Raw genomic sequence first — 57147 nt, forward strand, 5'->3', positions numbered from 1 at the left:
GGCAGTCGCCCTCGAAGCGATCAGGGCCGTCTGTATCCAATGGGCCGACGTTACCATTTGATTGGCTACGCTGATCGAGTAGGGCGCGGGGAACGGCCTACACAAGGGACGCCCGTGACCACGCTCGCTAACATCCCCGAACAGCTCCTGCCGCTCGCCGTTCCCATCGGTGACCTGGTGCCGTACTACCGCAACCCCCGCAGCGGCAGCATCCTGGCCATCGCCGAGTCGCTGACGGTCAACGGCCAGTACCGGCCAGTTGTGATCAATAAGGGCACCCATACCGGGCGGCCCCACGAGATCCTGGCAGGCAACCACACCGTCGCCGCCGCCCAGCAGCTCGGCTGGGAACACATCGCAGCCACTTGGGTCGACGTCGATGACGACGCGGCGGCCCGCATCGTCGTCGTGGACAACCGGACCAACGACCTCGCCGGGTACGACACCGCCCTGCTCGCAGAAGTCCTCTCCGAGATTCCCGACCTCGCCGGCACCGGATACGACCGCGAGAGCGTCGACCAACTCCTGGACGACACCTCGCTTCCCGAGACGCTGGAGCTGACCTCCGACGGAGCGGGCACCGGTGCCGCCGCCACCGTCGACTACCTCCAGTGGGGCTACCTCCAGTGGGAGTCCAAGCGCGTCCGGATCACCTCCGAAGAAGTCGAAGTCCTCAACGCCATCTACACAAGGTTCGTCGACGACACCAATAGCGACATGGGCTTCGGATGGCACGTTCTCCAGGAAGCGCACAAGGAGGGCGGCTCCGCATGAGCAAGGCACCCACCACGACCTTCCACGAGGCGTACCCGCTCGATCAGCTACGCCCCGCCGACTACAACCCGCGGCGCCTCAGCGAGACGGCCTTCGTCCGGCTCCAGGCATCGCTGCGCCGCCACGGGGTCGTCAAGCCGGTGATTCTCAACGCGGACGGGACGCTGGTAGCAGGCCACCAGAGGACGAAGGGTCTCAAGGCCATCGGCCTGACCCACACCCCCGCGGTCATGCTCGGCACGAAGGTCCGCCTCCAGGACGAGATCCAGTTCAACCTGCTCCACAACCGGGTGGAGACCGAGGCCAGCGTCGTCTACGCCGAACCCGGCACCATCGGCGCCTGGTCCTACATCCCGTGGCAGTCCATCCGCGTTGCCGAGCGCAAGAACATGTCATTCGTCAACGCCATCGGCCACATGACCGCCGGCCACGGCCCCTGGGGCAGCGTCGTCATCGACGACCAGGGGCGCATCGTCCTCAACGCCGAGTACGCCGTCGTCGCCTCTTTCTCCCGGTTCGACCTCCTCGCCTGGACCGTCACCTCAGCCGACGCCGCACAGCTCCACGCCGACCTCACCGGCGAGTACGGCGTGTACGACTGGAGCGCCATCGAGGGCAAGGCCCCCGTCTGGAACCAGCACATCGTCCAGCCCAAACGCCTGCGGCAGTTCTCCTCCAAGGCCAAGGCGGGAAAGCTCGCCTACGGCTCCGAGACCTGGGACCAGCTCGTCACGCCCTGGCTCAAGCCCACGCAGCGCGTGGTCGACTTCGGCGCCGGATACGGCGACTACGCCAAGCACCTGCGCGCCAAGGGCTTCAACATCCACGACTACGAGCCCTACCGCTGCCGGGACGGCTCATACGCCGTCGACATCCGGGCCGTCGTCGGCATGATCCGCGACATCGCCAAGGACATTCGGGCCAATGGCCTGTACGACGTCGTTGTCCTGGACTCCGTCATCAACGCCACCACCACCCTCGACTACCAGCACTGGGTGATGACCACCGTCAACGCCTTGTGCGCTGCCGACGGAGTGGTGTGCCTGGGCACGCGGAGTCTCGCCCGCGAACTGCGCGACGAGCAGGCCAAGCGCGTCACCTCCAAGACCGCGACCACGAAGATGAGCTTCCTCGACGATGACAACGTGGAGATGAACTTCGTCAAGGGGAAGTGGCAGAAGCTCCGCTTTCACACGCCAGAGACGCTAGAGCCCATGCTTCGCCGGTACTTCGCGGACGTGAAGGTCACCGACCTCAGCGGGTCCAACCTCAAAGCGACGTGCCGCCGCCCCCTCCCACTCCCCAAAGAGGAGTACGAGATGGCATTCGAGCAGGAATTCAACATGCCTTACCCGAATACCTTCCGCCATGACAGACATTTGGAATTGGTGGGAAATTTGATAAAATTGGTAGTAGAGAGAAATGAATCTCTCGCCAATTGAAGGGCTCACCGAGAAAGCATGTCACGGCGAATACAGATCCAAATTGAGTCGAAATCCCGTTACCACATCATGTGGCTAGCGGGCGTCCGGCATGTAGCTCTCGATCAGCACTGCCTACGCAGCTTCGGGCAACCCGACCGCCCCCGAGTGGACGCCCGCCGCCAGCACCAGACCGTCAACCTATCGGAGCACAACCAGCCTCTCGCCTGGTACCTCTGCGCCCTGCCCAACCCGTGGCGGTGGAGCGACAACGCTCATCTCGCCTTCGAAGGGGCACCAGGAGAACAGTGGGAGGGTCCGGCGCTGGCTCCCGGCCTCATTGTGCGCCTGGACAATGCTCGCCCCATCACCGGATGGAGCGAGCACGACATCCCCCTGACCGAACCACGCCGGCACTCGGCCCGCTTCCGGACCTGTCGCAACTACCAGTTCGCTTGGTGGCTACGCACCCAGCGGGACGCGCCCGACGCGCCCCCTGAGTACGCACCGCCCAATAAGCCCGGGAAGGGCGAGCAGTTGTCGTTGATCTGAGTATCGTGACGCTGACGTACCAATCTCAGTATGTCAGCGTCACATTCCCTTAAGTTCATCAGGCCCCTCCGGATCTCGTAGGGCCCGCTTTGCCCGATGCCACGACTGCACAACGTCGGTTAGCTGGTCGAGTAGCCCCTTGATCGCGAACATGGCAATAGCCAGTACTCCCGAGACGCCAAGAATCCACAGAATGGCGGAATCCACCGGTTCAATCCTCTGGTGATGTTTGCCCAAACACGCGTCGGCACCACTTCGAAGCCTCTCCCTGAGGCGTGCCGTAGTGCGGTTAAGGCACCAAAAGGAGATAGGAGAACTCCGTTTGCGGCGCTCGCGGCACACGGGTTCCCTGCATTCGAGCCACCGCGCACGGGGCCGAGTCAAGGGGAGGCGCGGGAGGCGGGAGTAGCCGAAAAGGCAAAACGCGCAGTAGGGCGCGCAGCAGTTCGACCAAGCGGTGCAGGAACTGCACTATTGCTGTCATGGCCCGCTGCAATTCATCCCAGTCCTTCAGCAAAAAGACTGGAGCTGGGCTCGCATCCCCCGCGAATGACAGAGGGTTAAAGGGAATGGTGGCTTCGATCTTCCTGACCCAGGCATCCTGCAAAAACCAGAGCTTTTGGGTATAGGTCTCAATACGCCGCAGCATCGTGGCATTGGTCACCAGCTTTACCAGGGTGGGTGCCACCGGATCGTAGCTGCAACCCCCAAGCCGACTCGCGATAAGCGACTCTCGCAAGGCACCTCTGACGTACCGCAACTGGCGTGCTGTCAGTTGGCGTGACGTCAGCTGGCGTGGCGAATGCTGGCGTTGCCACGCGCGAGAGATCAGCCGGGAAACCCCCACGCCTGCTTGGATCTCGTCATTGACCACGAGGCCGCGAAGGCCCTGCGGGCCGACAGGCAGTGTGAACGGGATCAGTGTGACGCGCATGGCGTGAGAGTAGCCCAACTAGCGCGCTTGAGATGCGATCATGTACCTGGGCGCGGGGGCGCACCCGAGCTGTGAAGGACCTCCGCCGTGGGACGCCCCGACAAAGCCGCGCGTGCGGCCATCGCGCGCCGCCGCTCGGACGCCATCGACCTACGCCTCGCCGGCGTGGACTGGCTCACGATCGCCCGCAAGCTGGCCGCCGATCCCGCGGCCAACTCCGACGGCATCGCGTACTCCCAGGGGTACGGCGTCGAGCGGTACCGAAAGAAGCAGGACCCGCCGAGCGACGAGGCCCTGATTCATGCTGCCTGCCGTGACGTCCGTACCGCCCTGGCCGACCGGCGCGCCGAGCTGAACGACGACGTTGACGAGCTGCGTGCCCTTGAAGCGGACCGGCTCGACCGGCTGTTCTTCGTCGCCTACAAGAAGGCTGTCCGCGACCAGGACCTCTCCGCCATCGACCGCACCCTCCGGATCATGGAGCGTCGTGCCCGGCTGCTCGGCCTTGACATGCCCGTCAGGACGGAGCTGTCCGGGCTCGACGGCGGGCCGGTCCAGATCGAGAACGTCACCGCGGATGAACTTGATGCGCTGATCGCCCTCACCGACCCGGGCGCCGAATGAGGTCTCGGGACAACGAGGGCGTCGTCGCCCACTACAAGACGCTCCCGTCAGCCCAGCGCCGTGCCATCGCTCGGTCCGCCTCCCCGACACTGCGGGCAGAGCTGGTGCGCGCAGAGCGTCAGTTGGCCATGGATCGCTCTCCCGGCGCCCTCGCGGCAGTCCTCACCGGCGGCCGGGAAATGCAGGCACCGCACCTGGACCTGATCGACAGCGCCTTCATAGACATGGCCGAAGGCCGCTGCGACCGCGTCATGCTCACGATGCCCCCACGGCACGGCAAGAGCCGGCGAGCCTCCCGCTGGGCGCCGCTCTGGTACCTCCGGCGCAATCCCGGCCACCGCATGATGATCGCCAGCTACTCCGCCGACCTGGCGGATGACCATGGCCGGTGGATCAGAGATGCCATCCACACCTGGGGTGACGACCTCGGCATCCACCTGAAACCCGGCAGCCAGGCCGCCAACCGATTCGACATCGTCGGCGGCGAAGGCGGCCTGCTCGCCGCAGGTCTCGTCGGCGGCCTCACCGGACGTGGCGCACACATCGCCATCGTGGATGACCCGGTCAAGGACATGGCCGACGCTGACTCGCCGACCATGCGCAAACGCGCCTGGGACTGGTGGACCTCCGTCATTCAGACCCGCCTCGAACCCACCGGCGCGATCTGCTTGATCCAAACCCGCTGGCACGAAGACGATCTTGCCGGTCGTATCCTCGCCACCGAGCGTGACGACTGGCGCGTCATCGACCTTCCAGCCCTCGCCGACAGCCCCGACGACCCGCTCGGCCGGGCAGCCGGTGAGCCGCTGTGGCCGCAGCGATTCAACGCAGCCCACCACGCACGAACTCGCAAGCGCGTCGGGGAACGGGTCTGGGGCGCCCTCTACATGCAGAAGCCGCGACCTCCCGAGGGCGGCGTCTGGAAGCGCGAATGGATCGACACCGCCCGCGTCAACGCGGTCCAGTTCTCCGGCGTCGACATGGCGCGCATTGTCGTAGCCGTCGACCCCGCCGGCGGAGAGTCCGCCGTCGGCGACGAGACCGGCATCATCGGCGTCGGCCGGGACTTCGACCGGCAGCTGTACGTCCTCGCCGACCGGTCAGGCTCCATGGGCGCCAACGACTGGGGCCTCGCGGCCTGCCGACTCGCCCTCGAACTCAAAGCAGACGCGATCGTGGTCGAGAAAAACTACGGCGGGGACATGGCGAGGCAGATTGTCACGCAGGCGTGGGAGCAACTACGCCGCGAAGGCGTCACCAAGGGTCTGCTCATGCCGATGATCCTGGAGGTCACCGCCAAGGTCGGCAAACGGCTGCGCGCAGCGCCCGTAGCCCAGCTCTACGAACAGCAGCTCGTCCATCACGTCGGCGATTACACCGACTTGGAGGACCAGATGGTCACCTGGGTCGAAGGAATGGACAGCCCGGATCGTATGGACGCAGCGGTGCACGGACTGACAGAACTGGCAGACCCGGACCAACTCGATACCCTGCCAACGGACATCGATGATGACCGCTTCGACGGCCGCCGCTGATCACCGCCTCAACAGACGCGATACTGCCCCAAGAGGAAACGGCCCCTTCATCTCGGGCAGCGCACCATGTGGTGCAGAGGTCCAGCCACCTGCTCAATTGAGTAGGTCAGCCCGGACCTGGCGTCCGCCCAGGCAGTGACTCACGTGAGTCGGTGGGGAAGACCTTGCGCGGATTGACCCTTAAAACTTGACCCGCTTCACGCGAACCGGTCAAGTTTTAAGTGTCACCGCACTATCCTCAAACGAGGATGGGCGACACTTCAGGGTTTCGCTCGTGCCCGATGAGCACCGGCCGCCAAACTTTCCAGGGTCGACGACCGGCGCCCAACGCTACGACTATCGGTCGCCAAGCTGGTTACACGTCCAGATCAAGATCTGTATGAGTAACCAGACTTGGCGGCCCCTAGGCCGCCAGCTAGCGGGCTTCCCTCGCTTTCCCATATCACCCTCCCCTCGCAGCTGAAGCAGAAGGCACTCGAACATGCGATCGAGCAGGGCGGAATGGGGATTGCGGAAGCCACGCCACGACAACCCTATTCACAAGCGAAGTTCAGAGTTGCCCACTTCATCAATTCCGTTGTGATTCATCGGCGACCCTCGCACGGCCCAACTCAACGGACACTGTCACAGCCCGCTGTTAGCCTCACGATCATGGGGAAGAGGACCAGCAGTACCGCGGTCGTGTGTGGGGTTGTCCTGGCGATTGCCTGCATGAGCAGCTGCTCCAACGGGTCCAGCAAGCCGACTGCGAGCGAGCAGCAGACCGCGCACCTCGATCGGGTCCGTGAGGCGTACCGACTCGGGCGTAGCGCAGGCCTCTCGGTGCAGCAGCGCAAGATCGCGTCCGGCACAGCCCCCGCCTACGCCACAGCAGACGAGCAGGAATGTGCCACCAGATGGGATCAGCTCGGCGAGGAGGAGCGGACACCGGGCGACCGTGACGGATTCTTGGCTGCTTGCTCATCCTTCCCGCCTCCCGGCGTGCCCGGATACGACGAGGCCGTGGCCGAAGCCAGGGGCAGCGTGCCAACGCCGTAACCTGATCTTGCGGCGCGGGGCCGACTGCCTGGAGGGGCTCTGTGGGCCTGCGCGAGCTGATCACCGACGTCTGGAGCTGGCTGGACTACAAGCCAGTCATGGCAGACCCGCGCCGACCGGGCCGCAACGCTTGGGCGGAGCTGACCTCGTCCTGGGTCCCCGACGAAGACCTACGGCGCTTGGCGGCCTATCGCCTGCTTGCCGCGTACGACTCCAACCAAGCCGGCCAGGTGGCCGCGATCACCGGGGACGACGAAACCGGAACCGAGCGGCGTGAACTCGGCGACGCCTCGAAGCTCATCGACACCGCGCTCGGCTACCTCCTCGGCTCCGAGCAGACGATCACGGTCGCGGGCGCGGAGCACGCCGACGATGATCCGACCAACGAAGCCGCCATGGCGCTGGCAGTTCAGGACAAGCTGAGGGCCTGGGCCGAGAAGGAGCTTCTGCCGCTGCGGATACAGCAGGCGGAGCGTACCGCGATCCTGCTGGGCGACGCGGTCTACAGCCTCGCCTGGGAACCGGCGAAGGGCCGCGTGCTGCTGCGCACGTGGGACCCGGGCCTGTACTTCCCGGAGTGGCCGGAGGACGGGGAGCAGGACGGCGCCGAATTCCCCCTGCGCGTGCACCTGGCCTGGGATCTGCCGGAGGACAAGCGACGCGGCCTGAAAGCCAGGCTCCGCCGCATCACCTACGAACTCGGGCCGATCGCTCCAGCCAGCCGACGCGCCACCACGAAGGACGGCAACGCTGTACGCGAGTACGTCTACGCCGACGACGGCGCACCGATCCTGAGTATGGGCGACTCCCTCAACGGCGACAGCGGTGCGATCACGCGCACCTACCCGTGGGCTCCGGGCCGGTCGACGCCGTGGACCTGCTACCTCACCGACGCCGAATGGGAGCTTGACGACCTCAAATACGCCGACGTCCTCTACGACCTGCCCATGAACAAGGCCACCTACCGGGTTCGGTCGGACGGGGAAGTCCTCGACCGGCTCGACCTGATGGTGGACTTCATCCCCCTCGTCCAGGTCACCAACTCCATCCCCGCCAGCGGCGAACACTGGGGCAAGCCCACCGTGGCCACCGTGCTCCAGGCCCTGGACGAGCTGTCCGCCACCGACACCGACAGCTCCGGAGCCTCGGCTACCACCGGCTCGCCGATCATCGGCCTGGCCGGGGCGCGGCTTCCCATCGACCGTGCCACCGGCCAGCCGCTCCCGGTCAAGGTCCGGGCCGGGACGGTGTGGCAGCTCAACGACAACGGGCGCATGGACGTCCTCGACACGTCCGCGCAGCTCGCCGAGCTGCGCTCCCGCGTCGACCACATCATCGACCGGATCGCGGCGAACAGCCGTCTCACCGCCGCCGGCCTGGGCACCCTCGACCCGACCGCCCTGCCGTCCGGGTACGCACTGCAACTCGCCCTCGGACCGCTGGACTCGCTCGTCGCCGCCATGCGCCTGGCCCGAACCCACAAGTACGCCGTCCTGCTGCGCATGGTGCAGCGCCTCCACCAGGCGGGGCAGGCAGAGGCATGGCCCGCGGGCGAGTCGTTTCCTGCGCGCCTGATGTGGGGACCGCACACCCCGACCGACCGCGCTGCCGTCCTGGACGAAGTAGTTAAGGGCGTCGGCGCCAGCGTCCTGTCGGTGGAGACCGGCATCCGCATGTTGATCGACGCCGGGTACCCAATTGACGACGCCCAAGGCGAGATCGAGCGCATCCAGTCCAGAGCCTTCGAGGCTGCTGCCCGTCTCGCTGACGCCACCGGGGACAACGCGGCGGTTCGTTCGTATCTGGGGCTGCCTGAAGCGCCTTCCACAGAGCTTTCGGTACCGCTTGTCACCTCCGGCAGCGGGATTTGAACGAGTCCGTGCGCCCCTTGCCGAGTCCTTGCCGTCTGTCTGCCGAGTAGTTGCCGTCAGGCTGCCGAGACTGTAACCTTCTGCGGAAGAGGGCACGGGAATCGCAAGGGGCAAGGGAGGTGTCGGGTGAAGGGCGTATCGGATCCGCCGCCAGATTGGCGTGATGAGAAGCTGAAGCTGGGCACCAAGGTTCGCGTAGCGGCCTGGCTCGCCTCGGAAGTGGGTGAAGGGAACACGTTCACTCGCGACCAGTTGCACCTTGCGTTTCCAGGGGTGGCGCAGGTAGAGCGGCGTATGCGGGACCTGCGTGATCACGGCTGGGAGATCGACATCGCGCGCACGGCCAATGACGTGCACATGCGGTTGGTCAAGATCGGAGAGCCGGTCTGGAGTCCCGAAGGGCGCCTACTGGCGAAGCGCCAACTCAGGAACTCCACAGCGCGGCGTAGCGAAATTTTTCGCCGCGACGGTTACGTCTGCACATCCTGTGGGGTATCGGCTGGCGAACCCCATCTTGATGCCCAAGATTTCCTTGCCAAACTGTCCGTCCGATTCCTCGTTCCGATTGCACAGGGGGGCACCGATGGGCCAGAAAACCTAGTCACTATCTGTGATCGCTGCTCCATCCGAGACGTGTCCGCCCCGACCGTGGACCGCGACGAGGTGGCGCAGCAGATTCAGAACCTGTCTCCGCAACACAAGACGGTTCTATTGGCATGGATGGCCCGAGGAGAGCGGACACCTTCGCCGCTTGACCGCGCTTGGGCAATGTTCCAACACCTTGACCCAGACGGACGGAAGGAAGTCGTGCGCGCACTTGCTGAAGCCGTGGAGCGCATGGCTGGCGAGGGTGACACGGCCTAACTCAAATGCACCGTCGACCCCGAGCACCTACCACAGCAACACGGGGCCGACGGCCGTCACGACCACCGCTACTACACGAGAGGAGGTGACAACCTCCATGATGACGTATCCGCAGGAGAGGGACCTACTGCCCCGCCCTACTGGATGGCAGACGCTCTTGCTCTGGCTGCTGTTCCTGCTGAGCCTGCTGCTTCTGGGTAGCTACAGTCCGGAGCAGCTCGGGGACATGTTGGGTGCGCTGATCAGCGCCCTGATCGTGCGAATGGCCGAGGCCAAGGTTCGCACCGTGTGACCCCTGGCGGCGGAGCGTGCGACGACGCTCCGCCGCCAAGCGCACGGCTACTTGGACTGCACGAACTACACTGGGCTCAGCGCGGGGGCGCTGGAGACCTGTGGATGGTTCACGCATGACGCGCCCTTCGCTCCCCAACCCGCTCGTACCGGTCGGGTACCGCCGTGACGGGCGGCCGATCTACCCGATCCTCGGTGCTTCTCCCGAGGACGATGCCAGCAAGCCCGAAGGCGATGGCGGTACTTCCAGTGGTGCGGTCACCCAGGAGGACCTGTCGCGGCTGCTTGCCCGAGAGAAGACGCAAGGCGGTCGTGCCGCCGTGAAGAAGCTGCTCGGCGACCTCGGCTTCGATGACTCCGAGGCGCTGAGCGCGTTCATCACCACCAAGCGTGACGCCGAGCAGGCGGCACTGACGGAGATCGAACGCAGGGAGCAGCTGGCCGAGGAGAAGCTGAAAGCGGCCGAGGTTCGCGAGGCGCAGGCCGCAGCCAGGGAACGCGCCGCAATTCGACGCGCTGCCCTCGCTGGACTGGGCGCAGCGGGTGACGACCTGGGGGACGCGATTCTCCTCATCAACCGGGCGCTTGATGACCAGCCGGATGCCGACGAGGATGCGGTGGGCGCGGCGGCCGAGCAGTTGAAGGAGCGGCGGCCGGAGCTGTTCGGCCAGGCCGGCGAGAGCACACCGCCCGCCCCCGGTGGCTCTCCCGCGGGCGGCCCGCCGTCCCGTGGCGGCGTACCGCCCAAGCCCGGAGCGGCCGGACTGGAGATGGCCCGGCGTCGAGGATTCGTCTCCGGCTGACCAGGCTCAGCAACGTCATGGCGCACCCCATGACCCCACCGGCGGGACAGCCGGATATGGGGACCACGCCCCTCACACCTCCCGTGGACGGCGCCACCGCCAGGTGAGTGCGCGAATCCGATTCGCTTCACGTCCACGGGAGGACGGCTGTGACACTCCAGCCCATCACCACGTCGACGTCGTACACCGCTGACCGGGCTTGGCTCGCGGCACTGCACGGCACCGACTCCACCGAGACCATCACGCTCGACATGTCGAAGCTGACCGCGGGCACACACACCGCCGCGTCGACGGACAGCACCCAGCCCTACAGCCGGGTCCTGTCCGGCGTGCCCGTCGGCAAGATCACCGCGAGCGGCCTCTACGGGGCCTTCGACCCGACGGCGGCCGACGGCCGCCAGAACCTCGCCGGTCACGTCTTCGCCGAGGCGCTGTTCGCGCCTGGTTCCCCGAAGGTGCCCGCCGCCCTGTTGTGGCACGGCGTCGTCGTCGCCGCGAAGGTCCCCGGCGGCATCGATCCCACCAAGGTCACCCCGTCGGTGACCGGCCCCCAGATCCGGTACGTGTGAGAGGCGGACAACGATGACCATTCAGGACCTGATCAAGAACGTCGCAGCCCGCGACCTCACGACCTTCGCCCGTGCGATCCCCTCGCCGGCGGACCACCTGTTCACCAAGGACGGCGGGATCATCCCGACGCTGGAGCAGGACGAGGTGAAGTGGCGGGTCAAGGACAACGGCCGGTACGTCAACGTCGCGAAGTACCGCGCCTTCGACGCCAGCGTGCCGTTTGCGTCCCGCGAGGCGTGGCAGACCACCCGCGAGGGCATGCTGCCGCCGCTGGGTCAGAAGCTGCTCGTCGGCGAGCAGGAGCAGATTCTGCTGGAGGCGTCCCGGGGCGCGGACGAAGACCGGCTGATCGAGCTGCTGTACGACGACACCGAGCGGCACGTCGAGGCGATCCGCTCCCGTGTCGAGCTGGCCTGGGGTGACGTCCTGGTCGACGGCAAGTTCTCGCTCGTCGCGGAGAACGGCCTGACCACGGAGGTCGACTGGGGCGTGCCGGCGGGCAACCTGCCGACCGTCTCGAAGCTGTGGTCCGACCCCACCTCTGATCCGATCAGGGACGAGCTGGGCTGGACGCAGTACCTCGATGACCGGGGTGCTCCCTTCCCGGAGCTCGTGGTCACCAGCCGCAAGGCGTTCTCCTACCTGTCCGCCAATAACGCCTACCGCGCGGCCTACTACGGCTCGGTGAACCCGTCGAACACCCCGACCGCCACGCTCACCCCGCAGCAGGTCAACGTCGTGCGCGACAACTATGGTCTGCCGCCGGTCACCTTCTACAAGGGGCAGGTGCGCGTCGACGGCGTTCAGACCAAGGTGCTCCCCGAAGACCGGTGGATCATGCTGCCGCCGGACCGGACGAAGTGGGGACAGACGATCTTCGGTGTGACCGCCGAGGGCCTGGCCCTGTCGCGCGGCACGAACCCGGAGATCACCAAGGAGGACCGGCCGGGCATCATCATCACCCGAGGTGCGCAGGACGACCCGGTCCAGATCTGGACCAAGGGCGCGGCGGTCGGTATGCCGGTGCTGCACACGCCGGACGCGCACATCGTGGCGAAGGTGATCTGATGGGTCGTCGCCTCGCAGCCGCCGTGCACGTCAAGCATCCGACGACCCGCGAGCGCATCGTCCTGGAGCCCGGTGACGAACCGGACGACGTCTTGGCCGCCGAGATCACCAACCCGGACGCGTGGGAGACCGACGAGTCGATGCCCGACGCGGAGGAGCCTGAGCCCGAGGAGCCGAAGCAGGACGAGCCGTCGCCCTTCGGCTTCACCGCGCAGCCCGAGCCCGAACCCGCGGCCGAACCGGAGGCCGAACCTGCGCAGCCGACGGCGCGGCGGCGCAGGAAGACCGCTGACACCGGCGCGTAAGTACACGAGACACCTCAGCCCGCCCCCGCCCTGCCCGGGTAGGGGCGGGCGAGGGCTATCCAGGAGCACCGATGGACCCGATCCTCCTCGCCTGGCTGCGGGCGCAGCTCGGCACCGCCACCGACGAACAGGACCTCGCCACCCGCTTCGCCCGCCTCGGCCGAGCGCGAGCTGTCGCCGCCGAAGTTCTGGCTGAGCGACGCGCCAAGCTGCTCGCCGAGCCGCTGCGTATGACGGTCGACGGCGTGGTGACCATCGACCAGAGCAACAACCTCACGGGCTTGGAGCGACAGATTGTTGGGCTTGCCGAGCTGGTCGCTCCGGACGATCCGGCTGCTGGCGAGTCGGGCGTAGATCTGGTGACTGCACCGCTGGTCCCTGGTCGACGCAGGCGATAGGCATGCCATACGAATGGCCGCCGCTGGTTCCGGGCGACACAGAAGAGGTCGCGCGCCGAGTCGCGGCTGTGCTCGACGAAGCGTGGCAGCGTCTCGCGGCCAAGCAACACCAGGTCCTCGCCGCGTTCGCCACAAGCCCGCGGACGCCGCACGTCCTGGCAACGCTGGAGGAGTTCAAGCGAGCCATCCAGGTTTTCCACAGCCATGTGGATGACGAAGCTCTCGCTTTCATCCAGCGCCAGGTCCCCTGGCTGTACGAACAAGGGGCCCGTGCGGCAGCGGCCAGTGTCGGGGCGGTCTTCACCTGGACGGTGATCCACAAGGAAGCCCTGCAATCGTTGGCGGCCGACACCTACGCCGATTTCCTGCGCCGCTCCCAAGAGGCGGGGCGCATGGCAGATCAGTTCTACCGAGCGGCCCGCGCCGCCGCCCGCCAGGAGCTGCCCCTTCTCGCGGCGGGCAACACCACAGCGCGTCAGGCAGCCAAGAAACTTGCCGACCGGCTTGCCCGTGAGCACCAACTGCTGCACGTGATCTACCGCAACGGAGCCCGTGTCCCAGTCCGCGCCTGGGCCGAGGCCGCAACGCTGGCCAAGTCGGCCGTCGCCTACAACGCGGGAACCCTGAACCGTGCCGCTGAGGCCGGCGTGCGCTACGTCGAGGTCTTCGACGGCTTCGATTGCGGATGGATCGCGCACACAGACCCGGACAAGGCGACAGGCACCATCCGGACACTTGAGGAGGCGGCTGAGGCACCGATCTCTCATCCGCGATGCCGACGATCGTTCGGTCCTCGACCGGACATCGTGGGTCAGAACTGACCTCAACATGCCTTCAGAACCGCGAGTGCGAAGCCGAGCGGCGGCCGGATAAGGCTCTGCGCGCCGAAATCAGGCTTGGGGTACAGCAGTGGCATTACCCCGACCGGTTGGTCTGGAAAGTTCTGCGCGCAGAGCGTTCTCCATTTGCTGTAGTTGCTGTTTGACATCGACGCACGGGTCACCAGCATTCGGTGGGATCAGACCTAGCACTACTTCGGCCTGCACCGCGAAGAGCCCACGACGGGCTTCACCGATTGCCGCACGTGTCTGCGGCAACGCAATTAGGTCCGCTTCGACCCCAAGCCGATACGCGGTCGTTCGGGTTGCGATGAGATCGCTGGCAGGCTCGCCCTGCCACATGGCGGCAATCCCGTCATGCCAGCCGTGCATAGCGATCAACAGGTCACGATAGAGAGCGCGCTTGTCGTCCAGCCATCGCACCGTTTCCTGATGAGCAAACTGCTCATGCTGTAGACGCACCTGCCCACGCTGCGCCAGCCACGTGCCAGCGACGCCTGCCAGGGCTCCCACTGCTGAACCGCCAGGCCAGCTAACGCCGCGTCCACATCTGACCCTCCTATGAACTTTCCGGCCGATAACAGCCCGAACTAGTAACTGCCCATGCTCGCTCCTACCCGTCCGCAATGATCTATCGGTCGGCACGGACCGGCATGTCTTCATCAGACAATGTCGCGGACCACCGCTGCCAAAACCGGGGAGTCCGCAGAGAGCTGCTGCCCGCTGATTGTCACGTAACCCCACGACCGGTACAGCGACTCCACCTTGCCCTCTCCCGTGGCGGGTTGACGAGGAGGGTGACGCGGTTCTCGGTACGACCGGACAGGAGCTCGTCGTGGAAGCAGCGGCACGGCCCATCTCACACTCGCGCTGCGGGAGGGCGTTCGGCCCGCGCCCAGATGTGGTGTAGGCGGGGTGGGCGTCAAATCATCGGGCCGTGCGCAGATCGTCGAACGCTGCCCCCACGCCGGAAGGTCCGTACGCGGCAAGTGCCCACAGAGCAGAGATCTTCGCCGCTCCGGTCCACAGGCCATCGGCGACTGGCGGACGGAATACGTGGACGTTGAGCTCCCGCTCCACGAAGGGACGTCGGTCTAGGTATCGCAGGCCGCCTGTGCCGCAGAGGTAGGTGTCGGCGCCGACCGCCGTGGTGAGGTCGGCCAGACGTACCGAGCGGTCCGAGGAAGCGGCGAGGTCACTGCTGCGCACGATGGAGCCGCGCCAGCCCAGAAGGTTCAGCAGGCAACGGGTGGTGGCCTCGGCAACGGCTGCTGTACCAGCGGATTCAGCGACGGTGAGGACGGCTGGTTCGAGCGCAGCATGCAGCACCTGCCAGTGGGGGCTGGCGCGGTAGTGCTGCGCGGGTAGCTGGTGGAGGCGGCGGGCCGCGCGCTGCGGGTCCGCGAGTCGAGCACTGCGGATCAACGTTGCGCGGCCGTGCGGGAGGTGGGTCTCGACGGAAAGCCACTGGTGCTGCTGCGGGTCATCGAGTGCGGCGAGGCGGGCCCGGTGCTGGTAGTCGCGGCGGACGAACTGGACATCATCGAGGACCACCCAGACGTCAGCCACGTAGAGCTTCGCCAGTGTGGAAAGGCGGGGCAGGAGGTTGGGCTGATGAATCGCGCACGAGCGCAGCGGCGGTGCACTCAAGAGGGCGGCATGGTCAAGCCGGCAGGAGCCAGCTGTCGTAGCCGCGGGTGCGGAGGCGGTCGAAGGCATCGCGGACCCTTTCCGGGACTTGCTGCTCGATGGCGAACCCGCGTTTGGGATACTCCATCACCCGTTCCATGTCGCCCATCAGCATGTCGATGAACTGCTTCTCGTCATCGTGCGTCTTGACGTACTCGTCGTACGTCAAGGGCTGAGAGACGCAGACTGGCTCCACCTCGGGCCACAGCTTGCGGCACGTCGCGTAGGCGCGGCGCTGCATGTAGGGCATGGAGATCAAGAGCAGGGTGGTTACTGCGATGCCTGCGTTCTCCAACACCTCGCGGGAGAAGCCGATGTTCTGACCGGTGTTGGTGGCCTTGGGCTCCAGCAAGATCGCCGCATCCGGCACCCCCAGGAAGAGCGCGTGCTCTCGGTAGTGGTTGGCCTCGCCGCGGGGGAACCTAGCCTTGGGTGGCCATGCTGGTGTCGCCGGTGAAAGCCACGCTGGGGAACATGCCGGCGTGATAGAGGTCGGCGGTGTAGGTGGCCACACCGAGATCGAGGCTGCCGAGGGTGATCGCGGCGGAGCAGGTCCTCAGCTCGTGGCCCATCTGGTGGAAGTCCCAGATGGCGAGGGCGTCAGCCCGATCCGCGTCGCTGATCGGTGCCTGGTCAGTCACGTGTACTCCTTACTATTGCGAACGGTCTTGATGCTTCGCAGTTGGTGTTTCAGGCCGTATTGGGTGGCGATGTCCGATGCCCGGTCGAGCACGGTGTTCCCGGCGCTGCGGGTGGCCGGATCAGTGAGCAGGATGTGGCCGTGCGCAGTTTCGATCTGGACGCGCTGGAGTGGGGTCTCGAAGCGCCCGTTGCTGCGAGCCGTATCGATGTAAGCCAAGGCCCGGGTGAGGTCGCCAACGCCGCGGTGCGCCAGTGCGAGCTTCTGCTGGGCGGTAGCCCAGTCCTCCGGTTCGTCCAGCTCCTCGAACCACTGGGCCGCCTGCCCCATGACCTGGATGGCGAACTCGTTTCGGCCGTCCTTGGCCAGAGCTGTGCCGATCCACAGTAGGGCACGGGCGCGGTCGGCCGAGCCGAGCCTTTCGTCGCCGGTGAGCTGTTTATAGAGGGCGGCCGCTGGGGTGAGGTGTCCGGCCATCTCGGTGACCACCGCGAGGGAGAGTTCGATCTGCGCGGCTCGGCGGGGGATGTCGAGTTCGGTGAATACGTCGTGGGCGTCAGAGTAGAGCCGTTTGGCGGTCATCAAGTCCTGAAGGGTGCCCTGGAGGCGGCGCAGGTCGCCGGACAGGACCAACGAGCGCCCGTACAGGTACAGGCCACGATCGTCGAGGTCGCGCGCTTGGGCGCGGCCGAGCCAACGTTCCAGAAGGGTGGCGGCGAAGGCGAAGTCCTGGCGGTCGAGACACACCACGATCCGCTCCAGATCCTCCGTCCAAGTCTCGTGGTCGGCGATCGTGGGAGACGAAGTTCCCCTCGGTCGCCGCCCCGAGGACAACCCGAGGAACTGCTCGAATCGGGCTTGTGCGGCAGCATCGGAGCGAGCGAGGGCTGTGTCGAGGATGGCTTGCGTATCGGGCCATGGACTGGTGGCCGCGCCCAACTTCTCCCACTTGGAGACAGTTCGGATGCCGACGCCGAGGTGCGCTGCGTAGGCACGCACGCTCATGCGCAGCGCCTGTCGCAACAAGCCTGCCTCGTGGCCGGTCCATCGCCTCACGCTCACCACGGGGCGCCTCCCTCCTGCCGCCATGGAATCACGGGCGGTATGCGAGCAGCCACGGAAGTGCCACAAAGGTGCAACAGCCGTTCATTCCCTGTGGGGTGGAACCGCGTCAGGCTCGAAGGGTTCAGTCCACCCGTCCCGTTGTGGAGGTCAGCCGCGTGGTCCCCCTCACTGAGCACCGCCCCGTCCCCCACCCGGACGTGTACGGCTTCGTGCGGCTGACGCGCACGACGCGGGGCCGCCGTCTCGCCCTATCGGCGGTCTTGGATGATTACTGCCGAACTCACGAGCTGAGGATGGCGGCCCTGTTCGTCGAGCACGCCCCCGACGACTTCTACTCGCCGGCTTTCGTCGGACTCCTCAATACCCTCGCCTTGGCGGACGCCTACGGTGTCGTTGTCCCTTCTCTCGTCCACCTCGGCCCCAGCCGAACGGCCTCTGATCGCGCGCGGATCATCCTCGGTGCCGGCGCCCGGTTGATACAGGTCCGCTTAACCGCCACCGGCATGCGCCAGGTCGGCACGGGTGTCATCGCCGCGCATCGGACCTCGGCCTTGAAAGTGCCGCGCCTCCTCCGCACCAGACGAGAGGGGCCGCTCTCATGACCCGGGTAACGCACTCAGCGTCGAGCATCACCACCCCCACCGCGGCCATTCCTGGCGTGGCCGAGCCCATCTGCGACGAGTTCGCGGTGCGGATCTCTAGCGGCGCGGCGGCTGGCGGCGCACTCGAACGGGACCCTGACGGCCAGTGGGTGGGACGGCTCCGCCGCATCAGTACGTCCAAGTTGCGCTCCTGGGGGCTGGTTGCGCTCCTGGACGACACCAAGCTCCTGGTCAGCGAGCTCGTCACCAATGCCCTGCGGTACGGCGAGGGCGGGGAGATCGAATTCCGCCTCGTCATCACCCTCCAGGGCTTGCTGCTCGCGGTCAACGACGGCTCAGCCCACCGTCCGCAGCTGCGTGTGGCGGGCGACTCCAGCGAGACCGGCCGGGGTCTCTTCCTCGTCGCTGCCCTCGCCGACGACTGGGGGGTTAGCGCCGACGGTACAACGACCTGGTGCACGCTGAGCATTGCGGGGGCGGACCGATGACCCTTCAGACTCACCACCGCAGGTTGGCGTGCCCTGCGACGACCGGGCCACAGGCCGCCGAACTCGAAACCCCCACCGTCACCCCATGGAATCCCCCGCTGGACGCGGCGGGTCTGACCGACGTGCATGGCCTGTTGCTCCGCTGGGCCTGGACTGCGCATGAGAGCGAAGACCTCCTTGACGACGTCGCCACGGCCTTGGACGACATCGCACCTTCCGAGGAAGTCATCGAGGACTTCGTCCAGCGATCTCGCGGCCACCTCATGAGGCTCGTGAACGTCGCTGTTTCCACCCGGGCTTGGCAGGAGTCGGCCTACGCGGACACGCTCATTCAGCGGGCGCGCACCTTGCGGACAAGCGAGATGCCTGGCGACTACCGTCACGCCGTGCTGCATCTGCGGCAGATGGGATGGGTTGTCGGCGAGTTACTGGACCAGCTCGTCGCGTTCGACTCCATCAAGGGGGTGGCGTGACCGTCATCCGCCCGCTTACCCCGCGCCTTCTTCCGGCACGGCTCGCCTACGACTTCGAGTACATCGCCAATCGTCTCGCTGATCCGTCGCTGCTTGATCACGCCGTAGCCGTCTGCGTCCACCGGGCACCGTTGCTGGCCGTCCCCGTGAGCGGAGCGCGCCGTGGCGGATACATGTCCTTCGACCTGCGGATCCTGGCGGAGAAGACGCGCAGCCTCTTGGAGGGGCTACCGGGCTTCCCCGACCTGCGTGTTCGGCCTTCCCCCTACCGCGACACCTGCCACGTGGTCGAGTGGGGCGGCCAACCGCCGGCCTGCGACTACGACGACGCGGCGCGCTGCTGGTTCTACGGCTACAGCGAGGCCGCCGTCCGCGCGGCAGGGCAGCCCGCACGGTCGCCCGCTGCCGCTGACCGTAGCCACCGCCCGCCGGTCCTGACGTGACCGATCGGACTGGCGGGGGGTTACCCACCCGGCGCGGGCTGCTTACCCTCGCGTCCCGCGCCACCCTGCAACATCCGCTCGAAGCATGGCGCAACGCCACGAAGGAGATCACTGGTGGTTAACGTTCCCGGCACTACGACCGACACGGGTCAAGATGCGCCCAACGAAAAGCAATTGCGTGACGACATGGTGCAGAGCCTCATCGAGTTTGGAGCTGCTCGGGACCCCCGCGTAGTTGCCGCCTTCCGTGCCGTCCCGCGACACCTGGCCACGCCAGAGGTGGCGCCAGGCAAGTCGTACGATGCGGAGTTCGCGGCCGTGACGAAGACGGATGCCACCGGCGTGGATATCAGCTCAGTGTCGGCCCCGAGAGTCCAGGCCATGCAGATCGAGCAGGCCCGGATCGAGCCCGGAATGGCCGTGCTGGAGGTCGGCTCCGGCGGTCCCAACGCGGCGTACCTCTCCGAGATGGTGGGGAAGGCGGGCCGGGTGGTCACTATGGACATCGACTCCGAGGTGACGGACCGGGCAACGACCTTCCTTACGGCGGCCGGCTACCAGAACGTCACCGTTCTCACCGCCGACGCGGAACAGGGCGCTCCCGATCACGGGCCCTTCGATCGCATTGTTGTCACAGTGCAAGCCGCCGACATCCCCCCTGCCTGGATGCAGCAGCTCAAGGAGGGCGGACGGCTCGTCGTCCCCCTGCGGATGCGCGGCCTGACGCGCACCGTCGCCTTCGTCCGCGAGGGCGATCACCTGGTCAGCGACGGCTTCGAGCTGTGCGGCTTCGTCCCGATGCAGGGCGCTGGCGAGAACCGCGTACGGCTTGCCGTCCTGCACGACACGGAGGGCGAGGAGATCGGCCTGCGTATCGACGGTCACCCCGAGCCGGACGCCAAGGCGCTGTCCGAGGCGCTGTTCACGCCACGGACAACGGCGTGGTCGGGGGTGACGCTGGGCGGCATGGAGTCCAACGAGCACCTGGACCTGTGGCTGAGCACGGCGCTGGACAATCTGCCGCTGTTGGCGGCGAAGCCCGGTGCCCGCAAGCGCGGGCTGGTCGCCTCTGCCTCGCCCCTCGGTGTCCCGACCCTCGTCGACGGCGGCAGCTTCGCCTACCGCACGGTGCGAGCCACGGATGACGAGGACCGCTTCGAGCTGGGCGCCATCGGGCACGGCCCGCAGGGGGAGCAGCTTGCCCAGCGCATGGTCTCCGAGATCCAGACCTGGGACCGCGAGCATCGCAACGACCGCGCCCGCATCGAGGTCTACCCGGTGGGCACGCCGGAGGACCGACTTCCCGCTGGGCGCCGCATCGAGCGGAGGCACACGCGGGTCACGATCACCTGGCCCTAGCCCTCCTCGGGCGCAGGGTCAGGCGGCACAGCACGCAAGGCACGTCCCTACCCACCTCTTCTGGAGGCATGAGATGACACAGCAGAAGATCGGTTCCGTCCTCAAGGCGGCGACGGATTACCGCTCCGACGGGGACTTCGACCTCGACGTGTCGACCGTCGGCGCGGCCCCCGTCCTGGGCTCGCTGCTGAACGACACGAGCGACAACTGCACGTCCACCTGCGCGTCCGCCTGCTCGAACAGCACCTGCATCGGCGGCTGACGTGACGCCCGGGACCGGGCGGGGCGCCCCGCCCGGTCCCGGGCACCGCAGAGGGAAGGAGGCACGATGTACCACGCACTCGACGCCGGCGTGATCAGAGCGTCCGTCGTACCTATGGCGGTTGCGCTGCCCGCCTGGCCCGGGGAATCCGCCGACCCCGCTCAATTGGGCGACTGGATGGGAGAGGTCTGGGCGGATGCATCTCGGGCTGAGGCCATCAGCCACGCGGCACCCGTACTCACTCAGGCCGTCTGCAAGGCACTTGACGGCTCCGCGCCGCAGGCGCGTATCGAGAGCACCGCGCGGTCCTTGGCCCGATATCTGCTGCGGATGCAGCACCGTGCCACTCCGTTCGGCCTGTTCGCCGGAGCGGCCCCGGTGCGCCTCGGGCAGAGGGCACATGTCCGTTGGGGTGGTGAGCACCGGGCGTTCGCCGGGGCTGACGCCGGGTGGCTGCGCGAGATCATCACGGCGTTGGAGCGGGACCCTGAGGTACTGCGGAACTTAGCCGTCATCGCGGATTCGACGTGGACCGCACAGGGCCCCCGCATCGTGGTCCCCTACCAGCCAGGCACGAACGGTCCGACGAGCACCAGTCTGCGGCGCACCCGGGCCGCCGAACAGATGCTCGCGCTGGCCCGCACTCCGATCCGAGTCCGCGACCTTGTGGACAAGATTCGAGCGGACTACCCCGACACCCCGGTGTCCACCATCGAGACGATGATCACCAACCTGGTGGACCACCGCGTCCTGCTCACGGAACTGTCGTCGCCGATGACGACCGTGGACGCGCTCGGCCACCTGGTTCACCAGCTCGAAGGGGCCGGAGCCGACAGGCCGGCGACCGCGCAGCTCCGCCAGGTCCACCGTCGCCTCCAGCGCCATGACCTCGCCCACATTGATGAACAGGCGGGCTTGCGCGCCGAGGCCCTCGAGCTGATGTCGGCGCTCACCAGCGTCACGGTGCGGCCCCTGGTGGTGAACATCCGCCCGGACGCTGAGATCGTCCTGCCCGAGGAGGTGGCGCGCGAGGCAGAGCATGCTTTGAGGGCCATGGCGGGCATCACGCCGTATCCCAAAGGCTCGCCTGCCTGGAACGACTACCGGACGCGATTCCTGGAGCGGTACAGCATGGGTACCGTCGTATCGCTGCGCGACCTCACTGACCCGGACACCGGGCTCGGCGTCCCCGTCGGCTACCGGGGAACCGTGCTGCCACGGCCCCTCCTCGGCACGACACCACGTGACGAACGCCTCCTCGCGCTCGCCCAGGACGCCGCGCTCACCAACCGGCGGGAGGTCACGCTTACCGAGGACGACGTCAAGGCTCTGTCCCTCGGCGAGGCGACCCAGTTCCCCGCGCACGTCGAGTTGTGCTTCACCGTGCTTGCCACTTCTCAAAGCGACCTGGACGAAGGCCGGTTCAAACTGTCCACGGTGGGTCTGTCGCTGGCCGCCGGCACGACCACCGGCAGGTTCCTGTCGATGCTGCCGACCGCGGAGTTGAACCGACAGTCGGCGGCGTACATGGCACTGCCGACGCTAACCGCTGGAGCGGTGCGCGCACAGGTCACCGCACCCCCGATGAAACAGCAGACGTTCAACGTCGGCCGGGCCCCGGTGGTCGCGCCCGAAGTGCTGGCCGTCGGCGAGTACAACCCGGCCGCCACCCTCGACCTGGACGATCTCGGAGTGATGGCGGACGCTGATCGCCTCTACCTGGTGACCCTCTCCTCCGGCCGTGTCATCGAGCCGTCGGTGATGAACGCCGTCGAGCTGAGCCACGCCACCCACCCTTTGGTGCGCTTCCTATGCGAGGTACACCGCTCCCACTCCGCAATCCTCATTCCCTTCGCCTGGGGCACCGCCGCCCGCCTCCCCTTCCTGCCCGAGGTCCGCTACGGCCGCACCATCCTGTCCGCCGCCTGCTGGCGGCTCCGCACGGAGAACCTGGGCGACGGGGAGGAGTGGATAATCAGGTTCACCAACTGGCGTATTCAGTACGGGGTGCCGCGCACCGTCTACGTCGGCTCAAACGACCAGCTCCTTCGGCTAGACCTCGGCCTGTCCGCCCACCGGGATCTCCTGCGGCACGAGCTGAACCGCCACCGGTCCGTCGTCCTGCACGAAGCACCAGACGAGAGCGCCTTCGGTTGGATCGGCCACGCTCACGAAGTGGTGCTTCCCTTCGTGTCCGACCAGCGGCCCGCCCCAGCCCCGGCAATTCGTCTCGACCGCGCGGTGAAGCACCGGGCTGGGCGCCTGCCGGGCAGCTCGGATCACGCCTTCCTCAAGCTCTACGGCAACCCGTCACGGGTGCCGGAGCTGCTGACGACACACCTGCCGCGTCTGCTCACGGGCTGGGACACCGACCCGGCCGCGTGGTTCGTCCGATACGCCGATCCCGAACCGCACGTTCGTCTGCGGCTCCGCTTGACGAGCCCAGAGGGATTCGGACCCGCAGCGCAGAAGGTCGCAGCCTGGGCATCCGAACTTCGGGAAGAGGGCGTGATCCAGCGCATCACCTGGGACACAGACCAGCCCGAGACCGGCCGGTACGGCACCGGCGCGGTACTGGACGCTGCGGAGGCGTACTTCGCCGCCGACTCGGCCGCGGCGCTCGCGCAGATGCTGCTCGATCCCGCCGACCTTCAGTCCGCCACAGCCGCAGCCTCGTTCGTAGACATCTGTGCTGGCCTGCTCGGCTCCCACCCAACTGGACTTGACTGGCTGACGCGCAATCTGCAGCGCGCCGATGGCGAGGCCGCGCCCCGGCACGTCCAAGCCCTTGCCGTTCGACTATCCGGCACCGACGCCGTGCAGACCGTACTAGGCGAACCCGCGGTGGCGAGGACGTGGGAAGCGCGGCGCCTCGCGCTCCTCCACTACCGCGCGGCGCTGGAGGACTCCGGGAGCGATCCAGCCGACGTGCTGCCGTCGCTGCTTCACATGCACCACAACCGCGTAGCAGGTATCGACCCCGCCGCCGAAGCCACCTGCCGCCGTACCGCCCGCGCGGCAGCCCTCTCCTGGATCGCCCGCTCAGAAGGAGCCCTGCGGTGACCGCAGCCCCACCGGCCGTCGACACATCGCTGTCGTCCCAGCAATCCCTCGCTCACGGACCACTCGGCACCGCTCTCCTGCGCATCGAACGAGCCCGGCGCGGTACCGAAACGTGGGAGGAAGTACACCGCGGCCTGTCCGGGACCGGCCCCCTGATCGACGGCCCGACCGCCAGCCTCTTCCTCGGAGCCCCCGCCTTGGCCTTCGTTCTCCACCTGGCCGCCGACGGCAGCGGCCGGTACGCCGGCGCCCTCCAGAGCCTCGACGACATCGTGGCCGCCCACGTCCGGCAGCGCCTTGCCATCGCCCACGCCCGTATCAACGCCGGGCGCCAGGCAGAGTTCGCTGAATATGACCTGTTCCGGGGCCTTACTGGAATTGGGGTATTGCTCCTGCTCCGACAGCCGCGCGGTCCGGAGACAAAGGCCGTCCTGGAGTACCTCGTTCGCCTCACTGAGTCGGTTGCGGTGGACGGCAAGCTGCTGCCCGGATGGTGGGTCGGCCACGCACCGGCCAACAACAAGGCGGCCACGCCCGGCGGCCATGCCAACGCCGGCCTGGCCCACGGCATCACCGGCCCGCTCGCACTCCTGGCCCTGGCCATGCGCTCCGGGATCACCGTAGAGGGCCACGAGACCGCCATACGCCGCATCTGCCGGTGGCTGGACGAGATACGACTGCATGACCACCTGGGGATGCGCTGGCCCCGCTGGATCAGCGAACGCGGCCCGGCTCCGGCCCTCCCCGCCGCCCCTTCCTGGTGCTACGGCACGCCGGGCCTGGCCCGCGCCCAGCAGCTCGCCGCGATCGTTACCGGTGACGACGACCGCAAGCGGATGGCCGAGCGCGCCTTGCTGCACTGCATGACCGACCCGAATCAGCTCGACCGGATCGCTGACCGCGGCCTGTGCCACGGCTTCGGCGGCGTCATCCGCACCGTGCAGCGCGTCGCCGAGGACGCCGAGACGCCCTCCGCGTTCACCGCCCGAATGGGCCTGCTGACCGGCAGATTCCTGACCGTCGGCGCGTCGGCGGAGAAGGGCTTCCTGGAAGGCAAGACCGGAGCTGCCCTCGCCTTCCAGGACGCCGAACCTGATGGTGTCGCAGAACCTCAAGGCCGTTGGGACGCCTGCTTGCTCCTTGCCTGACCCGTCAATCGAGGACGCTGCCCATGGACTTGGACCGCTGGTACCAGCACAACGTCACCTTCACCAACCGCGAGAGCGGCAAGAGCGCCATCTCGGAACACCTCGGCCCAACGCTGCTGGCGGCCGAGGAAGCTGGGCAGCTCGACGGCTGGTGGTTCATGAACAAGCAGCCCTGGCCGCTGCGGTACCGGGCCGCGCAACCGTCGCCGCTGGTTCATTCCGCCCTGGAGAACCTTGTTGATGAGGGCATAGCGGAGTCTTGGGCTTCTGGGATCTACGAGCCGGAGAGCGTCGCATTCGGTGGAGCCCTCTCGATGGACGCCGCCCACGACATGTTTCATGAAGACAGCCGACACCTGCTCTCCTACCCGTTCGGCCCAGGGCGGCTGGGCCGCCGGGAGACTGCTGTACTGCTGCTGAGCTGCTTGATGAGGGCCGCGGACCTGGACTGGTTCGAGCAAGGCGACGTTTGGGCGAAGGCCGCATCACTTCGCCCGGCCGCTACCTCCCTCACGCCGGAACGGACCGTCACCCTGATACCGGCGATGCGCACCCTGATGGCAGCCGACATCCACAGCTTGTGCAGCGCGGATGGGCCGTTCGATGGGCACGCGGAGTGGGTGTATGGCTTCGAGCGGGTCGGTACGACGCTGGCCTACCTCAACGCCGGGGGCGGGCTGTCTCGCGGTCTGCGCGCCGTCATCGCCCACCACGTGATCTTCCACACCAACCGCGCAGGTCTCCCTCTGGAAGACCAAAGCGCCCTGTTCACAACAGCGCGAGAGGCAGTCATGGGATCGAGTGACAACACCGCGTCGTCCGCCGATGGGACGCCCGGCACCATTAGCGTCAGAGCGGTGAATACCGACACGCTACCCACCTCCGAGGCCGACGCAGCGCAGCTCCGCAACGTCCTGGTCGACAAGATCCGCGAATCCGGTTTCGCCTGTACCCCCGCGGTCGAGACCGCGCTGCGTACCGTGCCCCGCCACCTGTTCGTGCCCGAAACAACGCTCGAAGACGCGTACGCCAACGCGGTGGTCGACGTCAAATTCGACACCCGCGGCACGTCGATCTCCTGCGCCTCCCAGCCCCAAATCGTCGCGACCATGCTGGACCAGTTGGACGCCCAGCCCGGAGAGCGCATCCTCGAACTCGGCGCCGGCACCGGCTACAACGCCGCCCTGCTCGCACACCTCGTCGGCGAGACCGGCCACGTCACCACCATCGACGTGGACCACGACCTCGTGGAAGGGGCCCGCGCGCACCTGGCCGCCGCCGGGTTCACCAACGTCGAGGCGCTGACCCACGACGGGGCCGTCGGTCACGCCGACCGTGCTCCGTACGACCGGATCATCGCCACTGTCGGTGCGCACGGCGTCCCGCACGCCTGGATGCAGCAACTTGCTCCCGGTGGAAGGCTCGTGGTCCCCCAGCGCCTGCGGGGCAGTGTGTCCCGCTCCATCGCCTATGAGGAGCGCGATGGCCGCTGGACGAGTATCAGCAGCAAGATGAACACCTTCATGCCGCTGCGAAGGGGTATCGCCGACGACGATCGCTCCGTCATCCCGCTCAGCGCCGATGGCACCGTACGGCTCCAGACCTCCGCCGGGTGGCCCATCGACGCCGTGGCCCTGGCCGGAGTGCTGGAGCAGCCGCACACCGAGGAGTGGACCGGGATGATGGTCCGCGTCATGGAGTCTCCGGAGTGGATGGAGCTGTTCGTCTCCTGCTCGCTGCCCAGCGGCCTGATGCGGATGCTGTTCCCGAAGGAGGCCAAGGGCACCCTGCTCACCGAGGACCCCTACCCGTCCTCGACCGCGGTCGTCGACAAGGGCGCCGTCACCTACCTCGCCCGCCGACTGTCGGAGAAGAAGACCCCCGAGGGCGGCAAGCTGTGGGAGTTCGGCGTCATCGGCCACGGCCCCCGGCAGTGACGATCTCGCCGTGCGGGTCGCGGACTCCGTCCGTACCTGGGACCGCGAGTACCGCGACCGTGAAGCCACGTTCGAGATCCAGCCCCTCGACGCCCCGGCTATCGAGCAGGCCCCCGGCCTGTTCGCTCTCGACACCCCGCTGAACCGCATCGTCGTCGACTGGCGCTGACGCCCGCCCGGCTGCGAAGGAGGTGCCCGTCGCGTGGCCGACGGGCACCAGCGGTTCGGTGTCTCTCAGCTTTCCCGAGGTTCGACTGCGCCAGTTCTCTGGGCGCGTGAGTCCTTGCGTGCTGAGAGCATGAACAGGACTGAGGCGGCGGCGAAGAAGCCGATACCGACGCTCATGCAGGCCAGGACTGTGCCGGAGGAGGCGTCGGCGATCCGAGGGATGCCGTTGACGAGCATGACGGCGTAGACGCACAGGAGGCCGTAGGCATGAAGTCGCAGCCCGGCCTGTTGCTTCCGCAGCCACGGCGGAGTCCAGCCTGCCAGTATCCCCACCGGCACTGGCAGCATGAGCGCCGTAGACACTGCCAACGCTATCCAGTGGTACAGCGGATTGCCGTTCAACCTGCCCCCTTCGTAAGTGATCACCAGCATACGGAGGGTTCGCTAGACCCGTCCATGTCAAACGGCGCGAGCTGCGGCAGGGGGCAGAAGCGCAAGGAATTCGGCCTGCCGCTGCACGCGGCTACGCTCGAACACATGAGCGCGCCTACTGAAGGGCTGACCCTGGGGGCCGTCAGCGCGATCGTCGAAAAGAAGATCCTCACCGACAAGATCAGGATCTACCGGCCTGGCACGCCGGTCTTCAACCCGGACACTGGCCAGTACGAACCCGGTCCGCCGGTCACTGTTTATGAAGGCCCGGGAGCGATCTTCCCCGCGAACGGGCCAGCCGTCGTGCTGCATCTGGCAGGGCAGGCGTACGTGGACGACACCGCTTCCCGCTACCGGCTCATGACACCGCTATCTGCCCCGGTCGCATCACGGGAGGACACCGTGACCGTTGTCGACGCCGACGATCCGGCAGCTTTGGGACGGACCTGGCGTGTGATCGACATTGGGGAAACGTCCACGCTGAGCATCGTGAGAACGACATGGGTGGATCAGAACACCCAGGTGGCTGGGCCATGACGACCGGCGTTGATCCAGAGGAGGTGCGCCAGCACCTTGAGGCGAAGCTTCTCGTGGACACTGTGCGGATATCGCGGCCAACTGGAACTCCTGTCCTGGATCCGCTGACGGGGCTGGTTGGCCCGACGCCCGCCCAAGTGATCTATGAAGGGCGGGGCGCTGTGCTGTCCGGGCACGGGCAGGTCGCCGCAGAGGGCATCGTCGGTCGTCAGTGGCTCGACGACACCGTCTCTTGGTACCGCTTGCTTACGCCGCTGGCCGCACCAGTGCCTGATCGCTACGACCAGGTCGCGGTGACGGCTGCTGCTTCGGCGACGGCAGCAACGGCTGGTCGTACCTGGCAGGTTCTCGACCCCTCGGAGGCATCCACCGTGGAGGTTGTCCGCGTGACCAGGCTCGACGAAATCACCCCTCCCTGAACTCGCGTGGCGGCTTGGCGCACCCATCACGCCTCGCGCGAGCAGGGAAAATCGGCGGTACCTCCAGGTCGATCTATGGTCGAAGAATGACAATCAGCGGTGGTGAAACGAAGCACGCTGTCCGCATCGAGTCGCGCGGATCGAAAGCCGCGATATCCGTAGACGGGAATGACCTTTCGGGGGTAGTCGCCGCATACACCCTGCATCACCAGGCGGGAGAAGCAGCAACAGTCGTACTTCAGCTGTCCTCGGCACAATCGACCACGCAGTTCGACGGGTACTCCCGTGTCGTGATCGGCGTGGATCCGGACCCTGGGCCCGCCGCCGCCGCATTCTTGTCGGCGATTGATGCAGGTGAGCTACAGAAGGCCGCGCTGGCACGACCTGATCTGGACGGAAGCCCCTACGAGATGACGCGGGCCATGCTGGCTCAACTGGCGGAGTGGGCGAGGGGAAGATTTCAGGTAGAGGAGTCCGCGTAGATGCCCGCCCCCCTGAACCCCCGTTCCGGCAGCTCCTCGAACGCGGCCGTGATCGCCGCGCGGCTCGATGCACGGGCCGCCGCGGCGTTGCCGGCCGTGGCCCGCATCGTGCAGCACCATGTGATGCTGCTGGAGACGGCGATCAAGGCGAACGCCTCTGGGCGCCCGGGGCCGAACGCGCCAACAGGGGACTACCGACGTTCGTGGACGCACGAAGTTTCCATGACCGGCGCGTCTGTGACCGGCGTTGTGGGCACGAACAAACCACAAGCCCGGAGGCTCGAATTCGGATTCGTTGGGCCCGATACTCTCGGTCGGATCTACAACCAGCCCCCGTACCCGCACGTTGGGCCCGCCGTGGAGCGCATCAGGCCACTATTCCTTGCCGCACTCGGAAGAGCGGTGTCTGAGGAATGACTGTCTCGGGACGCATCGTTTCGTTGGCCCTCCAAGCAACGATCGCTGCCAGCACGGGGCGCAGTTGCGGATACGGCACGGCACCGATCGCCAGTAGCCTGCCGACCGGTGCGGCGACGCCCTACAGCGTCCTGTACCCGCTGGGCTTCCCGACCACATCCGGCCCACCGTTCGGGGATGCCACCGCAGATGCCCGTCTCCTCTATCAGGTCACGTCGGTGGCGACGACGGCCGAGCAGGCGGAATGGATGGCGGACAAGGTCCGCTCCGCCGTCCTGGCTCGGAGTTCGGCGGGGCCAGCGGCCTACCCGATCACGCCCATTGGGTATTCCGTGATGGGTCGTGAGCTCGACAAGGAGGAGGGTTTGACGGTCGCTGGCGGCGTATACAGTTACGTACAGCGGTTCGCTTTGGACGTTACGACGCTCAACAGCTAGATCCGTACCTCACCGCGGAGGCTTCACGCGGACGCCCGACTCCTCGGTACGGGCCGACTCCCCTTGATCTGTTGGGGACTGGCCTGCCATACCGTGCAGGTCTCCGGTCCCCGGAGAGTGAGAGTCGCGTGTCAATCACGCAGCAGCGGTTCATGCGCCGCGGCATCACCAAGTTCTTCTTCCTCAAGGCTATCGCCGCTGCCTCGAACGTCCCGATCCGTACCGAGCTGGCGGTCGCCAACGCCACTGAACTGTCTGGGGCGATCAGCGAGATCGAGGGATGGGCGCTGGAAAATTCGCCTATCGACACCCCCGATATGGGATCTACGTTCGCCACGACCATTCCGGGCGAGGACAAGGCCGACAACAGCAGCTTCACGTTTTACGAGGATCAGGTCAGCGACACCATCGAGCAGTTGCTGTCCAAGGGGACCGTGGGCTTCATCGTCATCCTGCGCAAGGGCGACGTACCGGCCAGTCGTTCCATGGACATCTTCCCGGTACGCGTCGGCTCGCGCTCCGCGTCGTACTCGGCGAGCAGCGAGCCGGCCAAGTTCAAGTGCTCCTTCGGGATCACAGCAGTGCCGACGCTCGATGCCCCCGTTCCGGCTGTCGCTGGCTGATTCGGGGCGCGAGCAGATGACGACGAAGCCCGCACCGCCTGCCGCCGCTGTTGCCCGCGACGCGCACTGGGCGGCGAAGATGGCCCGGCTCAAAGGCCGGGAACTGCCTGAACGGTCGCTGCGTCTCTGCGACGACGCTTCGGCCAAGCAAGCCGTCACAGAAGCCGCGTTGGAGCTGGCGAAGGCCCGTACATCTGCTGCGAGCGATTCGGTCGAGCAGGGTGTGGTCGAGGACGAGCGGGAGGATTGGATCGCCGCCCGGCCAGCGATGCTTGTCGCCGAGAGTCGGCTTGAGGCTGCTGAAGCCGCGCTGCGCGATGTCACGATCACTCTGACGTTCCGTGCGCTGCCCCGCCCGGTATGGGCTCAGTTGCTGCGGGAGCATCCGCCGACAGAGTCCCAGGCGGACCAGGGCATGGAGTACAACGTCGAGACCTTTCCGGCCGCCCTGATCGCGGCATGCCATATCGAGCGCGACGCGTCCGGCGCAGAGGTTCCCGGCATGACCGTGGCCGAGGCGCAGGAACTGCTGGACGAGTGGCCGGACGGCGAAGCGAAGGCCCTGTTCTCGGTCCCGCTGCTGGTGAACCAGACGATGCGGGCGGACCTGGGAAAAGGCTGACCGCCGATCCGGGATTCCGGGCGGAGCTGGAGCTGTGCCAACTGAACGGCATCCCACATTCGCAGTTCACGGGCGCCGGTGACGGCCGCTGGTCGGCGGCGGACCGGTCGAAAGCTCTGGCCTTCCTCGCCTACACGCGCTCGCTGTGTGACGGCTGCGGCACCCGTCCGGCGGAGTGGCAGGAGGAAGCCGACGGTGACCGGTTCGCCTACGTCACCGAATCGCACCGCTGCCCGGGATGCGAGCTGATCGCGATGGAGCAAGAGCAGGTGCCGGATGGTCCGGAGGGGCGCGGGGTCAAGATTGGGCTGCGGCCCCGGAAGGACGCGTGACCGGTGGCTGGCGCCTACAGCCTCTACGTCAGTATCACCGCCGGTGTCGGCGGGCTGGTCTCCGGCCTCCGCACGGCCGGAGGGCAAGTGCGTGCCTTCGGCGGGCAAGTCACCAGGCTCAACGGTGACCTCAATGCCCTTGCGGCCAGATCCGAGCGCACCCGGCGGGCGATGGCAACGGGATTCGCCACGACGGGATTGTTGATCGGCGGTGCGCTGGCGCTTGGCGCCAAGAACGCCATCGAGCTTGAGAAGCACATGGCGAACGTCATGACAATCTCCAAGCAGATCAACAGCACCAACATCGAGGCGTTCACCGATCAGATCGTGCGCCTGTCCACGGAGCTGCCCCAGACCGCCAGCCAGCTGGCCGAGGGCCTGTACCAGATCGTCTCAACTGGCTTCGACGGCGCGGACGCCATGACGATCTTGCGCGTCGCGGCAAAGGGTGCCTCCGCCGGCCTGACCGACACGGAGACGGCGGGCCCGCGCCCTGCTGGGCGTGCTGAAGGCGTACGGAATGGATGCCTCACAGGCCAGCGACGTCATGGACATCATGTTCCAGACGGTCAACTTCGGCGTCATCAGCTTCTCGGAGCTGGCCCAGCAGCTGGGCGACGTAGTGCCGATGGCGGCCGCGGCCGGCGTGAAGTTCGATGACCTCAGCTCAGCCCTCGCCGCGATCACCCTGGCCGGTATCCCGGCGGCGGAGTCCGCGACCGCCTTGAACATGCTGATGACGCGGATGATGAAGCCGACGCAGGAGCTCAGCGACCTGTTCAAGGAGATGGGCTACGAGTCGGCAGCCTCCGCGCTCCAGCAGGACGGCCTGTATGTCGTCATGCAGAAGATCCGCGACGCTACTGGCGGCACCGCAGAAACGATTGTTCCGCTGCTCAGGGACATTCGGGCAGTCCGCGCCGCTCTCGCGCTGGGTGCTGCTGAAGGGGACAACTACGCCGCGACGTACGCGGGCATCTCCATGGAGATCAACCGCGCGCAGGCTACCCAGAAGGCTTACGACATCCAGCTCGATACGACCTCTGGGCAGTGGCAGATCTTCCGCAACCAAGCCACGGCACTGGGAATCGACCTGGCGCGCGCCCTTCTCCCGGCGCTCCAGACGCTCGGTGAGTACCTCGGTGTCCTGGCGGGGGCCATCAACGACCTGCCCGGTCCAGTCAAGTCCCTGGCTGGCGGGCTCATGGCGCTGATGGCGGTGGGCCTCCTCACGAAGGCCGCGTTCATGAAGTTCGGCGCGCAGCTGACAATCTTCCGGACTGAGCTGGCGGCGGCGAGGGCGGGTGGATCCATGCTGCCTGCGGTCCTGAGCGGTGCAGGTATCGCGGTGGCTGGCTTGACCGCTCTTATGGCGATCGGCATCGGCATCTACGCGGCGTACTCCGCGTCAAAGCAAAAGGCAAAGGCCGCGACCGAGCAGCTGGTCGACGCCCTGCGCTCGGAGCGCGAGGAGGGTGAACAGGGCGCAGGACTGCGCAAGCTCACCGAGCAGCTGACCGACAGCGATGACGTGAAGAAGCTCAAGACCGCCGGGGTTGACATCGCGGAGGCGCTGGATGCAATCACCAGTGGGGGTGAGAAGTTCAAGCGGCTCAAGGGCGACCTGGACCAGCAGGCGAGCGACTTCAAGAACATGGCCGGATTCAAGGCCACGTACCTCGAGGATGCGGCCGACGTCCTGAGCAAGCAGCACAAGATGTGGGATTCAGCCGTCCGGCAGGAGAGCGAGCTGGCCAACAACATGGCCATCGTCAACTCCAAGATCGCGACCAACCGCAAGCAGCTCGCCGGTGCGTGGGACATCACGCAGATGCTGCCGACCGACAAGAAGGGAGCCGTCCAGTTCACCGACGAGATGGAGGCGATGGGCAAGGCCCTGCGCGCCATTGTGGACCCGGCGAAGGCGTGGAAGGACGCTCAGGACAACGTCGCTGAAGCCAACCGCAAGGCCGGCCGGTCGGCGGACGCCAGCAAGGCAAAGCTCGCCGACTACGTCGCGGAGCTACGCAAGCAGCTTGTGGCGCAGCGTGACTTCCAGAAGAACCTTGGCGTGCTTGCTTCACAGGGCCGTCTGGATCTGGCCGACCACTTCTCAACGCTGGGGGTGGACTCCGCGCCCATCCTCGCCGAGCTCGTCGCCCAGTTGAAGAAGGGCAAGGGCAAGGTCGCGGACGAGTTGCAGAACATCATCACCGAGTCCGCCGCCCGTTCGACGCCAGCGTTCCGGGCAGGTCTGGAGCAGCTTCCGGCGATCGCCGCGAAGTACGGCCAGATGACCGCCGACGCCTGGGCGGATGCCGCAGCGACCAACGATCCCGGCAAGCTTGCTCGGGTTCTGCAACAGATGACGGTGACGGACCTGTCCACGGCTGCCAAGAAGCTGCCGCAGGCCCTGGAAGGACAGATACGGCAGGGCATGAACGTCCTGACCACAGTGTCGGAGCGGTTCGGCAAGGAGCAGTCGCAGGCCCTGGCCCATGCGTTTCTGACCGGTGACCTGGCTGGCGTACGTGATCAACTGGCCTTTCTGTTCGGGGCGGATCAGCCCATCCCAGCACCGGACCTGGCGGCCGTGGTGACCGCGTTCCAGACGGCAGGAAAGCAGTCCAACGCCGAGTGGTCGGGAATGCTCGACCTGATCGCCGCAGTCGCCCAGAAGAAGGGCAGCGCCGCAGCTCAAGCTCTCACTGCCGCCCTCTTGTCCGGAGATATGGCGGCGGTGAAGGCGCAGCTCGACGGCATTGGTGCCTCCGTACAGCGGATTCCGGGCGAGAAGACCATCACGGTCACCGTCAACAGACCTGCCTCGGTCACCATCCCGTTCTTCGCCCGGCTCCAGCCGATTCCTGGGGACAAGGACGGCAACGGGATCCCGGACATGGTCCAGGCGCGCGCGTCCGGTGGAGTGGTCGACTACTTCGCACGCGGTGGCGTTCGGCGCGAGGAGCACGTTGCCCAGATAGCTCCTGGGGGCAGCTGGCGCGTATGGGCCGAGCCGGAGACGCAGGGTGAGGCGTACATCCCGCTGGCCGCGTCGAAGCGAACGCGTTCCCGCGCCATCGCTGAGGAGACCGTTCGGCGCCTTGGTGGCCACGCACAGTGGTACGCGAGCGGTGGCCTGAGCGGCGTCAGCTACAAGCCGCAGCAACTGTTCACGCTGTCGGGCATTGCCAGCGATGCCCGAGACAGCAAGGGCAACTTCGACCTGGGCGCATTCGGCAGGAAGCTTCACATGTCGGTGGCGACAGCCCGCCGCTGGCGCTCAGACCTCGCGACGGTGGCGCGGCGCGCGGGACAGGATGTCTCCGACGCGCTGGCGGACATGGGTGAGGACGGGATCGCTCTCACCCGGAAGATGGCCACCGGTTCCGGCAGCTACGTACGGCAGATGGCCGCTGACCTGCGGGGGCTTGCGGCAGCGTCAAAGGCATCGCTGGGAACCTTCACCGGGCAGCTCAAGAAGGCGGTCCAGGACCAGATGGCGTTCGAGAAGAACTTGGCGACCCTGGCATCCACCGGTTACAGCGATCTGGCGAAGCTTCTCGCCGAACAGGGGGACCAGGACGCCGCTGACCTCGCCGACCAAGCAGTGCGTGATCGCCGGACCGCGAGCACCGCCAACGCCGCGGCGCGCGCAGCGAACGGGGTGGTGCAAGGCCAGGATCTCCCGGACCTTGTGGCGATCATCAGCGCGGTGACCTCCGGCAAGGTCGGACTGCACCAGGTTGCGGACTCCACGGGCCTGTCCGAAGACCACATCATCGAGATCGCGAACCTCGCTCTGACCCGGATCCGGGCGGCCCTCGGCTCGAAGGGCACCCGGTTCCTGGCTGATCTCGCCCGCGCGAACAAGGGCCTGTCCTACGCCAACGGCGGTGTGCTCACGCCGGGCTTGTACGCCTCTGCCGGCGGGATCGTGAAGTTCGCTGAGCCGGAGACGCACGGCGAGGCGTACATCCCGCTCGGGGCTGCGAAGCGGCGCAACGCGACCGCGGTCCTCCAGGACGTCGCAGGCAGGTTCGGCTACCAGCTCACCGCTGGCGAATCCTCCGCGCCCCTGCGCCTGGTCGACGCACGGCCTGGCGGCGGCGTGAAGGTCGTCGTTGTTCGCGAACAGGCAAGGTCCCTGGTGGAGAACATGCCCATCATCGTCACCGGGAGCAGCCGGGATTCCTCCGCACAGCAGCTCGGCGGAGAGATCATGCGCCACCTGCGCAACGCTCAGCGCGGCGGGAGGATCTGATGACCGATCTCAGCCTGTGGCAGATCGACTTCGCTGGTGTTGTCCTCGGCCCTGGCACGCCGTTCATCGTCTCCGATGTCCAGGGTCTGGGGGCCGCCGAGCTGCGGACCCAGGACGTGCTGAACCCGTCCGACGACGGGGCGTTCCCCGGTGTCGACCTGTACGCCTCGCGGTCGGTTCGGATCGAGGCCGGGATCAGTACCCCTGGCGATGCCGAGGTCAGCCCTGAACTCGTTGGCTCTCCTGGAGGCTGCTGCCGATAACCCAGCGATTCGGCGCACAGCTGGCTCGCTTGCGGTGCTGCGCCTGTGCTGGCCCGGACGGCCAACACGACGCCTGTACGGGCGAATCCGCCGGGCGGAGGCGGTCACCACCGCCCGGGTCATCCACGGCTGGATTCCCCTGGACTTGGAGTTCACCGCGTTGGATCCGAGCTTCAATGCCGACACGGCTCTTGGCATCATCCTGTCGTTGGATTCGTCTGCCACCCGGGAGGGCTTCACCGCTCCGGTAAAGGCGCCGATCACCACGGGCGTGGCCAGCCCGGCGACGCGGCCTGGGTGGGTGACAAACGAGGGCAACACGGGAGCCTGGCCGAGCCTGCGCATCACCGGACCTGTGACCCATCCGCGCGTCCTGCACGTGGACAGCGGCCAGGTCCTCGACCTCGACGTGTCCTTGGCGCCCGGAGAAACCGTCGACATCGAGACCCGGCCTGGTACCCGCTGGGTCCTGCGCAACGGGTCCGGCAATGCCGCTTCCGCGCTGTCGTCGGCGTCGCGACTGGACCTCTTTCAGATCCCGCCCGGCCGGTCGGAGATTCGGTGGACCGCCTCCGACTACACCAACACCTCGCGTCTGGCCGTGACCTGGCGGTCGGCCTGGACCGCTCTGTAGAGAAAGGACTTACTGTGACGCTCGTCCAGCCGCCCATGCTCACCCACGGCGGCACGCACCCGGCCCGCGCCTTCAGGATGATGATCCGCGACCTGGCCCGCGGGAGCCAGGGAATCACCGAAGGCAACAACCTCAAGGTTCGCCAGCTCGCCACCCCCGGCGCGGCCGTCAGGGTCGGCGACGGCTCATCCGTGATCAGGGGGGCAGACTGGGGCCAGGGCTCCTACACCCAGTACAACGTCGGCGACGCCGTTGTTCCCATTGCCCCGACCGGTGCCTCCAGCCGTTCAGACCTGTTGATCCAGCGCATAGAAGACCCGGAGTACGAGGGAAACCGAAACCCTGCCACAGACGACATTGGCTACTTCCAAGTGCTGCCCAACGTCTCAGCGACCACCATGACCACTCCAGCTGGCATGACGGCCATCGTGCTCGCTCGGATCGACATCCCGGCCAACACCGCAACGATCACCGACTCGATGGTTCGTGATCTCAGGCAAATCGCGAACCCTCGCCGTACGCGCGAGCTGTTCACGGCGTTCCCGGGCGCGCTCGACCGCCTGACGAGCCACGATGATCGCTGGCACAACTGGCCCGCAGCCGCGCGGTGGAACATAGCGGTCCCTGAATGGGCGGTGAATACCAAGATCCTTACCACCGTCAGCACACTGCGCATGGACACCTCCTTCGCCTTCGCCTACATGCAGAACGTCTTCGGGACGATTCAAGGGCAAGACACCACGATCGACGACGACCAGGGCACCGGTATCCGCAGGAGCACCGTGATCATGGCCGACAACCTGACCCTCGATCCCGTCATGCGCGGCACAGTGCAGCCCCTCTACCTCCAGACCTACACGTCTCCGCGCGCGGCCGGAAACTTCGGCGTCGACGGCGGGACCTCCCTGATCTGCGACGTCGAGTTCACCGAAGGCGTCATCTGATCATGGCCACCTATCGGTACCTCACCCGTCATGCCCTGACCGGCGAGGCGTTGGCCTGGGACCTGCCGTTGTCGGATGCGGAGTTCGGCCCGGAGCTCAACGGCCCGGGATCGCTCACGGCGGTCATCGAACCCCGCCTCGCCGGCCTGGCCTTGTCACAGCTCGATCCCGGCAACACGCTGATTTTCGCGGAGCGAGACCGCACCTTGCTGTGGGGCGGCATCGTGTGGCGTGCGGACCCCGAAGGCCAGCAGATGCGCATTGAGGCCGCCGGGTTCGGCTCCTACCCCCAGCGGCGCTATGACGTGCACGGCAACCTCGCCGGACGGGGCCCCTACGTCCGAGCCGACCCCTGCAAGGTCATCCGGGACGTGTGGGCGTACTGCCAGGAGCAGCCCGACGGCAACCTTCACGTGGCCGTCGATGCGCCAGCAAGCACTGCCACCGTCGGCACAACGGCCGACCCTTACGCAGTGGCCTGGTGGGAGACCCGCCCCTTGGGGGCTGTCATCGACGACATGATCGCCGTGGAAGGCGGCCCAGAGTGGACCGAGACCGTCGCGTGGGATGGCGATGTTCCGACCCGCAGCATCCAGGTCGGCTGGCCGCGGCTCGGAAGCCGTCGCGCCGACATCACCTTCACCTCCGGCATCAACGTCGCCGAGACCGTCCCGGTGGTCTACGACGCCGACGCATACGCGCAGGTGGTCATTGGCCTGGGGGCAGGCGATGGCCGGAGCCGCCGACGTGCGATCGACGCGTCCCGCAACGGACGGCTCCGGCTGGAACACGTGCTCGAAGTGCCCTCGGAGAAAGCCAACGACCGGCTGGCCTCACGGGCACGTACCGAGAGCACCGCCCGCCAGGTCCTCGGCGAGGTCACCGAGATCGTCCTACGCGATCACCCCGCCGCCCGGATCGGCTCCTTCCAGATCGGAGACGACGTCCGGGTGAGCCTTCACGACCAATGGTCGAACTACGAAGGATGGTGCCGCATCACCGGCTGGACATTGAAGCCGCCCAGCGGGGACCAGCAGGAACAGATCACCGTTCGACTAGCCCGCACTGATCGTTTTACTTACGGAGCCTGACCATGACCGATCTCGTCATCCAGCTCGCCGCCCGACTTGCCGCCGTGGAAAGGCGGCTCGCCTCCATGACCTCAACCAGTCAGCTCGCCTACTCCTCCATCGAGGACGGCGCGGTGCAGGTGTACGACAGCAACGGGAGCCTTCGAGCTGTTATCGGCCAGCAGGCCGACGGCACTACCGGCATCAATGTCACCAACGGACCGGCCCCGCCCATGCCATCCCTGCCCGAAGTTCAGCCTGCGCTCGCCGCTCTGACCATCGCGTGGGACGGGACGTGGGAGATGACGGATCCCACCCCGCTGGACTGGTCACGCGTCGAAGTCCACATCGGCGCCGAGGAGCACTTCGTAGCGGATCAGGGAACGCTGCGCGACACCATCGAGACGCCGCAGGGTGGCACGGTCACCGCGCCGCTGCCCTATACACAGTGGTGGGTGCGTCTGCGTGCTCGGACCGCCGCCGGCGTTGCCGGGCCTGCCACGGCCGCGGTGGCCGGAACGCCGCGTCGCGCCGCCACGGCCGATCTCCAGGCCGGGGCCATCACCGCCGAACTCCTCGCGGCCGACGCCATTGTGGGCAAGACCATCACCGGTGGCGTCCTCACGGGCGTGGAGATCAACGGCGCGACACTGCGCACAGCCACCAGCGGGAGTCGCGTCGAGATCACCTCTGTTCCGGGAAGCGACCAGCAGCTCGCCTCCGGACGCGTCCGCCTCTTCTCCGGGTCACCCCAGGAGCGGGCGCCAGCGGCGGCCTACGCCACCTACGACGCCGCGACCAATGCCAGCCGCCTGACACTGATGTCCGCCGAGGTCGTCGACCCGGCACCCCCGCCAGGCCAGGTATCCGCCTTCTCCGCCGGCACGCCATGGCCCATGGCATCCGCTGAACTGTGGTCCGACTCGCAGTCGGCCCACATCGATCTCAATGCGGAATCCGTCTATGCCGGCGGCGACCTCAGTGTTCGCTACGAACTCAACGTCGGCAGCAGTGTCGAGATCGGCTCGACGTGCGCGCAGGTCACCCCTACCGGCGACTGGAACTTCATCGCCAGCAACCGATACTTCTCCCACGTCCGCATCGGCGGCAACGAAATCATCGGCGCGAAGAACGGCGCTTGGGAATCGCTGCTGTTGAACGCCAACCTGGTCGTCGACAAAGACGGCTGGATCGCACGCACAGGCCACGAGAGCTGGGAGCCGATCACGTTCGGAACGGGTTGGGGAAACTGGGGCAGCGGCTACGACCTGGTGGCTCACAAGATCTACCCCGACCGGACGGTGGGTCTACGAGGTCTGTGCAAGCGCACCGCCAAGACCACCCCCGCCACCGGCGAAGTGCTCGTCACCCTTCCGCCGGGGGCCAGGCCCCTCACATATATCCAGCAGTTCGCGGTCATCGTTCCCAACAACGGGGCGGCTCTGACCGTCAACATCAGCCCTTCCGGGACTGTGGCATTGGCTAGCCTCACCGCTGCTGCAACGACCGCTCTCGCTGCTGGGAACGGCTACCTGGACCTTGGGGTCATCAGATTCCCCATCGACTGACCCGCGGCCTCTTCGGGGAACCTCTATTCGTCGAGCCTGCGCGGGGCCATCCTGTCGCGATGTGGCCCTTCCGTCAGCTCCTTTAGGATGAAGAACGTGGCGCGGGGCCACCAACCGCTAGAGGAGACCGCGGTGACGCTCCCGCCGAGCGCCGAGCCCACTCTGTGGGAGCTTCATCGCGCCGTCGTTCAGCTTCGTGAAGACCAGCGAGACGATATCGCGCAGCTGCGTGATGATCTGCGCGGAGACATCGCTGCGCTTGCTACCCGCTTGGACCAGGTGGTCACCGTCGACGTGTATCGCGCTGATCAGCGAGCTACCGGCCAGCGCCTCGACGCGTTGGAACGAGACCTCTCGGCTGTGAAGGGGAGCCGGGAGGACGACCAGGCGCAGACCGCCGCCAACCGCCGTCTGGTGATCTCCGCTTTCATCGCACCACTGCTGCTGTCTGTCGTCCAGCTGTGGCTGGCCGCTCGCGGCAGCCCCTAGAACCCACCAAGCACAACCGGATCACCCACTTAGGCGCGGGGGAGAAGCAGGACGCGCCGTGGCTGACACCACCGCTGCACCGCAGGACCAGGACGCCTCGATCCTCCGCAACACGATCAACGGGCCGACCGTCGACAACGAGGAGGACCTCCTCCGACAGCTCTTCGGGGAGCCGAACGCTGACGGCATCTACGGTGGCCCCACCGGGGATGCCGTATGAGCCTCGACGGGATGATCGCGGAGGCGGAGAAGAGCCTTGGCCTGTCGGGCCGACCCAACTACATCTCCAACGACTACGCCTCGCGCAACGGACGCGAATACGCCGACGCGCCCTGGTGCGACGAAGGCGTCACGTACTGGGCGCGTCACGCCAACGAGTTCCAGGCCGTCTGCCACGGGACCGACTACGCCTACACCGTCTCGCATGCCCAGCGGTTCAAGGATGCGGGCGAGTGGCACGTCGACACCGACGGCATCAGGCGGGGTGACATCGTCTTCTTCGACTGGGATGGAAGCGACAGCATCGCGGCCATCGACCACGTTGGCGTGGCCACCGGTGTCAGCGGCGGCTATGTCTACACGATCGAGGCGAACACCTCCAACTGCGTCGCGCGCCGTGTCCGCACCGCGGGGACCATCGTCGGGTTCGGCCGCCCCTCGTACGGCTCCGCCGACACCGCCACTCCCCCACGCCACCAGGTCACCATCGACGGCCTGACTTACGGATTCGGCGCCCACGGCAATCACGTCACCGCTGTCGGCCGGGCGCTCGTCGCCCGTGGATTCGGGAGCCACTACAAGGTGGGCCCAGGTCCGGACTGGTCGGACGCAGACACCCTTGCCTATGCGGACTACCAGCGATCCATCGGCCTCTCCGGCAAAGACGCGGACGGCGTGCCGGGAATCGTCTCGCTGCACCGGCTTGTCGACCAGCCCGCCCCGCCCAAGCCCTCGCCGCCGGCAGCGCCCGTGTTCCCCGGAACGGGGACCTTCCGGATCGGCCAGACCAACGACAGCATCCTGCTGCTCGGCCGACGGCTCGTGGCCCGTGGATTCGGCTCCCACTACCGGGTGGGCCCCTCCCGCAGCTGGGGCGAAGCCGATCGCCTGAACACCGCCGCCTTCCAGCGAGCCCAGGGCTGGACCGGATCGGACGCCGACGGCTACCCGGGGCCCGAAACCTGGCGACGGCTTTTCAGCTAGTCGCAACCCATCCCCAGTAAGGAGTCCACTCCCATGAACCTTTACGCCTCGCTCCTGCGCACCGGCGTTCCTTCCGCAGTCGGCTGGCTCGTCGCGGTCGCTCTCCGCCACGGCCTTGACCTCGATGCCACCGCTGTTGCCGGAGCCCTGACCCCGGTTGCGATTTTCGCGTACTACGGCGTCTTCCGCTTCGCCGAGGAGCACGTGTCGCCGCGCTTCGGCTGGCTGCTCGGCTACGCCCGACCGCCGAAGTACGAGGGCTCGGAGCTTCCGCTGCCTAGGATCTGACCGGGCCGACGGCGTGAACGCGAGCGCCGCTCGAGAAGCAAGAAGAAGGCCCCCCGTCTCGCGACGGGGGGCCTTCGACCTCTTGGAAGCCCCCACACTACCGGGATTTCCGGGGATACGGACTCCGCTCCCGCACTGGTTACAATCTATATGCAGACGTACCGCGAGCGGGAGGCGATGAAGTGGCAGAGGATCAGAGGCCAGCGGCGAGGAAGCCGTACCTGGCCGGCGGGGCTGAGTTCGCCGGCCTGTACGACGTGAAGCGGCTCCAGGTGAGCCAGTGGATCAGCCGTGACCACACGCTCGGCTACCAGCACGCCAAGATCATCAGCGGGTCGCCGTACTGGCTGCTCCAGTTCGTGAAGGGCTTCGGCCAGACCACCCCGCGTACGAAGTACGTCAACGAGGTCGCGCTTGCCGCGCTGGTCAAGGAGCAGGACCCGGGTTACTGGGTCGGGCAGGTCGACCAGCTTCCGCCGCTCGTAGGGCAAGCCGAGCTGGTGTCGCTGTTCCAGTTGCCGTCCGGGGCCCTGCTGAGGAAGGCCGTCGGTACGGGCCGCTTCCGTCCGGCCAACTACACCCTGTCCGGATCGCCGATTTGGCTCCTGGAGCCCGTGGTGGAAGATGTGCCCGCGCTCCAGGCCGGAGCCCGCGGGGTGGACTGGGTGGTCGACGAACGGGTTCTGGCTGCACTCCGCGACGGCACCTACGAAGGTCCCGGCGCCAGGATCGTGCCGCGCGGCAAGGCCGCGCACCAAACGCCCAACTAGCTTGTCCAGTAGGTGACTTGTTCTTGATCTAACCCCTATTTGCATATAGAATAGAAGCGTATCCAGAGAGGGTGCGCATCGTTCGACTGGGGGTGAGATGCGGAATTGCAGAGGGCTGCCGGGCGTGGTCCGACGGCGTCGTCGATCGACATTCCTCTTGCCCAGAGATAGATTCCAACACTCCAGGGTGTTCGTACTATCTCTGAGGGGGAGAGCCTTGCTGATCGACCAGCCGCCGTTGTTCGGCACCATCCAGCCCGTTCGCCACCCCGCCGACGTCGGCGACCTGACCATCCAGCAGCGGTTCGAGGCGTTCCACGTACTCAACCCCTGGGTTCTCAGGGCGCTGGCCCGGATGACCGCCGACTGCGCGGAAAAGGGGTTCGGCCGCATCGGCATCGGGATGCTCTTCGAGCTCCTGCGCTACCAGTACGGCGCGGCGACCCGGGGTGACGAGTTCGCGCTGAACAACGACTACCGCTCCCGGTACGTCCGGCTCCTGCTGGCCGAGCACCCGGAGTGGTCCCCCCTCTTTGAAGTCCGCGCTCTGCGCGCGGACTGACCACGACCTCTTGGAGCCAGATCGTGACCACACCCGCGGGCACCGCCAAGCCGGCCGCCATCAAGCTCAAGACCCGCAAGCCGACCGGCATCGTGCCGTGGCCGCTGATCCTCATCGAGGGAGAAGAGGGCGCCGGCAAGACCTACTCGGCGGCCCAGTTCTCCGCCTCTGAGCGCATCGGCCAGATGTACTGGATCGACCTCGACGAGGGGTCGGCCGACGAGTACGCGGCGATCGAAGGCGCGAACTACCTGATCATCGAACACGACGGCACCTACCGGGACATCCTCGAACAGGTCGAGGCCGTACACGCCGAAGCCCGGCGTGCGGCGGCGGCCGGAGAGCCGCCGGTCGTCCTGACCATCGACTCGGGATCTGCTCTGTGGCGGATGCTGACCAACTGGACGTACGAGCGGGGCCGCAGGACGCGGAAGAACCGCAAGCTGCTCCAGGAAGACCCCGACGCGCCCTTCGACATCGGCCGGAACCTGTGGAACGACGCCCTGGAGCGTTGGAACAGGATCATCTACCTGCTGCGCACCCTCCCCGGAATCGCCATCGTCCTGGCCCGTGGCAAACAGGTCAGCGCCACCGACGACAACGGCCAGCCGATCCAGAACCAGACGGAGTGGAAGGTCTCGGCCCAGAAGGACCTGGGCTTCGACTCCACCTGCTGGGTGCGCATGAAGCGCGACGCCGACCCACAGATCGTCAAGGTCCGCTCCCTCCGCATGCGCGTGGAGCAGCGGAAGCCGCTCACCCTGCGGGACTTCAACATCGAGGACCTGGTCTTCAACGGCCTCGGCTGCTCCATCGAATCGCAACCGCGCGTCATGCCCGCGCTCGCCGGGGACTCGGTCCAGCCGTGGCTGACCCGCATCGCGGCGCTGAACGACAAGGAAGCCCTCGGCGCACTCTGGCGCGCGGTACCGGACCCGGTCAACCGGCTCGACCGGGAGGAGATCGCCACCATCCGGTCCGCCGCCGAGCAGCGGGCCGCCGAACTGGACAACCCGCGCTCGGAGATGGGTGAGGGCCCACTGACCGACGCCGACAAGCTCCGCGCCGCCGCCAAGCGGAAGGCCGCCGAGCAGGACGCGGACGCCGAGCAGTGACCGGCCCCCACCCATCTCTTGGAGAACTCGCATGTCCGTAGCCACCATCACCGACGGGACCGCGCCCTCGATCTGGGACGCGGCCCATGACGTCGACGCCCGGCGTCCCCGCTCCCTGCAAACCCAGCTCGGTGCATCCGACACCGTGTGCGGCCGACGCGCCGCGTACATCCTGCACGGCGTCACACCGACCGACCATGCCGACAAGCGCGCCGCGATCCTCGGAACCTTCATCCACTACGGCCTGCTGGAGTCGGCACGTACGGAGTACGGATGGCTCGTGGAACGCAGCGTCCAGGACGACCTGATCCGGGGGCACGTCGATGTCGTGCAGCTCGACGCGACGACAGCCGCCCGCCTGCCTGCCCGGCACAGACCGGTGATACCGGCGGACGTACTCACCGTGGAGGACGTGAAGACGAAGTCCACCTACCTGTGGGACCGCGTCCTCCGCTACGGGGCGACGGCGGCCGAGCTGCGCCAGGTCTACCTGTACGCGGGCGCGCTGCACGAGGTGGGGTTCGAAGACGTGCCCGGCCAGCGGTACCTGTCCCGCCTGGGAGCACTGGAGATCGGCCGCATTCGCTTCCGCTTCATCAACCGTGACAGCGGCGCGGAGCACATCCAGGAGATCGACTTCGATCCTCAGCGGGCGGCCGAGGCCCAGTGGTGGGTGGAGCGCGTGCGCGAGACCGGCGACCCCGAGGAGATGCCGCGCGACTTCAACGGGCCTGGCCTGGACGCCATCTGCGACTACTGCCCCTTCCGCTCCCTGTGCTGGCCGGGTACGGCCCCGGGTGTGCCGGAGCAGACGGCGCTGATCCACAACGACGCCGACCGCGAGCAGGCGCTCATCGACTACGTGAAAGGACACGAACTCGCGGGTGAGGGCGACCGGATCAAGAAGTTCGCGCGCAAGAAGCTGGACCAGTCCCCGGCCGGGGTCTACGGGCCCAACAAGCTGTCCTGGCGTGGCGGGAACGACGAGGAGAAGGACGACGTGGAGGCGATGGTCGACCTCCACGAGGTTGCCGGCATCCCCGTGCCGATGAAGCCGGACTCCGATCGGATGGTCAGGAACCTCAAGGCGGCCGGGTTGCCCGTCCCACGCCGGAAGACTGGGAAGAAGACGGCCCCGATCATCAACGTCGGGCCAGCCTGACCCGGAACCCCTGACTCCTCAGCCCCGCCCGTGAACCACGGGCGGGGCGCCCCGTCCTGCCGCCACGCTCGTACCGCCCAAGGGGAACCGTGTCCATCCAACTCATGATCGCTGCGGCGTATCTGCCGCCCGACGTGCTCAGCCAGAGCCAGAAAGCTCGCCCTCATGAAGATCGCCGACAGTGCCGACGACGAGACGCGTCTTGCCCGGCCTGGTCTGACCCGCCTTGCCGCTTGGGTCGGCGTGACCGACAAGCGCGCCATCACCATCGTCACGGAGCTGATAGCCAAGGGCCTCGTCGAGCGTGTCGAGACCGGCAAGGCGGGCCGGTCTGCGGTCTACCGGGTCTTCCCGCTCGGCGTACCACCGACGCCAACCACCCCGGATCTCAAAGCGGCTGCCGAGGCCCGCAAGGCTGCCCCCAAGAACCCCCGCAAGGCACGCGCCGGAGTGGTGCGTTCGGCTCCGGCCAAGCCTGCGATGACGTATCAGGATGTCGAAGCGCGCGAGGCCAAACGGCAGCAGAAGGCACAGAAACCGCAGGTGGAGGCAGGGTTCCACGCGGGGAACCCTGGTTCAGAGGCAGGGTTCCACGGGGGGAACCCGGAGGCGCCAGAAGGCCGGGTTCCACCGGTGGAACCCGATGAGTTCCACGGGGGGAACCCACTGGGTTCCAGCGATGGAACCCCTTCCTTCCCTGGTCCTTCCTCTGTCCTTCCTTTCCCCCCTACCCCCACGGCTGACGCCGTAGGGGAGCCTGCGCCCGCTTCGACAGACACTTCCCGGCCGGACGGCGAGGAGGAGCCGCAGAAGGGCTGTGCGCGCCACCAGGGCCGCCCTGCCGCCTCCTGCCGTGCGTGTGGCACCAACCCGCGCGCGGGCCGCCAGCGGGAGCGGGAGGAGGCGAAGGCGGCGGAGCACCAGGCGCGCGGGCAGTTCTGGGATGACTGGCACGAGGGTGCGGCCAGCCGCCGTCAGCAGGTTGAGGAGCGGCCGGAGTCGGTGAAGTCCGCTCGCAGGGCTGCGCGCGAGGCGCTGCTTGAGTCCAAGGCCCGCAGGCAGCAAAAAAACTTAGGCCCGCGAACGAATATTTCACCAGGAATCTGGACATCCCCAATATTGCATATAGAATAGAACCAAGAAGAGGGGGAAGGGCCCCCTCGACCCCGGAAGGACGCCATGAGCTACCTGCCCACTCTTCGCCGCGCACACAACGGCGCGCTCGTACTCGACGGCAGCGCCGCCGCTCACGAGCAGATCCGTACCCTCGCCGACCTCTACCGCGAGGACCCCGAGGGTGTCGGCGACATGCTGATCGAGATCGCCGATCTCAAGGATCGGGCCGAGCGGGAGCGCGACCTCGACGGCCTCGGTCACGCCGAGCACGTGCGGGACTCGATCGTCACCGAGCTCATCAACGAGATCGGCGGCGCGGAGATGCACCTCGACCCACGCGACAACCACCACGCCCTCATGCAGGCGCGCAGCCTTGCCCATCACGCACGGCGCATCGGCGACGCCGCCCAGCAGCGCGCCGACCAACTGGCGGCCCTGACCGCCATCGCCCGAGGGGTGCGAGAGCAGCGTCGGAGGCCCCCCATCTGCTAGCCGAGGCGATTCAATCCGTTCCAAAGTAGATCCCAACTCTGTACTGTTGAACGGCACAAGACCTCTTGGAGAGAAACCCGTGAGCAATCACTTCGCGCAGATGGCCCCGATGCCCGTGCACGGCAACACCGACGATCCGCTGTGGCGCAAGGTGTGGAACGCCTACGAGCCGGTCATCACCGCGCTCCGACGCATCCCGCTCGTCGCCGACGTCGAGATCTGCGGCGGCATGTTCGGCATCACCGCGCAGCTCACCGACGGATCGCACCTGTGGATTTCCTCTGTCGAAGAACTGCCCCTCGACCCCACGGAGGTCGAGGGCTGGCACGTCAGGCGCGCCCACGAGGACAACCCGACCATCGACGAGATGGTCTACAACTCCACCGTCGACGGCGAGCACGCGCAGCACGGCAACAACGTCGTCCCCCTCGTGCAGGCGATCTCCACTTTCGTCACCGAACGTCGCCTCGCGCCCAAGCTGATCGACCTCATGTCCGTCCAGATGGACGGCGTGACGAAGAACCACCGGCGTATCAGCAAGCTCGTCCAGGGCCCCTTCGACGACCGGCACGCGGCGGTCAAGGAGTACGGCTACGCCACCCACGAGCTGACCGAGCGCGGCTGGCGGTGCATCCACGAACAGGGCGGCACCGACTGGCCGCTGACCATCTGGGAACTGAACGGCGAGATCGTCACCGTCTACCTCGCCCACGTCGGCCAGGTGAGCGCCTGATGTCCGGCGCGGAGGCCAGCCAGCCGAGCGCGGCCGAAGAGGCGGCGAAGCGCCCGTGCGCCTGCGTGATCGCCCACGTGCAGAACGGCGAGGAGCGTGACCGCGCCCAGGCCGCGCTGGACAACGCGCTGAAGACCAACGACGCACACGCCGTGTTCATCGCCTGCCTTCGGCTCATGCAGCCCTGCCCGGCCCGCGACGAGGTGACGCGATGACCGTCACGTTCGCCCTGCTCGCGCTCGCCCTCGGCGTCGCCGCCGGCCTCGCCGTGCTCGTCGTCGACGAACTGCGCTGGGAGGCCCGCGAGCGGCTTCCGAGGTGCACCACCTGCGGCCAGCAGCACCACCGACACGCCGCCCACCGCTGAACACCGTCCGGCCCGCCCGCCCCGGGCCGGACGGTCACAGACCTCTTGGAGAACAACCCGTGGGATTCCAGATGTACGTCCAGAACCTTGACGGCACACTCGCCGAAGGCAACGAGAACTGCTTCCACTTCGGGTGGTTCGCGATGCCGCGAACGCTCGACGCCATGAACAACTTCGGGATGCTCACCGAGCTGCCCGTCCCGTCCGCCCCGGCCCTTTCTGCCTACGGCCTGGCGGTGGAGAACTTCCAGCGTGGCGTCCAGCCCGACCAGGCCACGGCCAACCGCATCGCGGAGTACCGGGCCGCCTACCAGGCGGTCCTGGACGCGGCGGAGGCCGAGCCGACCGGCATCCCCACCTTCAAGCTCGCGAACAACGACGGCTTCCTCGTCACCGTCGCCGAGATCAGTGCCGCGCTCACCGCCTACGAGGCCCACCCGCACGTGGACATCGCCGAGATGCCCGTCGGCGATCCGACTTGGGGGCGCTGGACGGCGTTCCTGCGCCACGCCCAGACGCACAGCGGTTTCCGCACCTACTGATCCTGGCCGCCGCCCGGCCCCGCAACGTGCGGGGCCGGGCGGCGCAGACCTCATTGGAGAACGACTACCACCATGGCCACAGTCATCGACCTGCTGTGCGGCGCAGGAGGCAGCAGCACCGGCCTCGTCGAAGCCGGGTATGAACTGATCCTCGGGATCAACCACTGGCAGCTCGCCATCGACACCCACGCCGCCAACCACCGCAACGCCGACCACGCCTGCATCGACATCTCCGGCTTCCCGATGCGCTACCTGCCCAACGCCGACGTCCTGTGGGCCTCGGTCATCTGCACTGAGATCAGCCCCGCGGGCGGGCGGCGGCGCGAGACCAACCAGATGAACCTGCTCGACCTGATCGACGAGGGCGAAGACTGGGAGGCCCTGACCAAGGATGCCTTCGAACGCACCCGGGTCACCGGCTGGTGTGTCGTCCGGGCAGCCGAGGCCAAGCGGTTCAAGGCCATCGTCGTCGAGAACGTCGTCGAGTTCGGCCTCGACTGGATTCTGTTCCCGAAATGGCTCGAAGCGATGGAACTGCTCGGCTACCAGTACCAGATCGTGTGCGTCAGCAGCGCCCACGTCGGCGACGACGTCAACCTGCGCGCCCCGCAGTGGCGCGACCGGATGTACGTGGTCTTCACCCTCAAGACCATGCGCAAGCCAGACCTGGCGCCCAGGCCGCTCGCGCCCTGCGTGGACTGCGGCGAGGACGTGCACGCCGTTCAGGCGTGGAACGTCGAAGGCGTACGGATCGGGAAGTACCGGCGCGACTACATCTACCGCTGCCCCAACAGCCGGTGCCGCCACGCCATGGTCGAGCCGTACGTCCGCCCGGCCAGCGACATCATCAACTGGGACGACCTCGGCACGCGCATCGGCGACCGCAAGAAGCCCCTCGTGGAAACCACGATGGACCGCATCCGCGCGGGCCTCATCAAGTTCCCGTACCGCCCCAGCTCGATCACCCTCACCCACGGCAAGGAGGGCGGTGACCGCGCGTACGCCGTCGAGGACCGGCCCCTGCCGACCCGTACGGCCAAGCAGGGTGACGCCCTCCTGGTGCCGACCGGCGGCTCGTGGAACACCGACGCAGTCCCCGTCGACGTGCCCCTGCGCACTCGCACCACCCGCGAGAGCGAAGCCCTCCTGACGGTCAACCCGTTCATCGTCGAGTTCCGGAACCACGCCACCGCCAGCCCCGCGAGCAACCCCCTGAGCGGGGTCACCGCACAGGGCAACCACCACGGCCTGGTCACCCACGCCGGCCGAGTGCCCGAGCGGGCGAGGAACACCCTCGTCGTGCCGTACCGCAAGGCCGCGGTCAAGACGGCCGCCGAACCCGTCCACACCCTGTCCACCCGCGACTCGGCCGCCCTGGTCCGCTCCGCGCCGGACATCGCCGACTGCTACTTCCGCATGCTCAAGCCCCGCGAACAGCTCGAAGGGCAGCGGTTCCCCACGAAGTACGTCGTCTACGGCAATCAGGCGGAACAGACCATGCAGGCGGGCAACGCGGTCTCCGTCAACGTCGCGCGGTGGATAGGCCAGCGATTGGAGCCCGTCCTGTGACCGGATCTCGCAGCGCCCTGGCAGGCACGCACGTCACCGAGCACGCGCCGTGCTGGGGCGATACCGACTTCGCCGTGGCCGACAACCGGTGGAAGACCGGCAAAGACCTGGTCGCCATCTGCGAACCCGTCCTCTACGTCTGCGGCGGCTGTCACTACCGAGCCGCCTGCATCCGGCAGGTACTGCCCGCCAAGAGCGACTTCGACGGCGTCTGCGGCGGCCGAATCTGGCTCAACGGCGTCGTCGTTCACGCCCTGCCGGACGCCGACCCATCCGAGCTGCCACCGGCGGTCATCCGCAAGTCGTGCGGAACCGCCGCCGGATCACGCGCCCATCGCCGCGCCGTCGAGCAGCAGTGCACCAACTGCGAGCCCTTCTACATCCCCGGGCCCAACCCGCTGGACGACGAGGACGACCCGGACGCACAGCAGCTCGAACTGCCCGACGTCGCCTGATCCCCCGAAGGAGTAGGACGCATGACCGACCAACGACCCATGCGCGAATTGCTCGGCCCGGTCGCGGCCGTGGCGCTCATCGCGCAGCTCAACCCGGATCTGCCCGCGCCCGGCATCGAGTTCGCAGCGATCTTCCATGACGGCGTGGAGTACGGCATGGGTGTCCGGCTGCACATGCACCAGCCCCAGGAGGGCGTCTACGAGCGGTGGGCGCACTTGATCGGCAGCAACGACCCGGATTCGCACACCAATCCGGTCACCACCGCCCAGGGCAACCTGTGCCGCCGCACCTACGGCAGCTACGCGGACATCCCCGTGGAGGCCGTCGCCTACGTCGCCCGAGCGGTTCCCCGAGCCGCCAACCACTGGGCCCTGGCGCTCGACGAGTCCGCCACCTGACCTCGGCCACGTTCCTCACCCCAACTCACAGCAGGGAAAACCATGAACAAGCAGCTCCTCATCGAGGACGTCGCCGCCAAGATCGGCTCCCGGACCGTCGCCGCAGAGGCAGTGGAAGCCGTCTTCGACTCGATCGTCCGCGCAGTGGCCGAAGGGAAGAGGGTCAGCGTGACCGGCTTCGGCTCGATCGAACCCGTGGCGCGTCCGGCGCGGCTCGCGCGCAACCCGCAGACCGGACTGCGCGTACAGGTGGAGGCCACCCGCGCGGTCCGCTTCCGCGCCGGAGCCTCCTTCAAGGCCCTGGTCGACGGCACCAAGCAGCTCCCGGACGAGGGCAGCGCCATCAAGAAGGCCCCCAAGACCCCCCGCACCTGACCTTCCAGCCGTGGCCGCCCCGGGAAAAACCCGGGGCGGCCCCATACCCCGCTACGACATGACGAACGGAAAGGTGTGCTGATGCACGAGGAGATAGCCGACCAGGTCTGGGAGGCGGTCGGAAGCTGGGTGGAGGGACGCCATGAGGAGTCCGCGCAGATCCTCGCCATGCTGGCGGAGACGCAGACGCCGTCGATGATGTACGGGGTCGCCTGCGGTATCGCCACCATCGCCACGGCGGCGCTGACGAAGATGCACGGCCCCCGCTCCCACGCCTGCTTCTGGGGCATTCGGACCGTAGGCGACCTGCGTCCGGAGGACATCGTCCCCCCGCACCATCTGTTCGCCGCCCGCTTCCTCGCCGCCTCCCTCAACAACGACAAGGACACGGCGGTGGCGCTCTACCAGGCCGCGTACACCTCCAGCGACCCAGACCTGTGGCCCGCGTGCATGCACACGCTCCTGGCAGCAACCGGAGAAGCCGTGATCGCGGCCACCACGGGGGCCCACCGGTGAACGGTGCTGCCACGGGCTCGGCCGACAGGCTGCGCGATGACGTCGCGGACCCGGCGACCTGGAGCGTCCGGGTATGCGGCGACCGCTGCACCACGTGCATCTTCCGGCCGGGCAACCTCATGAACCTGGCACCCGGCCGCGTCGCGAGCATGGTCAAGAAGGCCGTGGCTGACGAAGGGCACATCGTCTGCCATCAGACGCTCGGGGCGGAAGCCCCCGCCATCTGCGCAGGGTTCGCCAACCACCCGAGAGGGCGGGTTGCCTCCCTCTCGCTGCGACTCGCCCGCGCCGGCGTGCTGAGGATCGTCGCCATCGAGCCCGCCATGGTCACGCTGGTGAACCGGGAACGCCCATGAGCCACATACGAAACGGCCGCTTCTTCGCGGCCTGCCACCCGCAGGACAGTGCTCGCATCCGCATCGTTCGGTACGAGGAAGGGGACATGCGCGCCCTGGTCGCCGACGCGGCCACCGGGGCCCGCCAGCGCCTCATCCTCGCCTCCAGCCTTCACCCCACGGCTGTCACCGGAGCGGGGACCAGGCGCAAGAGCGGATACGCGCCAGAGGACGCCCCCCTGGCTTCCGGCCCGCCGCCGGCGACGCTCCAGCTCCAGCAGCCTGCGCCTGAGCCGACGGACTGGTTCGACGGGATGCCGGGGCGCCGCTTCCGTGTGGCATTGCCCCCGCGGCTGCTGCTCCTCAACTCCAACCAGCGGCTTCACCACCTCCGCCGCGCGGACATCACCAGGGTTCTGCGGCGCGCGGCCTGGGCGGCTTCGCGGGAACTGCCCGTTCTGGAGAGGGCCCACATCATCGGCGTGCTGCACCCCGACGACCGAGGGCGCCGCGATCCGGCCAACTGGTACCCGAGCTTCAAGGCGTGCGTGGACGGACTCGTGGACCAGGGCGTCCTGGAGGACGACGATCACACGCGGGTCGTCGGGCCGGACATGAGGATCGGACATGTGGTCAGCGGATCGCGCCTCGTCCTCCACGTAAGGGAGCTGGCGACAGATGGCACCCCCGCTGAGCTGCGGAATTAGCTCGGTCTCCGGGAAAGAAAAAGCACCCGAAATCTTGCAAACCCCCCTAATGCATATAGAATAGAACCAAGAAGAAGGGGGACCCACCCCCACCCGAACTCCGCCCGGCAGCCGGTGACAACACAACCCGGCCGCCGGGCGGCCCTATGCCAAGGAGGACACACGTGACAACGGTCGACCCCTGTCCGATCGCGGACCGCCAGGTCTGCCTGGCCACCCGCGACCTCTCGCGGGCGGTGCTGAGACGCCTCTGCGCGACCGCGGCCGGGATCGAGCCGCGCATCAAGACGATCATCGCCACCCAGACCGACGGCCCCGGGGAGTACGCCCTGTGGCGTCTGCACGGCGACGACGGGCGGCTCCTCCTCCAGTTCGACCTGCTCCAGAAGCCGGGCGCGGCGTGGGGCCCCCTCATCGGCGACGTGTCATTCCTCGCCCGGCTGGCCAACCTCCGCACCCATCCGCCCGGCTACTTCTACGTCCACCCGCTGCCAGACGCCCGCGACATCGCCATCCCTTTGCCGTCGAACCCCCGGGGCCTCGCCCCGCGCACGATTGGACCGCTCCAGTGATCGCCACAACCCCCGCGCTGCTCGTCCAGCCCGACGGTCAAGTCGACGAGATCATGCTCGACTCTCACCGGCCCGACCAACTGCGCTGCATCCGCTTCTACGTCCACGGCGCACGCGCCTACCCGCTCGGCCGCAGAGCCGTCGTCCACGTCGGACAGAACAGGGAGACCGTCAACAACGTCGCCGGGCAAGCATGGATGAGCGTCACCAGCGGAAGCCGCCCGCCCGTCCTGCGTGGGCCCGTTGTCATCACCGGCCCCGCCGACCGCACCGGCGACTTCACCCCGCTGCCCGCGCTGAGCGCCGACGCCGTGCGCCGCGCCGCCGGCCTGCTGTCCGGCACGTTCGCCGTGGCGCCGGACGTGAGCGTGGCGCAGCATCGCGGCGGGCGCGCCCACCAGTGCGACGCCTACGCCGTCAAGCGCGACAAGGGCAGCGGTCGCTGGGCCTTCGCCGTGCTCGATGGCGTCGGCGACACCCCCGAAGCCCGCCGCTTCGCCCAGAAGTTCGCACCGCGCGTCGCCCGCGCCGCAGCCCTGTACTGCGATCCCGCCCGCGCCCTCGCGGCAGCGCGCATCGAGGCCCGCAACGAAAGCCGCTGGGGCTTCGACCCCGCGACCGACCCCAGCGCCGTTGCGGTCGTCGCCGTGGCAGACCACCGCTCGCCGCTCATCCGCTTCGCCTGGTGCGGCGACGCGCGGGCCTACCGGCTCACCCCGATCGGCACGGCGGTACCGCTCACCCGTGACCACAACTTCGCCGAGGAGCAGCGGTCCCGTGGCCGAACCCCCGGCCCGTACGACCGGGACTTCATCACCTCCTGCCTGATGCGCGGCTCCATCACGGCAGGGGTGGTCGAGCGGAAGTACGCCCGCCGACTGCTGCTGTGCACCGACGGCGTCCACGCCCCGCTGGAGCGGCGTGGGCGCGAAGTCGGCGGCATCCTCGACCTCGCCACCGACGCCAAGGACGCGGCCACGATGTGCGTCGCCGACGCGCTGAAGGCCGCCGGGCCAGAGGACGTCCCCGACAACGCGACAGCCCTGGTCGTGGACTTCTCCCGCAGCTAGGCCAGCCCTTCCCGACCTGATCACGGGTGCACCACACTCCGAATGCCCATAGAAAAGAAGCATTTGGGTGGTGGGGCGCCCACCCGAACCGGAGGACCCATGCCCGCCCGACCCCCGACACCAGTCATCAACACCCCGGAGCACCACTTCGGCGCCATGTTCCTGGTCATCGCCACCCGCCAACCCGACGACGCGACGCTCCGCGCCGCCACGAACCTCATCGACAGCGCCGCCACCGCGTGCTGGGCACTGCGGCCCGACGACCTCGCAACGCTCACCCAGCAGCAGTACCGCCAGCTCCTCGACTACACCGCCGCCCCCCAGGTCCTCGACCTGGCCTTCTACCTCGGCGGCGACAGGAAGCAGATCCGCACCCTCATGGATCACATCGGCCGCGAGATCGCTCATGAACTCCTCATCCACTACCCCCCGCTCGAAGTCCAGGGCTGACCCGACATCCGCTGATCCAGGAGAAACGGCATGAGCCAGCTCGACCTGTTCGCTGACGCGAACACCCCCGACGAACCCTCAGCTCCACTCGCCCCCGCTGCGACGCCCCGCAGATACCTCACTGACCTCCCGCCGGCGCTCACACCCGTCACCACTCAGCCCCGATCCAAGCCGGTTGCGGTCAAGCCGACGCTCGGCCGCTACCGCCCCACGCAAAGGAACCCGCACGAGACCGCCTTCGAGATCGCCGAGGCCGTCAGTTACGCCTGGCATCACGCCCAAGGCGGACCGGGCATCGAAGTCCCCATGGGCGTAGGGGCCACGCTCGCTCTGTGGCCCCTGCGCGGCCCTGACGCCTACCTCGCCGCCGACTGGTGGCTCAGCCTTGATGACGACCAGCTCCTCACCGCATTCCGTGAATGCTGGGCACGCTGGTGGCTCATGCGCCCGGACCTGATCGACCGAGCCACCCCGCTGCACAGATGGGTTGAGGACGAGAATCCCGGACCGACGCGCGCCCGCGCCGTCAGGGCAGTGGTCGAGGCCGCTCTCACGAGGGGCCTGCTACACCTGACCAGCAACGATGACCCGTACTACCGATCCACCACGGACGTGATGGGCGCCCTGTTGGCCATCATGCGCTCGAAGGGGGCCCACGACGCTCTCGCGGAAGTTCACACGCCGCCAGAGGTCGCCGAGCTGATGGCCCGGATGCTGCTCGACGACAACCTCACGCCGGGGATGAAGTTCGATGAGCCCGCCGGCGGCACCGGCGGGATGTACCGCGCGGCCGCACAGATCATGCGGGAGAGGAACACCGACCCGCACGGGTTTGGATGGTCGCTGACCGACATTGACGAACTCGCTGCCGCTGGGGCCGCCGTCAACGCGATCATCTGGGACCTGGGCCCGCACGTCCTGATCGCCTGCGGCGACACCCTGCACGATGGCAACCTGATCGCGAAGGCCGCCGAGCGGGCACGTGGCGCCTTCGAGCGGCGTGACGAGCTGCATTCCCAGGCAACCTTCCTCGCGGCACTGCAGAAAGTCGAAGCCCTGGTGCGCAAGGTAGCCGCCTGACCAGGGCAGACGCCCCCAAAATCTCGCATCGGTGATCTTGACCCTGCTCTAAATGCATATAGAATAGAAGCAACGAAGGGGTTCCGATGACCTACAAGCGAGGCGACCGCATCGCCCTCATCCACACCACCGACCCGCACACCGAACTCACCGAAGGAGACGAAGGGACCGTCCACCGGTACGACCCCAACCTCGCCCAGCTCTACGTCACCTGGGACAGCGGCTCCACCCTCTCGATGCTCCTGGACGACGGCGACGAGGTGCGCCCCGCATAGCCCTCACGGGCCCGCCCCTCGCCGGGCGGGCCCGAGGCCCACCAGCAGACCTCTTGGAGACACGCATGCTCATCACCGACGCCGCAGTCCGAGAAACCGCGGTCACCCTCGTCCAGAGCCTCGGCGGAGACTGGACTCTCGACCCCGAAGCGCCCGCCGACGGCGCAGCCCACCTCATCTACAGCGATGGACGAGCCATCAGCTTCCGCCCCATCCTCGGCGGAGCCACCGTCCAGC

At 67.4% G+C, this 57147-nt stretch carries 66 protein-coding genes and 4 pseudogenes (2 of these 70 cut by a window edge); 64 read left to right on the forward strand and 6 right to left on the reverse strand.

Going from position 1 to position 57147, the window contains the following annotated elements; genetic code table 11:
• The 3 genes in view from M2266_RS11080 to M2266_RS11090 are tightly spaced (at most 53 nt apart) and all read left to right on the forward strand, a layout consistent with a single transcriptional unit that may run on beyond the window.
• On the forward strand, positions 1–61 hold the 3' end of the coding sequence (locus M2266_RS11080) for a hypothetical protein (protein WP_277438036.1). The gene continues 626 nt to the left of window position 1, outside the view; the window shows 61 of its 687 coding nt (coding positions 627–687); its start codon lies off the left edge, out of view; the stop codon is at positions 59–61.
• A gap of 53 nt (positions 62–114) precedes the next feature.
• On the forward strand, positions 115–774 hold the full coding sequence (locus M2266_RS11085; protein ID WP_277438037.1) for a ParB N-terminal domain-containing protein: 660 nt from the start codon (positions 115–117) through the stop codon (positions 772–774).
• Positions 771–2216 carry a ParB N-terminal domain-containing protein gene (locus tag M2266_RS11090; protein ID WP_277438038.1) on the forward strand — a complete coding sequence of 482 codons (1446 nt, stop codon included), beginning with the start codon at positions 771–773 and terminating at the stop codon, positions 2214–2216. The genes M2266_RS11085 and M2266_RS11090 overlap by 4 nt, the downstream gene beginning before the upstream one ends.
• An 820-nt stretch (positions 2217–3036) precedes the next feature.
• On the opposite strand, the gene M2266_RS11095 is transcribed toward M2266_RS11090, so the two are convergent.
• On the reverse strand, positions 3037–3681 hold the full coding sequence (locus M2266_RS11095) for a hypothetical protein (protein WP_277438039.1): 645 nt from the start codon (positions 3679–3681) through the stop codon (positions 3037–3039).
• Between the two features lie 87 nt (positions 3682–3768).
• Between M2266_RS11095 and M2266_RS11100 the strand changes: the two genes are divergently transcribed.
• The 11 genes from M2266_RS11100 to M2266_RS11150 all read left to right on the forward strand — a co-directional run bounded on the left by M2266_RS11100 (position 3769) and on the right by M2266_RS11150 (position 13869).
• Positions 3769–4305, forward strand: a complete 537-nt coding sequence (locus tag M2266_RS11100) for a hypothetical protein (protein WP_277438040.1) — start codon at positions 3769–3771, stop codon at positions 4303–4305.
• 128 nt (positions 4306–4433) lie between these two features.
• On the forward strand, positions 4434–5840 hold the full coding sequence (locus tag M2266_RS11105; RefSeq protein ID WP_277438041.1) for a terminase family protein: 1407 nt from the start codon (positions 4434–4436) through the stop codon (positions 5838–5840).
• A 1079-nt stretch (positions 5841–6919) separates the two neighbouring features.
• Positions 6920–8749: a hypothetical protein gene (locus tag M2266_RS11110; protein WP_277438042.1), complete on the forward strand. Its 1830-nt coding sequence runs from the start codon at positions 6920–6922 to the stop codon at positions 8747–8749.
• 126 nt (positions 8750–8875) lie between these two features.
• Positions 8876–9613 (forward strand): hypothetical protein, encoded by a 738-nt coding sequence (locus tag M2266_RS11115; protein WP_277438043.1) that lies wholly within the window; start codon positions 8876–8878, stop codon positions 9611–9613.
• 157 nt (positions 9614–9770) lie between these two features.
• Complete coding sequence (locus tag M2266_RS11120) at positions 9771–9905, forward strand: hypothetical protein (RefSeq protein ID WP_277438044.1); 135 nt, start codon at positions 9771–9773, stop codon at positions 9903–9905.
• A 115-nt stretch (positions 9906–10020) separates the two neighbouring features.
• Positions 10021–10707, forward strand: a complete 687-nt coding sequence (locus M2266_RS11125) for a hypothetical protein (RefSeq protein WP_277438045.1) — start codon at positions 10021–10023, stop codon at positions 10705–10707.
• A 149-nt stretch (positions 10708–10856) separates the two neighbouring features.
• Positions 10857–11276 carry a head decoration protein gene (locus M2266_RS11130; RefSeq protein WP_277438046.1) on the forward strand — a complete coding sequence of 140 codons (420 nt, stop codon included), beginning with the start codon at positions 10857–10859 and terminating at the stop codon, positions 11274–11276.
• A gap of 13 nt (positions 11277–11289) precedes the next feature.
• Positions 11290–12345 (forward strand): major capsid protein, encoded by a 1056-nt coding sequence (locus tag M2266_RS11135; protein ID WP_277438047.1) that lies wholly within the window; start codon positions 11290–11292, stop codon positions 12343–12345.
• The gene (locus M2266_RS11140) at positions 12345–12650 is read left to right on the forward strand and encodes a hypothetical protein (RefSeq protein ID WP_277438048.1); all 306 of its coding nucleotides are present in this window, start codon (positions 12345–12347) and stop codon (positions 12648–12650) included. The genes M2266_RS11135 and M2266_RS11140 overlap by 1 nt, the downstream gene beginning before the upstream one ends.
• Positions 12651–12721: 71 nt before the next feature.
• A complete protein-coding gene (locus M2266_RS11145) occupies positions 12722–13048 on the forward strand; it encodes a hypothetical protein (protein ID WP_277438049.1) in 327 nt (108 codons plus the stop codon).
• 2 nt (positions 13049–13050) lie between these two features.
• Complete coding sequence (locus tag M2266_RS11150) at positions 13051–13869, forward strand: hypothetical protein (protein WP_277438050.1); 819 nt, start codon at positions 13051–13053, stop codon at positions 13867–13869.
• A gap of 69 nt (positions 13870–13938) precedes the next feature.
• Here M2266_RS11150 and M2266_RS11155 read toward each other — a convergent pair whose 3' ends face one another.
• The 4 genes and pseudogenes from M2266_RS11155 to M2266_RS11170 all read right to left on the reverse strand — a co-directional run bounded on the left by M2266_RS11155 (position 13939) and on the right by M2266_RS11170 (position 17281).
• Positions 13939–14349, reverse strand: coding sequence for a hypothetical protein (locus M2266_RS11155; RefSeq protein ID WP_277438051.1), 411 nt, complete (start codon positions 14347–14349; stop codon positions 13939–13941).
• A gap of 465 nt (positions 14350–14814) precedes the next feature.
• Positions 14815–15537, reverse strand: coding sequence for a WbqC family protein (locus M2266_RS11160; protein WP_277438052.1), 723 nt, complete (start codon positions 15535–15537; stop codon positions 14815–14817).
• A gap of 13 nt (positions 15538–15550) precedes the next feature.
• Positions 15551–16148, reverse strand: a pseudogene (locus M2266_RS11165) (YdcF family protein).
• Positions 16149–16213: 65 nt separating this feature from the next.
• Entirely contained in the window at positions 16214–17281 is a 1068-nt protein-coding gene (locus M2266_RS11170; protein ID WP_277438053.1) for a hypothetical protein, read from the reverse strand.
• A 293-nt stretch (positions 17282–17574) separates the two neighbouring features.
• Here M2266_RS11170 and M2266_RS11175 point away from each other — a divergent pair, with 293 nt between their 5' ends.
• The 9 genes and pseudogenes from M2266_RS11175 (at position 17575) to fxlM (M2266_RS11215) (ending at position 27225) form a co-directional block, all read left to right on the forward strand.
• Entirely contained in the window at positions 17575–17883 is a 309-nt protein-coding gene (locus M2266_RS11175) for a hypothetical protein (RefSeq protein ID WP_277438054.1), read from the forward strand.
• Between the two features lie 56 nt (positions 17884–17939).
• Entirely contained in the window at positions 17940–18371 is a 432-nt protein-coding gene (locus M2266_RS11180) for an ATP-binding protein (protein WP_277438055.1), read from the forward strand.
• Positions 18368–18844 carry a DUF6415 family natural product biosynthesis protein gene (locus M2266_RS11185; RefSeq protein ID WP_277438056.1) on the forward strand — a complete coding sequence of 159 codons (477 nt, stop codon included), beginning with the start codon at positions 18368–18370 and terminating at the stop codon, positions 18842–18844. The genes M2266_RS11180 and M2266_RS11185 overlap by 4 nt, the downstream gene beginning before the upstream one ends.
• Positions 18841–19287: a DUF6302 family protein gene (locus tag M2266_RS11190; protein WP_277438057.1), complete on the forward strand. Its 447-nt coding sequence runs from the start codon at positions 18841–18843 to the stop codon at positions 19285–19287. The genes M2266_RS11185 and M2266_RS11190 overlap by 4 nt, the downstream gene beginning before the upstream one ends.
• 114 nt (positions 19288–19401) lie before the next feature.
• Positions 19402–20646 carry a methyltransferase, FxLD system gene (gene fxlM / locus M2266_RS11195; RefSeq protein WP_277438058.1) on the forward strand — a complete coding sequence of 415 codons (1245 nt, stop codon included), beginning with the start codon at positions 19402–19404 and terminating at the stop codon, positions 20644–20646.
• A 73-nt stretch (positions 20647–20719) separates the two neighbouring features.
• Positions 20720–20908 (forward strand): FxLD family lanthipeptide, encoded by a 189-nt coding sequence (locus tag M2266_RS11200; RefSeq protein ID WP_277438059.1) that lies wholly within the window; start codon positions 20720–20722, stop codon positions 20906–20908.
• A gap of 66 nt (positions 20909–20974) precedes the next feature.
• A complete protein-coding gene (locus M2266_RS11205; protein WP_277438060.1) occupies positions 20975–23971 on the forward strand; it encodes a lantibiotic dehydratase in 2997 nt (998 codons plus the stop codon).
• Complete coding sequence (locus M2266_RS11210; protein WP_277438061.1) at positions 23968–25119, forward strand: lanthionine synthetase C family protein; 1152 nt, start codon at positions 23968–23970, stop codon at positions 25117–25119. The genes M2266_RS11205 and M2266_RS11210 overlap by 4 nt, the downstream gene beginning before the upstream one ends.
• A 23-nt stretch (positions 25120–25142) precedes the next feature.
• Positions 25143–27225, forward strand: a pseudogene (gene fxlM / locus M2266_RS11215) (methyltransferase, FxLD system).
• Between the two features lie 65 nt (positions 27226–27290).
• Here the strand turns inward: fxlM (M2266_RS11215) and M2266_RS11220 are convergent.
• Positions 27291–27656, reverse strand: coding sequence for a hypothetical protein (locus M2266_RS11220; protein WP_277438062.1), 366 nt, complete (start codon positions 27654–27656; stop codon positions 27291–27293).
• 24 nt (positions 27657–27680) lie between these two features.
• Between M2266_RS11220 and M2266_RS11225 the strand changes: the two genes are divergently transcribed.
• From M2266_RS11225 to M2266_RS11425, 41 genes and pseudogenes are all read left to right on the forward strand, one after another.
• Complete coding sequence (locus M2266_RS11225) at positions 27681–28193, forward strand: DUF6093 family protein (protein WP_277438063.1); 513 nt, start codon at positions 27681–27683, stop codon at positions 28191–28193.
• A complete protein-coding gene (locus M2266_RS11230; RefSeq protein WP_269286980.1) occupies positions 28190–28612 on the forward strand; it encodes a DUF6093 family protein in 423 nt (140 codons plus the stop codon). Before M2266_RS11225 ends, M2266_RS11230 begins: the two co-directional genes overlap by 4 nt.
• 86 nt (positions 28613–28698) lie before the next feature.
• Positions 28699–29094 carry a hypothetical protein gene (locus M2266_RS11235; protein ID WP_277438064.1) on the forward strand — a complete coding sequence of 132 codons (396 nt, stop codon included), beginning with the start codon at positions 28699–28701 and terminating at the stop codon, positions 29092–29094.
• Entirely contained in the window at positions 29095–29511 is a 417-nt protein-coding gene (locus M2266_RS11240; protein ID WP_277438065.1) for an HK97 gp10 family phage protein, read from the forward strand.
• A complete protein-coding gene (locus M2266_RS11245; RefSeq protein ID WP_277438066.1) occupies positions 29508–29948 on the forward strand; it encodes a hypothetical protein in 441 nt (146 codons plus the stop codon). The genes M2266_RS11240 and M2266_RS11245 overlap by 4 nt, the downstream gene beginning before the upstream one ends.
• A gap of 128 nt (positions 29949–30076) precedes the next feature.
• On the forward strand, positions 30077–30571 hold the full coding sequence (locus tag M2266_RS11250; protein ID WP_277438067.1) for a hypothetical protein: 495 nt from the start codon (positions 30077–30079) through the stop codon (positions 30569–30571).
• Positions 30572–30587: 16 nt separating this feature from the next.
• Entirely contained in the window at positions 30588–31193 is a 606-nt protein-coding gene (locus M2266_RS11255) for a hypothetical protein (protein WP_277438068.1), read from the forward strand.
• A 503-nt stretch (positions 31194–31696) separates the two neighbouring features.
• Positions 31697–31999 (forward strand): annotated as a pseudogene (locus tag M2266_RS11260) (phage tail tape measure protein); the annotation flags it as partial.
• Between the two features lie 46 nt (positions 32000–32045).
• Positions 32046–35789, forward strand: a complete 3744-nt coding sequence (locus tag M2266_RS11265) for a phage tail tape measure protein (RefSeq protein ID WP_277438069.1) — start codon at positions 32046–32048, stop codon at positions 35787–35789.
• Complete coding sequence (locus M2266_RS11270) at positions 35789–36052, forward strand: hypothetical protein (protein ID WP_277438070.1); 264 nt, start codon at positions 35789–35791, stop codon at positions 36050–36052. The genes M2266_RS11265 and M2266_RS11270 overlap by 1 nt, the downstream gene beginning before the upstream one ends.
• Positions 36024–36686 (forward strand): phage tail domain-containing protein, encoded by a 663-nt coding sequence (locus tag M2266_RS11275; protein ID WP_277438071.1) that lies wholly within the window; start codon positions 36024–36026, stop codon positions 36684–36686. Before M2266_RS11270 ends, M2266_RS11275 begins: the two co-directional genes overlap by 29 nt.
• A 14-nt stretch (positions 36687–36700) precedes the next feature.
• Positions 36701–37630 (forward strand): hypothetical protein, encoded by a 930-nt coding sequence (locus M2266_RS11280; protein WP_277438072.1) that lies wholly within the window; start codon positions 36701–36703, stop codon positions 37628–37630.
• 2 nt (positions 37631–37632) lie between these two features.
• Positions 37633–38721, forward strand: a complete 1089-nt coding sequence (locus M2266_RS11285; RefSeq protein ID WP_277438073.1) for a hypothetical protein — start codon at positions 37633–37635, stop codon at positions 38719–38721.
• Between the two features lie 2 nt (positions 38722–38723).
• Positions 38724–40268, forward strand: coding sequence for a hypothetical protein (locus M2266_RS11290; protein ID WP_277438074.1), 1545 nt, complete (start codon positions 38724–38726; stop codon positions 40266–40268).
• A gap of 132 nt (positions 40269–40400) precedes the next feature.
• Positions 40401–40757 (forward strand): hypothetical protein, encoded by a 357-nt coding sequence (locus M2266_RS11295; RefSeq protein WP_269287004.1) that lies wholly within the window; start codon positions 40401–40403, stop codon positions 40755–40757.
• Between the two features lie 58 nt (positions 40758–40815).
• A complete protein-coding gene (locus M2266_RS11300) occupies positions 40816–40977 on the forward strand; it encodes a hypothetical protein (protein ID WP_277438075.1) in 162 nt (53 codons plus the stop codon).
• On the forward strand, positions 40974–41960 hold the full coding sequence (locus M2266_RS11305) for a peptidoglycan-binding protein (protein ID WP_277438076.1): 987 nt from the start codon (positions 40974–40976) through the stop codon (positions 41958–41960). Before M2266_RS11300 ends, M2266_RS11305 begins: the two co-directional genes overlap by 4 nt.
• A 33-nt stretch (positions 41961–41993) precedes the next feature.
• A complete protein-coding gene (locus M2266_RS11310) occupies positions 41994–42248 on the forward strand; it encodes a hypothetical protein (RefSeq protein WP_277438077.1) in 255 nt (84 codons plus the stop codon).
• A 182-nt stretch (positions 42249–42430) separates the two neighbouring features.
• The gene (locus tag M2266_RS11315) at positions 42431–43018 is read left to right on the forward strand and encodes a hypothetical protein (RefSeq protein ID WP_277438078.1); all 588 of its coding nucleotides are present in this window, start codon (positions 42431–42433) and stop codon (positions 43016–43018) included.
• Between the two features lie 217 nt (positions 43019–43235).
• The gene (locus tag M2266_RS11320) at positions 43236–43580 is read left to right on the forward strand and encodes a hypothetical protein (RefSeq protein ID WP_277438079.1); all 345 of its coding nucleotides are present in this window, start codon (positions 43236–43238) and stop codon (positions 43578–43580) included.
• Positions 43581–43603: 23 nt separating this feature from the next.
• Entirely contained in the window at positions 43604–44695 is a 1092-nt protein-coding gene (locus M2266_RS11325; protein WP_277438080.1) for an AAA family ATPase, read from the forward strand.
• A gap of 31 nt (positions 44696–44726) precedes the next feature.
• Positions 44727–45857, forward strand: a complete 1131-nt coding sequence (locus M2266_RS11330) for a PD-(D/E)XK nuclease family protein (protein ID WP_277438081.1) — start codon at positions 44727–44729, stop codon at positions 45855–45857.
• Between the two features lie 165 nt (positions 45858–46022).
• Entirely contained in the window at positions 46023–46991 is a 969-nt protein-coding gene (locus tag M2266_RS11335; protein ID WP_277438082.1) for a hypothetical protein, read from the forward strand.
• A 45-nt stretch (positions 46992–47036) separates the two neighbouring features.
• Positions 47037–47465, forward strand: a complete 429-nt coding sequence (locus tag M2266_RS11340) for a hypothetical protein (protein WP_277438083.1) — start codon at positions 47037–47039, stop codon at positions 47463–47465.
• A gap of 79 nt (positions 47466–47544) precedes the next feature.
• Positions 47545–48198, forward strand: coding sequence for a hypothetical protein (locus M2266_RS11345; RefSeq protein WP_277438084.1), 654 nt, complete (start codon positions 47545–47547; stop codon positions 48196–48198).
• Positions 48198–48413, forward strand: a complete 216-nt coding sequence (locus M2266_RS11350; protein WP_277438085.1) for a hypothetical protein — start codon at positions 48198–48200, stop codon at positions 48411–48413. Before M2266_RS11345 ends, M2266_RS11350 begins: the two co-directional genes overlap by 1 nt.
• On the forward strand, positions 48410–48565 hold the full coding sequence (locus M2266_RS11355) for a hypothetical protein (RefSeq protein WP_277438086.1): 156 nt from the start codon (positions 48410–48412) through the stop codon (positions 48563–48565). Before M2266_RS11350 ends, M2266_RS11355 begins: the two co-directional genes overlap by 4 nt.
• Before the next feature lie 59 nt (positions 48566–48624).
• Positions 48625–49107 (forward strand): hypothetical protein, encoded by a 483-nt coding sequence (locus tag M2266_RS11360; protein ID WP_277438087.1) that lies wholly within the window; start codon positions 48625–48627, stop codon positions 49105–49107.
• A gap of 72 nt (positions 49108–49179) precedes the next feature.
• The gene (locus tag M2266_RS11365; RefSeq protein ID WP_277438088.1) at positions 49180–50676 is read left to right on the forward strand and encodes a DNA cytosine methyltransferase; all 1497 of its coding nucleotides are present in this window, start codon (positions 49180–49182) and stop codon (positions 50674–50676) included.
• The gene (locus M2266_RS11370) at positions 50673–51131 is read left to right on the forward strand and encodes a hypothetical protein (protein WP_277438089.1); all 459 of its coding nucleotides are present in this window, start codon (positions 50673–50675) and stop codon (positions 51129–51131) included. Before M2266_RS11365 ends, M2266_RS11370 begins: the two co-directional genes overlap by 4 nt.
• A 21-nt stretch (positions 51132–51152) precedes the next feature.
• Entirely contained in the window at positions 51153–51530 is a 378-nt protein-coding gene (locus M2266_RS11375) for a hypothetical protein (RefSeq protein ID WP_277438090.1), read from the forward strand.
• Between the two features lie 42 nt (positions 51531–51572).
• Positions 51573–51890 (forward strand): annotated as a pseudogene (locus tag M2266_RS11380) (HU family DNA-binding protein); the annotation flags it as partial.
• A 96-nt stretch (positions 51891–51986) separates the two neighbouring features.
• On the forward strand, positions 51987–52421 hold the full coding sequence (locus M2266_RS11385; protein ID WP_277438091.1) for a hypothetical protein: 435 nt from the start codon (positions 51987–51989) through the stop codon (positions 52419–52421).
• Complete coding sequence (locus tag M2266_RS11390) at positions 52418–52777, forward strand: hypothetical protein (protein ID WP_277438092.1); 360 nt, start codon at positions 52418–52420, stop codon at positions 52775–52777. Before M2266_RS11385 ends, M2266_RS11390 begins: the two co-directional genes overlap by 4 nt.
• Positions 52774–53463 carry a hypothetical protein gene (locus tag M2266_RS11395; protein ID WP_277438093.1) on the forward strand — a complete coding sequence of 230 codons (690 nt, stop codon included), beginning with the start codon at positions 52774–52776 and terminating at the stop codon, positions 53461–53463. Before M2266_RS11390 ends, M2266_RS11395 begins: the two co-directional genes overlap by 4 nt.
• 164 nt (positions 53464–53627) lie before the next feature.
• Positions 53628–54035, forward strand: a complete 408-nt coding sequence (locus tag M2266_RS11400; RefSeq protein WP_277438094.1) for a hypothetical protein — start codon at positions 53628–53630, stop codon at positions 54033–54035.
• Positions 54032–55105 carry a protein phosphatase 2C domain-containing protein gene (locus M2266_RS11405; protein WP_277438095.1) on the forward strand — a complete coding sequence of 358 codons (1074 nt, stop codon included), beginning with the start codon at positions 54032–54034 and terminating at the stop codon, positions 55103–55105. Before M2266_RS11400 ends, M2266_RS11405 begins: the two co-directional genes overlap by 4 nt.
• A gap of 99 nt (positions 55106–55204) precedes the next feature.
• On the forward strand, positions 55205–55555 hold the full coding sequence (locus tag M2266_RS11410) for a hypothetical protein (RefSeq protein ID WP_277438096.1): 351 nt from the start codon (positions 55205–55207) through the stop codon (positions 55553–55555).
• A 30-nt stretch (positions 55556–55585) separates the two neighbouring features.
• The gene (locus M2266_RS11415; protein WP_277438097.1) at positions 55586–56635 is read left to right on the forward strand and encodes an N-6 DNA methylase; all 1050 of its coding nucleotides are present in this window, start codon (positions 55586–55588) and stop codon (positions 56633–56635) included.
• Between the two features lie 86 nt (positions 56636–56721).
• A complete protein-coding gene (locus M2266_RS11420; protein WP_277438098.1) occupies positions 56722–56910 on the forward strand; it encodes a DUF4314 domain-containing protein in 189 nt (62 codons plus the stop codon).
• A 65-nt stretch (positions 56911–56975) separates the two neighbouring features.
• On the forward strand, positions 56976–57147 hold the 5' portion of the coding sequence (locus M2266_RS11425) for a hypothetical protein (protein ID WP_277438099.1). 614 nt of this gene lie beyond the right edge of the window; the window shows 172 of its 786 coding nt (coding positions 1–172); its start codon is at positions 56976–56978; the stop codon falls past the right edge of the window.

This window comes from Streptomyces sp. SPB162, assembly GCF_029504575.1.
Classification (GTDB): Bacteria; Actinomycetota; Actinomycetes; order Streptomycetales; family Streptomycetaceae; genus Actinacidiphila.

Coding starts and splice junctions, on each gene's coding strand:
- M2266_RS11090 (WP_277438038.1), top strand. CDS start 771: ATGAGCAAGGCACCCACCACGACCTTCCACGAGGCGTACCCGCTCGAT.
- M2266_RS11095 (WP_277438039.1), bottom strand. CDS start 3,681: ATGCGCGTCACACTGATCCCGTTCACACTGCCTGTCGGCCCGCAGGGC.
- M2266_RS11105 (WP_277438041.1), top strand. CDS start 4,434: ATGGATCGCTCTCCCGGCGCCCTCGCGGCAGTCCTCACCGGCGGCCGG.
- M2266_RS11125 (WP_277438045.1), top strand. CDS start 10,021: ATGACGCGCCCTTCGCTCCCCAACCCGCTCGTACCGGTCGGGTACCGC.
- M2266_RS11135 (WP_277438047.1), top strand. CDS start 11,290: ATGACCATTCAGGACCTGATCAAGAACGTCGCAGCCCGCGACCTCACG.
- M2266_RS11140 (WP_277438048.1), top strand. CDS start 12,345: ATGGGTCGTCGCCTCGCAGCCGCCGTGCACGTCAAGCATCCGACGACC.
- M2266_RS11145 (WP_277438049.1), top strand. CDS start 12,722: ATGGACCCGATCCTCCTCGCCTGGCTGCGGGCGCAGCTCGGCACCGCC.
- M2266_RS11150 (WP_277438050.1), top strand. CDS start 13,051: ATGCCATACGAATGGCCGCCGCTGGTTCCGGGCGACACAGAAGAGGTC.
- M2266_RS11175 (WP_277438054.1), top strand. CDS start 17,575: ATGGCGGCCCTGTTCGTCGAGCACGCCCCCGACGACTTCTACTCGCCG.
- M2266_RS11185 (WP_277438056.1), top strand. CDS start 18,368: ATGACCCTTCAGACTCACCACCGCAGGTTGGCGTGCCCTGCGACGACC.
- M2266_RS11200 (WP_277438059.1), top strand. CDS start 20,720: ATGACACAGCAGAAGATCGGTTCCGTCCTCAAGGCGGCGACGGATTAC.
- M2266_RS11205 (WP_277438060.1), top strand. CDS start 20,975: ATGTACCACGCACTCGACGCCGGCGTGATCAGAGCGTCCGTCGTACCT.
- M2266_RS11220 (WP_277438062.1), bottom strand. CDS start 27,656: ATGCTGGTGATCACTTACGAAGGGGGCAGGTTGAACGGCAATCCGCTG.
- M2266_RS11225 (WP_277438063.1), top strand. CDS start 27,681: ATGTCAAACGGCGCGAGCTGCGGCAGGGGGCAGAAGCGCAAGGAATTC.
- M2266_RS11230 (WP_269286980.1), top strand. CDS start 28,190: ATGACGACCGGCGTTGATCCAGAGGAGGTGCGCCAGCACCTTGAGGCG.
- M2266_RS11235 (WP_277438064.1), top strand. CDS start 28,699: ATGACAATCAGCGGTGGTGAAACGAAGCACGCTGTCCGCATCGAGTCG.
- M2266_RS11240 (WP_277438065.1), top strand. CDS start 29,095: ATGCCCGCCCCCCTGAACCCCCGTTCCGGCAGCTCCTCGAACGCGGCC.
- M2266_RS11245 (WP_277438066.1), top strand. CDS start 29,508: ATGACTGTCTCGGGACGCATCGTTTCGTTGGCCCTCCAAGCAACGATC.
- M2266_RS11255 (WP_277438068.1), top strand. CDS start 30,588: ATGACGACGAAGCCCGCACCGCCTGCCGCCGCTGTTGCCCGCGACGCG.
- M2266_RS11265 (WP_277438069.1), top strand. CDS start 32,046: ATGGATGCCTCACAGGCCAGCGACGTCATGGACATCATGTTCCAGACG.
- M2266_RS11270 (WP_277438070.1), top strand. CDS start 35,789: ATGACCGATCTCAGCCTGTGGCAGATCGACTTCGCTGGTGTTGTCCTC.
- M2266_RS11285 (WP_277438073.1), top strand. CDS start 37,633: ATGGCCACCTATCGGTACCTCACCCGTCATGCCCTGACCGGCGAGGCG.
- M2266_RS11290 (WP_277438074.1), top strand. CDS start 38,724: ATGACCGATCTCGTCATCCAGCTCGCCGCCCGACTTGCCGCCGTGGAA.
- M2266_RS11305 (WP_277438076.1), top strand. CDS start 40,974: ATGAGCCTCGACGGGATGATCGCGGAGGCGGAGAAGAGCCTTGGCCTG.
- M2266_RS11310 (WP_277438077.1), top strand. CDS start 41,994: ATGAACCTTTACGCCTCGCTCCTGCGCACCGGCGTTCCTTCCGCAGTC.
- M2266_RS11330 (WP_277438081.1), top strand. CDS start 44,727: ATGTCCGTAGCCACCATCACCGACGGGACCGCGCCCTCGATCTGGGAC.
- M2266_RS11335 (WP_277438082.1), top strand. CDS start 46,023: ATGAAGATCGCCGACAGTGCCGACGACGAGACGCGTCTTGCCCGGCCT.
- M2266_RS11340 (WP_277438083.1), top strand. CDS start 47,037: ATGAGCTACCTGCCCACTCTTCGCCGCGCACACAACGGCGCGCTCGTA.
- M2266_RS11350 (WP_277438085.1), top strand. CDS start 48,198: ATGTCCGGCGCGGAGGCCAGCCAGCCGAGCGCGGCCGAAGAGGCGGCG.
- M2266_RS11355 (WP_277438086.1), top strand. CDS start 48,410: ATGACCGTCACGTTCGCCCTGCTCGCGCTCGCCCTCGGCGTCGCCGCC.
- M2266_RS11365 (WP_277438088.1), top strand. CDS start 49,180: ATGGCCACAGTCATCGACCTGCTGTGCGGCGCAGGAGGCAGCAGCACC.
- M2266_RS11375 (WP_277438090.1), top strand. CDS start 51,153: ATGACCGACCAACGACCCATGCGCGAATTGCTCGGCCCGGTCGCGGCC.
- M2266_RS11385 (WP_277438091.1), top strand. CDS start 51,987: ATGCACGAGGAGATAGCCGACCAGGTCTGGGAGGCGGTCGGAAGCTGG.
- M2266_RS11395 (WP_277438093.1), top strand. CDS start 52,774: ATGAGCCACATACGAAACGGCCGCTTCTTCGCGGCCTGCCACCCGCAG.
- M2266_RS11410 (WP_277438096.1), top strand. CDS start 55,205: ATGCCCGCCCGACCCCCGACACCAGTCATCAACACCCCGGAGCACCAC.
- M2266_RS11415 (WP_277438097.1), top strand. CDS start 55,586: ATGAGCCAGCTCGACCTGTTCGCTGACGCGAACACCCCCGACGAACCC.
- M2266_RS11420 (WP_277438098.1), top strand. CDS start 56,722: ATGACCTACAAGCGAGGCGACCGCATCGCCCTCATCCACACCACCGAC.